Source organism: Streptomyces sp. NPDC090442, assembly GCF_044769405.1.
GTDB lineage: Bacteria > Actinomycetota > Actinomycetes > Streptomycetales > Streptomycetaceae > Streptomyces.
Genome location: NZ_JBIVXW010000030.1, coordinates 53,971 through 110,524, shown reverse-complemented (window position 1 = coordinate 110,524; position 56,554 = coordinate 53,971). Strand labels below are relative to the sequence as shown.

51 protein-coding genes and 1 pseudogene (1 of these 52 cut by a window edge) are annotated in these 56,554 nt (G+C 72.0%); 20 read left to right on the top strand and 32 right to left on the bottom strand.

Features of this window, described 5'->3' with window-relative positions; genetic code table 11:
* Positions 1-1,446: the 3' portion of a PQQ-binding-like beta-propeller repeat protein gene (locus ACIQU6_RS22050; RefSeq protein WP_403483349.1), read on the top strand. The gene continues 852 nt to the left of window position 1, outside the view; 1,446 of the gene's 2,298 nt are visible here — the last part of the coding sequence; the start codon falls outside the window, past its left edge; its stop codon occupies positions 1,444-1,446.
* Positions 1,447-1,464: 18 nt separating this feature from the next.
* On the opposite strand, the gene ACIQU6_RS22045 is transcribed toward ACIQU6_RS22050, so the two are convergent.
* Together ACIQU6_RS22045 and ACIQU6_RS22040 are read right to left on the bottom strand one after the other, a co-directional pair.
* The gene (locus tag ACIQU6_RS22045) at positions 1,465-1,686 is read right to left on the bottom strand and encodes a hypothetical protein (protein ID WP_403483348.1); all 222 of its coding nucleotides are present in this window, start codon (positions 1,684-1,686) and stop codon (positions 1,465-1,467) included.
* Positions 1,683-1,901 (bottom strand): hypothetical protein, encoded by a 219-nt coding sequence (locus ACIQU6_RS22040; RefSeq protein ID WP_403483347.1) that lies wholly within the window; start codon positions 1,899-1,901, stop codon positions 1,683-1,685. Before ACIQU6_RS22040 ends, ACIQU6_RS22045 begins: the two co-directional genes overlap by 4 nt.
* Before the next feature lie 167 nt (positions 1,902-2,068).
* On the opposite strand from ACIQU6_RS22040, the gene ACIQU6_RS22035 reads away from it, so the two are divergent.
* Positions 2,069-2,911 carry a helix-turn-helix domain-containing protein gene (locus ACIQU6_RS22035; protein WP_403483363.1) on the top strand — a complete coding sequence of 281 codons (843 nt, stop codon included), beginning with the start codon at positions 2,069-2,071 and terminating at the stop codon, positions 2,909-2,911.
* Positions 2,893-3,177: a DUF397 domain-containing protein gene (locus ACIQU6_RS22030; protein WP_403483346.1), complete on the top strand. Its 285-nt coding sequence runs from the start codon at positions 2,893-2,895 to the stop codon at positions 3,175-3,177. Before ACIQU6_RS22035 ends, ACIQU6_RS22030 begins: the two co-directional genes overlap by 19 nt.
* 89 nt (positions 3,178-3,266) lie before the next feature.
* Here ACIQU6_RS22030 and ilvD read toward each other — a convergent pair whose 3' ends face one another.
* The 3 genes from ilvD to ACIQU6_RS22015 all read right to left on the bottom strand — a co-directional run bounded on the left by ilvD (position 3,267) and on the right by ACIQU6_RS22015 (position 7,297).
* Entirely contained in the window at positions 3,267-5,117 is a 1,851-nt protein-coding gene (ilvD, locus tag ACIQU6_RS22025; RefSeq protein WP_403483345.1) for a dihydroxy-acid dehydratase, read from the bottom strand.
* A gap of 183 nt (positions 5,118-5,300) precedes the next feature.
* Entirely contained in the window at positions 5,301-6,125 is an 825-nt protein-coding gene (locus ACIQU6_RS22020; RefSeq protein ID WP_403483344.1) for a sugar phosphate isomerase/epimerase family protein, read from the bottom strand.
* Positions 6,126-6,370: 245 nt separating this feature from the next.
* Entirely contained in the window at positions 6,371-7,297 is a 927-nt protein-coding gene (locus ACIQU6_RS22015; RefSeq protein WP_403483343.1) for a Ppx/GppA family phosphatase, read from the bottom strand.
* Between the two features lie 57 nt (positions 7,298-7,354).
* On the opposite strand from ACIQU6_RS22015, the gene ACIQU6_RS22010 reads away from it, so the two are divergent.
* Positions 7,355-8,248: a hypothetical protein gene (locus ACIQU6_RS22010; protein ID WP_403483342.1), complete on the top strand. Its 894-nt coding sequence runs from the start codon at positions 7,355-7,357 to the stop codon at positions 8,246-8,248.
* Between the two features lie 100 nt (positions 8,249-8,348).
* Here ACIQU6_RS22010 and ACIQU6_RS22005 read toward each other — a convergent pair whose 3' ends face one another.
* Entirely contained in the window at positions 8,349-10,169 is a 1,821-nt protein-coding gene (locus tag ACIQU6_RS22005) for a sigma-70 family RNA polymerase sigma factor (RefSeq protein ID WP_403483341.1), read from the bottom strand.
* Between the two features lie 199 nt (positions 10,170-10,368).
* Here ACIQU6_RS22005 and radA point away from each other — a divergent pair, with 199 nt between their 5' ends.
* Entirely contained in the window at positions 10,369-11,781 is a 1,413-nt protein-coding gene (gene radA, locus ACIQU6_RS22000; RefSeq protein WP_403483340.1) for a DNA repair protein RadA, read from the top strand.
* Positions 11,782-11,911: 130 nt separating this feature from the next.
* Positions 11,912-13,033 (top strand): DNA integrity scanning diadenylate cyclase DisA, encoded by a 1,122-nt coding sequence (disA, locus tag ACIQU6_RS21995; protein WP_403483339.1) that lies wholly within the window; start codon positions 11,912-11,914, stop codon positions 13,031-13,033.
* Positions 13,034-13,298: 265 nt separating this feature from the next.
* On the opposite strand, the gene ACIQU6_RS21990 is transcribed toward disA, so the two are convergent.
* From ACIQU6_RS21990 to ACIQU6_RS21980, 3 genes are all read right to left on the bottom strand, one after another.
* Positions 13,299-14,285 (bottom strand): NAD-dependent epimerase/dehydratase family protein, encoded by a 987-nt coding sequence (locus ACIQU6_RS21990; protein ID WP_403483338.1) that lies wholly within the window; start codon positions 14,283-14,285, stop codon positions 13,299-13,301.
* Positions 14,286-14,449: 164 nt separating this feature from the next.
* Positions 14,450-15,271 (bottom strand): hypothetical protein, encoded by an 822-nt coding sequence (locus ACIQU6_RS21985; RefSeq protein WP_403483337.1) that lies wholly within the window; start codon positions 15,269-15,271, stop codon positions 14,450-14,452.
* A gap of 195 nt (positions 15,272-15,466) precedes the next feature.
* The gene (locus tag ACIQU6_RS21980) at positions 15,467-16,000 is read right to left on the bottom strand and encodes a pyridoxamine 5'-phosphate oxidase family protein (RefSeq protein ID WP_403483362.1); all 534 of its coding nucleotides are present in this window, start codon (positions 15,998-16,000) and stop codon (positions 15,467-15,469) included.
* A 141-nt stretch (positions 16,001-16,141) separates the two neighbouring features.
* On the opposite strand from ACIQU6_RS21980, the gene ACIQU6_RS21975 reads away from it, so the two are divergent.
* From ACIQU6_RS21975 to cseC, 5 genes are all read left to right on the top strand, one after another.
* Positions 16,142-17,101: an A/G-specific adenine glycosylase gene (locus ACIQU6_RS21975; protein WP_403483336.1), complete on the top strand. Its 960-nt coding sequence runs from the start codon at positions 16,142-16,144 to the stop codon at positions 17,099-17,101.
* A gap of 596 nt (positions 17,102-17,697) precedes the next feature.
* A complete protein-coding gene (locus ACIQU6_RS21970) occupies positions 17,698-18,249 on the top strand; it encodes a SigE family RNA polymerase sigma factor (RefSeq protein ID WP_403483361.1) in 552 nt (183 codons plus the stop codon).
* Between the two features lie 262 nt (positions 18,250-18,511).
* Entirely contained in the window at positions 18,512-19,171 is a 660-nt protein-coding gene (locus ACIQU6_RS21965) for a hypothetical protein (protein ID WP_403483335.1), read from the top strand.
* Positions 19,172-19,181: 10 nt separating this feature from the next.
* Positions 19,182-19,892: a two-component system response regulator CseB gene (cseB, locus tag ACIQU6_RS21960; RefSeq protein WP_403483334.1), complete on the top strand. Its 711-nt coding sequence runs from the start codon at positions 19,182-19,184 to the stop codon at positions 19,890-19,892.
* An 8-nt stretch (positions 19,893-19,900) separates the two neighbouring features.
* A complete protein-coding gene (gene cseC, locus ACIQU6_RS21955; RefSeq protein WP_403483333.1) occupies positions 19,901-21,205 on the top strand; it encodes a two-component system sensor histidine kinase CseC in 1,305 nt (434 codons plus the stop codon).
* 221 nt (positions 21,206-21,426) lie between these two features.
* Here the strand turns inward: cseC and ACIQU6_RS21950 are convergent, their stop codons facing one another.
* Together ACIQU6_RS21950 and ACIQU6_RS21945 are read right to left on the bottom strand one after the other, a co-directional pair.
* Positions 21,427-21,801: an ATP-binding protein gene (locus ACIQU6_RS21950; protein WP_403483332.1), complete on the bottom strand. Its 375-nt coding sequence runs from the start codon at positions 21,799-21,801 to the stop codon at positions 21,427-21,429.
* Entirely contained in the window at positions 21,801-21,995 is a 195-nt protein-coding gene (locus ACIQU6_RS21945) for a hypothetical protein (protein ID WP_403483331.1), read from the bottom strand. Before ACIQU6_RS21945 ends, ACIQU6_RS21950 begins: the two co-directional genes overlap by 1 nt.
* Positions 21,996-22,112: 117 nt before the next feature.
* Here ACIQU6_RS21945 and ACIQU6_RS21940 point away from each other — a divergent pair, with 117 nt between their 5' ends.
* Both ACIQU6_RS21940 and ACIQU6_RS21935 read left to right on the top strand, forming a co-directional pair.
* Positions 22,113-22,970 carry a helix-turn-helix domain-containing protein gene (locus ACIQU6_RS21940; protein ID WP_403483330.1) on the top strand — a complete coding sequence of 286 codons (858 nt, stop codon included), beginning with the start codon at positions 22,113-22,115 and terminating at the stop codon, positions 22,968-22,970.
* The gene (locus tag ACIQU6_RS21935) at positions 22,948-23,169 is read left to right on the top strand and encodes a DUF397 domain-containing protein (RefSeq protein ID WP_403483329.1); all 222 of its coding nucleotides are present in this window, start codon (positions 22,948-22,950) and stop codon (positions 23,167-23,169) included. Before ACIQU6_RS21940 ends, ACIQU6_RS21935 begins: the two co-directional genes overlap by 23 nt.
* A 67-nt stretch (positions 23,170-23,236) precedes the next feature.
* On the opposite strand, the gene ACIQU6_RS21930 is transcribed toward ACIQU6_RS21935, so the two are convergent.
* Positions 23,237-24,829 carry an MDR family MFS transporter gene (locus ACIQU6_RS21930; RefSeq protein WP_403483328.1) on the bottom strand — a complete coding sequence of 531 codons (1,593 nt, stop codon included), beginning with the start codon at positions 24,827-24,829 and terminating at the stop codon, positions 23,237-23,239.
* A 207-nt stretch (positions 24,830-25,036) separates the two neighbouring features.
* On the opposite strand from ACIQU6_RS21930, the gene ACIQU6_RS21925 reads away from it, so the two are divergent.
* Positions 25,037-25,624: a TetR/AcrR family transcriptional regulator gene (locus ACIQU6_RS21925; RefSeq protein ID WP_403483327.1), complete on the top strand. Its 588-nt coding sequence runs from the start codon at positions 25,037-25,039 to the stop codon at positions 25,622-25,624.
* Between the two features lie 11 nt (positions 25,625-25,635).
* Here ACIQU6_RS21925 and ACIQU6_RS21920 read toward each other — a convergent pair whose 3' ends face one another.
* On the bottom strand, positions 25,636-26,316 hold the full coding sequence (locus tag ACIQU6_RS21920; protein WP_403483326.1) for a M23 family metallopeptidase: 681 nt from the start codon (positions 26,314-26,316) through the stop codon (positions 25,636-25,638).
* Between the two features lie 489 nt (positions 26,317-26,805).
* On the opposite strand from ACIQU6_RS21920, the gene ACIQU6_RS21915 reads away from it, so the two are divergent.
* Positions 26,806-30,000 (top strand): NACHT domain-containing protein, encoded by a 3,195-nt coding sequence (locus tag ACIQU6_RS21915; protein ID WP_403483325.1) that lies wholly within the window; start codon positions 26,806-26,808, stop codon positions 29,998-30,000.
* A gap of 92 nt (positions 30,001-30,092) precedes the next feature.
* Here ACIQU6_RS21915 and ACIQU6_RS21910 read toward each other — a convergent pair whose 3' ends face one another.
* A complete protein-coding gene (locus ACIQU6_RS21910; protein ID WP_403483324.1) occupies positions 30,093-32,618 on the bottom strand; it encodes an ATP-dependent Clp protease ATP-binding subunit in 2,526 nt (841 codons plus the stop codon).
* Positions 32,619-33,115: 497 nt separating this feature from the next.
* On the opposite strand from ACIQU6_RS21910, the gene ACIQU6_RS21905 reads away from it, so the two are divergent.
* On the top strand, positions 33,116-33,796 hold the full coding sequence (locus tag ACIQU6_RS21905; RefSeq protein ID WP_403483323.1) for an SCO3374 family protein: 681 nt from the start codon (positions 33,116-33,118) through the stop codon (positions 33,794-33,796).
* Here ACIQU6_RS21905 and ACIQU6_RS21900 read toward each other — a convergent pair.
* From ACIQU6_RS21900 to ACIQU6_RS21855, 10 genes and pseudogenes are all read right to left on the bottom strand, one after another.
* Positions 33,727-34,059, bottom strand: coding sequence for an Lsr2 family protein (locus tag ACIQU6_RS21900; protein ID WP_403483322.1), 333 nt, complete (start codon positions 34,057-34,059; stop codon positions 33,727-33,729). The genes ACIQU6_RS21905 and ACIQU6_RS21900 overlap by 70 nt on opposite strands.
* 157 nt (positions 34,060-34,216) lie before the next feature.
* Positions 34,217-34,735: an amino-acid N-acetyltransferase gene (locus ACIQU6_RS21895; protein ID WP_403483321.1), complete on the bottom strand. Its 519-nt coding sequence runs from the start codon at positions 34,733-34,735 to the stop codon at positions 34,217-34,219.
* Between the two features lie 9 nt (positions 34,736-34,744).
* Entirely contained in the window at positions 34,745-35,215 is a 471-nt protein-coding gene (locus tag ACIQU6_RS21890; RefSeq protein ID WP_403483360.1) for a BlaI/MecI/CopY family transcriptional regulator, read from the bottom strand.
* Positions 35,216-35,384: 169 nt separating this feature from the next.
* Positions 35,385-35,564, bottom strand: a complete 180-nt coding sequence (locus ACIQU6_RS21885) for a hypothetical protein (protein ID WP_274914185.1) — start codon at positions 35,562-35,564, stop codon at positions 35,385-35,387.
* A 60-nt stretch (positions 35,565-35,624) separates the two neighbouring features.
* Positions 35,625-36,338 carry a hypothetical protein gene (locus ACIQU6_RS21880; protein ID WP_403483359.1) on the bottom strand — a complete coding sequence of 238 codons (714 nt, stop codon included), beginning with the start codon at positions 36,336-36,338 and terminating at the stop codon, positions 35,625-35,627.
* 156 nt (positions 36,339-36,494) lie between these two features.
* Entirely contained in the window at positions 36,495-37,292 is a 798-nt protein-coding gene (locus ACIQU6_RS21875) for a type III pantothenate kinase (protein WP_274914186.1), read from the bottom strand.
* A 5-nt stretch (positions 37,293-37,297) separates the two neighbouring features.
* A complete protein-coding gene (nadC, locus tag ACIQU6_RS21870; protein WP_403483320.1) occupies positions 37,298-38,362 on the bottom strand; it encodes a carboxylating nicotinate-nucleotide diphosphorylase in 1,065 nt (354 codons plus the stop codon).
* 46 nt (positions 38,363-38,408) lie between these two features.
* A complete protein-coding gene (locus ACIQU6_RS21865) occupies positions 38,409-40,121 on the bottom strand; it encodes an L-aspartate oxidase (RefSeq protein WP_403483319.1) in 1,713 nt (570 codons plus the stop codon).
* Positions 40,118-41,284, bottom strand: coding sequence for a pantoate--beta-alanine ligase (panC, locus tag ACIQU6_RS21860; protein ID WP_403483318.1), 1,167 nt, complete (start codon positions 41,282-41,284; stop codon positions 40,118-40,120). Before panC ends, ACIQU6_RS21865 begins: the two co-directional genes overlap by 4 nt.
* Positions 41,285-41,541: 257 nt before the next feature.
* Positions 41,542-42,528, bottom strand: a pseudogene (locus ACIQU6_RS21855) (Rossmann-like and DUF2520 domain-containing protein); the annotation flags it as partial.
* A gap of 304 nt (positions 42,529-42,832) precedes the next feature.
* Between ACIQU6_RS21855 and ACIQU6_RS21850 the strand changes: the two are divergent.
* Positions 42,833-44,071 carry a threonine aldolase family protein gene (locus ACIQU6_RS21850; RefSeq protein ID WP_403483317.1) on the top strand — a complete coding sequence of 413 codons (1,239 nt, stop codon included), beginning with the start codon at positions 42,833-42,835 and terminating at the stop codon, positions 44,069-44,071.
* Between the two features lie 982 nt (positions 44,072-45,053).
* Here ACIQU6_RS21850 and ACIQU6_RS21845 read toward each other — a convergent pair.
* Positions 45,054-45,410 (bottom strand): hypothetical protein, encoded by a 357-nt coding sequence (locus ACIQU6_RS21845; RefSeq protein ID WP_403483316.1) that lies wholly within the window; start codon positions 45,408-45,410, stop codon positions 45,054-45,056.
* Positions 45,411-45,509: 99 nt separating this feature from the next.
* Here ACIQU6_RS21845 and ACIQU6_RS21840 point away from each other — a divergent pair, with 99 nt between their 5' ends.
* Positions 45,510-46,613, top strand: coding sequence for a DUF5937 family protein (locus ACIQU6_RS21840; RefSeq protein WP_403483315.1), 1,104 nt, complete (start codon positions 45,510-45,512; stop codon positions 46,611-46,613).
* 52 nt (positions 46,614-46,665) lie between these two features.
* Here the strand turns inward: ACIQU6_RS21840 and ACIQU6_RS21835 are convergent, their stop codons facing one another.
* The 3 genes from ACIQU6_RS21835 to ACIQU6_RS21825 form a co-directional block, all read right to left on the bottom strand.
* A complete protein-coding gene (locus ACIQU6_RS21835; RefSeq protein ID WP_403483314.1) occupies positions 46,666-47,376 on the bottom strand; it encodes a glycoside hydrolase family 75 protein in 711 nt (236 codons plus the stop codon).
* A gap of 93 nt (positions 47,377-47,469) precedes the next feature.
* Positions 47,470-48,153: a response regulator gene (locus ACIQU6_RS21830; protein WP_403483313.1), complete on the bottom strand. Its 684-nt coding sequence runs from the start codon at positions 48,151-48,153 to the stop codon at positions 47,470-47,472.
* A gap of 313 nt (positions 48,154-48,466) precedes the next feature.
* The gene (locus ACIQU6_RS21825; RefSeq protein ID WP_403483312.1) at positions 48,467-49,672 is read right to left on the bottom strand and encodes a histidine kinase; all 1,206 of its coding nucleotides are present in this window, start codon (positions 49,670-49,672) and stop codon (positions 48,467-48,469) included.
* Between the two features lie 288 nt (positions 49,673-49,960).
* Between ACIQU6_RS21825 and ACIQU6_RS21820 the strand changes: the two genes are divergently transcribed.
* Positions 49,961-51,253, top strand: a complete 1,293-nt coding sequence (locus ACIQU6_RS21820) for an SAM-dependent methyltransferase (RefSeq protein WP_403483311.1) — start codon at positions 49,961-49,963, stop codon at positions 51,251-51,253.
* A gap of 124 nt (positions 51,254-51,377) precedes the next feature.
* Positions 51,378-52,520 carry an NADH-quinone oxidoreductase subunit D gene (locus ACIQU6_RS21815; protein WP_403483310.1) on the top strand — a complete coding sequence of 381 codons (1,143 nt, stop codon included), beginning with the start codon at positions 51,378-51,380 and terminating at the stop codon, positions 52,518-52,520.
* Positions 52,521-52,668: 148 nt separating this feature from the next.
* On the opposite strand, the gene ACIQU6_RS21810 is transcribed toward ACIQU6_RS21815, so the two are convergent.
* From ACIQU6_RS21810 to ACIQU6_RS21795, 4 genes are all read right to left on the bottom strand, one after another.
* The gene (locus ACIQU6_RS21810; RefSeq protein WP_403483309.1) at positions 52,669-53,904 is read right to left on the bottom strand and encodes a hypothetical protein; all 1,236 of its coding nucleotides are present in this window, start codon (positions 53,902-53,904) and stop codon (positions 52,669-52,671) included.
* 64 nt (positions 53,905-53,968) lie between these two features.
* Entirely contained in the window at positions 53,969-54,946 is a 978-nt protein-coding gene (locus ACIQU6_RS21805; protein WP_403483308.1) for an ABC transporter substrate-binding protein, read from the bottom strand.
* Between the two features lie 24 nt (positions 54,947-54,970).
* On the bottom strand, positions 54,971-55,702 hold the full coding sequence (locus ACIQU6_RS21800) for an ABC transporter permease (protein WP_403483358.1): 732 nt from the start codon (positions 55,700-55,702) through the stop codon (positions 54,971-54,973).
* 2 nt (positions 55,703-55,704) lie between these two features.
* Positions 55,705-56,433 (bottom strand): ABC transporter permease, encoded by a 729-nt coding sequence (locus ACIQU6_RS21795; RefSeq protein ID WP_403483357.1) that lies wholly within the window; start codon positions 56,431-56,433, stop codon positions 55,705-55,707.
* Positions 56,434-56,554 lie beyond the last annotated feature (121 nt).

Genomic DNA, 56,554 nt, shown 5'->3' with positions numbered 1-56,554 from the left:
CCGGGCGAGGACGCGCTACCGAACACGGTCCCCGGCGACACCCGGGTCCCGGCCCCGCGGCAGCCGCCGGCCGCCGAGTCCGCGCCGCCCGGCACCGCACCCGCCCCGTTCCGCGCCGAGCCCGCCCCGTCGCGCGCCGAGGCCACCCACATCCGCGCCCGCACCCCGGACCCGGCCGCGCTCACCGCCCCGGAGCGGGAGGAGAAGCCCCCGTCCGGCAAGCGCCGCCCCCGGCGCCGTCGTCTCCTCTGGGCGGCCGCCGCCACCCTCGCCGCCCTCGCCGGCGCCGGCACCTGGGCGCTCACCGCCGGTTCCCCCGAGGACTCCGCCCTCCAGACCCACGCCCCGTCCGCCCCGCGTGCCGCCTTCCACCCCTGGCGCACCACGATCGTCGAGCGCCCCGACGGTTCCGCCGCCGAGATGCCGTACTGCACGGCCGGTGACGGCGCCGTCTTCTGCGGCCAGTCCGGCCTGCCCGCGGCCCGCCTCGCCCCCGGCTCCGGCGAGGTGACGTGGCGTCACAAGGCCCCCGCTGCGGGCCCGGTGGCCAACGCCCCCACCGCCCCCGTCCTCTCCGGCGGCCACCTCTACGTCTTCGCCGACGGCGGCAAGCGCCTGCTGGCCCTCGACCCGTCGGCCACCGGCAACGGCGCCGTCCGCTGGAGCCTGGACGTCTCCGGCTACGCGGGCGGCGCGGCCGTCGTCGCCGACCGCATCCTCCTCACCTCCGGCGACGGCACGATCACCGCCCTGGACACCACCACCCACGCCCAACGCTGGCGCAAGCGCTTCCCCCACCACCGCTTCCCGCACTTCACCTCGTACGGCGACCCGCGCACCGCGTACGCCGCCGAGACCCTGCCCACCGCCACCCCCACCACCCAACTCACCGCCATCGACCCGACCGACGGCACGCTCCGCTGGTCCCGCCAGCTCCCCGGCCTCCTCACCCTGGCCGGCCCCGGCTCCTCCGGCGCGCTCTACCTCACCGTCGGCGACCCGGTCTACGACGGCGTCACCTCCGCGGTCCTCCGCTACGACCCCGCCACCCAGAAGACCCGCACTCTCCCCCTGAACGCCCGGCTGCAGAACGTCTCCGCCACCGTCCAGGGCGACACCGCCTACCTCCTGGCCGAGGGCGGCACCCTCCGGGCCGTCGGCGCCCGCACCTGGGACACCGAAACCTCCGTCAGCCGCGGTTCCGCCCCCGTCGTCGTCGGCAACCGCCTCTACTTCGCCGCCGCCGACGGCCGGCTGCTCGCCGTCGACACCACCACCGGCGCCCTCCTGGGCCAGACCCCGCCCCGCCTCACCGCCACCCGCCGCAACGGCTACCTCCAGGCCGTCCCCGCCCCCGCCCTCGACACCGCCCACGACCGCATCTACGCCGCCTCCCCGGACGGCACGGTCTTCGGCGTCGCGACGAAGGACCCGGGGCGGTGGTGAGGGGGCGGCATGGCGCGGTCAAAGAGACCGCCCGCTGTGCCGGTTGAGCTCCGCAACGCTGTCGCGCAACGCGGCGGACACCGGCACCGGCTCGATATCCGCCGGGTCCACGTCCCACTCCACCCCGCCGTCCAACGGCCGGAGCTGGAAACAGGCCCCCTCGCGGTCCATGACCCGCCCCACCCGCTCCCGTAGCCGGTCTCGCACGATCTCGCCCTTCGTGGGCACGTACCCGCTCACGGCCGCGCACCTCCGGCCCGGTCTCCAATGACGTCCGCCAGCCGCCGCGCGGTCTGCGGGTTGCAGCGACCCAACTCGATGAGCGGACGCGGCGGTTGGCCGCTGTACGACAACGGGTCGACGGACAGCGACGGCAGCACGATCCCGCTCCGTGCGAGCGCATCGGCCAACGCGTCCCGCGCCGCCTCGGCCTCGGCGATCTTGTCGCTCGTCATAAGGGCTGCTCCTTCTGCGGTTTCCGTGCCTGACACCTCGGAACGCAACTACCCTGCGTGTTCCGGCCATTACAAGAATGGACCTGGAATCGGGCAGGGATGCCGCTCGTCGGGGCTACTTCCGCGCCCGGGCCGTTACTTCCACACCTTCCACGCAGGAGGTCGCCATGCCGCCGAGAAGGGTCGTCACCGGGCGGAGCCCGGACCCGCGCCGCCGTTTCGCGGAGGAGCTGCGGTTACTGCGGGAGCAGAAGGGCGACAGCCTCCGACGGCTCGCCGAGGTGCTCGGCTGGGACGCGTCCCTCTTCGGCAAGATGGAGAGCGGAAAGACCCTGGGCAGCCCGGAGGTCGTGGAGGCGCTGGCCCAGCACTACGGAGTGGGCGATCTGCTCCTAACCCTCTGGGAGTTGGCCGTAGGCGACCCAAAGCAGTTCAAGGAGCAGTACCGGCGGTACATGGCCTTGGAGGCGGAGGCGCTGAGCATGTGGCACTTCGGGGTCAGTACCGTCCACGGACTTCTTCAGACTGAGGGCTACGCGCGCGCCTTGCTCGGGGCAGGCGGCATCGCCGGTGAAGAGCTGACACGCCAGGTGGAGGCACGCATGGGACGCCGCCAAACTCTGAACGGCGATGACCCGCCGCAGTTCCGCACCATCCTTTCCGAAGCCGTGCTCCGCACATCGCTGACGGATACCGAAGAGTGGCAGAAGCAGCTTGAGTACCTAGTAGAGATGTCCGAGCGCCCGAACATCACCCTCCAGGTGCTGCCGTTCAGCGCGGGACTGCACGGCTTGGACAGCACCTCCGTGATCTTCCTCCGGCTGTCGAGCGGCTGCGCCGTGGCCTACACGGAGAACGCCCACCGTGGCGAACTCATCGAGGAAACCGCATCGGTTGAGCGCTTGCAACGCGCGTACGATGCGGTGCGTGACCGGGCATTGCTCCCGGACGCATCACGGAAGTTCGTCATGCGGATGTTGGAGGATGTGCCGTGCGACCCATCGACCTGAACACCGTCACGTGGCGCAAGAGCTCATACAGCAACTCCGACGGCGGCGCCTGCGTCGAGGTTTCCGACGACCTCCTGACGAACACCGTCTGGCGCAAGTCCAGTTACAGCAACACGGACGGTGGCAACTGCGTCGAGGTTGATGGCGCCCGCCCGCCCCTCGTCCCCGTACGAGACAGCAAGCGCCCCCAAGGCCCCGCCCTCGTCTTCGAAGGGGGCGCCTGGGACGCGTTCATAACGGCCGTCAAGCACGGCAGTTGGCGCTGAATCCAGGGGCGAACGCCGCTGGCCGACCCCGTCATCCGTGACAGGGGCGGCCAGCGCGCAGGTACAGGGGTACAGGCAAACGAAAGGCGTCAGCCGAGTCGGCTCACGTCGCGGACAGCGCCCTTGTCGGCGCTGGTGGCCATCGCCGCGTAGGCGCGCAGGGCCGCGGAGACCTTGCGTTCGCGGTTCCTGGGGGCGTAGACGCCGCCCAGCGCGGCCCGCCGCTCGGCCAACTCGGCCTCGTCCACCAGGAGTTCGATCGAGCGGTTCGGGATGTCGATGCGGATGCGGTCGCCGTCCCGGACGAGGGCGATGGTGCCGCCGGAGGCCGCCTCGGGGGAGGCGTGGCCGATGGAGAGGCCCGAAGTGCCGCCGGAGAAGCGGCCGTCGGTGACCAGGGCGCACGCCTTGCCCAGGCCGCGGCCCTTCAGGAACGACGTCGGGTAGAGCATCTCCTGCATGCCGGGGCCGCCCTTGGGGCCCTCGTAGCGGATGACCACGACGTCACCCTCCTTGACCTGCTTGGTCAGGATCTTGTCGACGGCCTCCTCCTGCGACTCGCAGACCACGGCCGGGCCCTCGAAGGTCCAGATGGACTCGTCGACGCCGGCGGTCTTCACCACGCAGCCGTCCTCGGCGAGGTTGCCGCGCAGGACGGCCAGGCCGCCGTCCTTGGAGTAGGCGTGCGCGGCGTCGCGGATGCAGCCGCCCGCCGCGTCGGTGTCGAGGGTCTCCCAGCGCTCGGACTGGGAGAACGCGGTCGCCGAACGCCGGCAGCCGGGGGCGGCGTGCCACAGCTCGACCGCGTCGGGCGTCGCCGCGCCGCTGCGCACGTCCCAGGCGTCCAGCCACTCCTTGATGGAGCGGGCGTGGACGGTGTGCACGTCCTCGTTGAGCAGCCCGCCGCGGTACAGCTCGCCGAGGATCGCGGGGATGCCACCGGCGCGGTGCACGTCCTCCATGTAGTAGGTGCCGCCGGGGGCGACGTTCGGGGCGACCTTGGCCAGGCAGGGGACGCGGCGCGAGACGGCGTCGATGTCGGTCAAGTCGTAGCCGACGCCGGCCTCTTGGGCGGCGGCCAGCAGGTGCAGGATGGTGTTGGTGGAGCCGCCCATCGCGATGTCCAGCGCCATCGCGTTCTCGAACGCGGCGTGGGTGGCGATGTTGCGCGGCAGGACGGCGTCGTCGTCCTGCTCGTAGTAGCGCTTGGCGAGCTCGACGACGGTGGCGCCGGCCCGCTCGTAGAGGTCCTTGCGGGCGGTGTGGGTGGCGAGCACCGAGCCGTTGCCGGGCAGCGAGAGCCCGATCGCCTCCGTCAGGCAGTTCATCGAGTTGGCGGTGAACATGCCCGAACACGAGCCGCAGGTGGGGCAGGCGTTCTCCTCGATGCGGAGGATGTCCTCGTCGGAGACGCTCTCGTTGGAGGCGTCCACCATCGCGTCGATCAGGTCCAGCTTGCGGACGGTGCCGTTGACGAGGGTGGCGCGGCCGGCCTCCATGGGGCCGCCGGAGACGAAGATCGTGGGGATGTTGAGGCGGAGCGCCGCCATCAGCATGCCGGGGGTGATCTTGTCGCAGTTGGAGATGCAGATCAGCGCGTCGGCGCAGTGCGCCTCGACCATGTACTCGACCGAGTCCGCGATCAGGTCGCGCGAGGGCAGCGAGTACAGCATGCCGCCGTGGCCCATGGCGATGCCGTCGTCGACGGCGATGGTGTTGAACTCCCGCGGCACCGCGCCCGCGGCCTTGATCGCCTCGGAGACGATCCGGCCGACCGGGGCGAGGTGGGTGTGCCCGGGCACGAACTCGGTGAAGGAGTTGGCGACCGCGACGATCGGCTTGCCGATGTCCTCGCTCGCTACGCCGGAGGCCCGCATAAGGGCGCGGGCGCCCGCCATGTTGCGGCCATGGGTAACGGTGCGGGACCTCAGCTCGGGCACGATGGTCACTCCCTCGGAAACGGGCGTACAGCCGGGATGCGGACGTACAGCGTCGGCGCCGTACGGCGGGCCATACAGCAGCTGATCCCGAGATTACGCTGCCGATCCAAGATCTGGACATTGCCTCCGGAATATGAGACGCCCGACCGGACTGCGGACACCCCGCCAGGGGCCGGCGCCCGCCTACTTACCGGGAACCCAGGTCGGGGACGCCAGATGAAGCCGGGTGAAGGCCAGCGCCTCGGCCAGGTCGGCCTCGCGTTCGGCGACGGACATCGCCCGGCGGGTGTTGACCTCCACGACCACGTGACCGTCGAACCCGGTGCCGGCCAGCCGCTCCAGCAGCTCCGCACAGGGCTGGCTGCCACGCCCGGGCACCAGGTGCTCGTCCTTGGCGGAGCCGTTGCCGTCGGCGAGGTGGACGTGCGCCAGCCGGTCGCCCATCCGTTCCACCATCGCCATGGCGTCGTGCCGCGCGGTGGCGGTGTGCGAGAGGTCGACGGTGAAGTGGCGGTAGTCGTCGTTGGTGGGGTCCCAGTCCGGCGCGTAGGCGAGCATCTCGCGGTCGCGGTACCGCCACGGGTACATGTTCTCCACCGCGAACCGGACGTCCGTCTCGCCCTCCATCCGCCAGATCCCGCGGACGAACTCCCGCGCGTAGCTGCGCTGCCAACGGAACGGCGGGTGCACCACCACCGTCGAGGCCCCCAGCTTCTCCGCCGCCGTACGGGCCCGCTGGAGCTTGACCCACGGGTCGGTCGACCACACCCGCTGGGTGATCAGCAAACAGGGCGCGTGCACGGCCAGCACCGGCACGCCGTGGTAGTCCGAGAGCCGGCGCAGCGCCTCTATGTCCTGGCTGACGGGATCCGTCCAGACCATGACCTCGACGCCGTCGTAGCCAAGGCGCGCGGCGATCTCGAAGGCCGTCGCCGTCGACTCCGGATAGACCGAAGCCGTGGACAGCGCGACCTTCGCCCCGGGAATCCGCACCACTGGCTCTGTCACGAGGGACAGCGTAAGGGCCACCCCCGACCGCGCGGCAGGACACCGGCCACGTCACGCCCCCGCACCGCGACCCCTGTGACAGGCGAGAACCCGCACAACGCCTGGGACGCCACCCCTCCCCCGCAACCAGATGTGATCTCCACCGCATTACCCACGCCACAGGAGCACCCCACCGACCCACGCCGGCAACGCTCCCCACCGGGCCGCACCCGGGAGCCACAACGCGGGAAGCCCCACCCAGGGGCCTACGACAGATGATCCAACCGCCGCAGGATGACCCCCTCCCGCAGCGCCCAGGGACAGATGTCCAACGTGTCCACCCCGAACAGATCCATCGTCGCCTCCGCCACCAGCGCCCCCGCGAGCAGCTGCCGCCCCCGCCCCTCGGAGACCCCCGGCAGCTCGGCCCGCTCCCGGGCGCTCATCTGGGCCAGCCGCGGCACCCACTCCTCCAACGTCTTGCGGGGCAGCTCCCGTTGGACGTACAGCCCCTCGGAGGACCGCGCCGCCCCCGCGATCCGCGCGAGCGCCTTGAACGTCTTGGACGTCCCGACGACCTGGTCCGGCGTCCCGTAACGGGCGAAGTCGCTCACCACCCGTGCGATCCCGGCCCGCACCCGACGCCGCAGCGCCCGCACGTCCTCCGTGCCCGGCGGGTCCTCCCGCAGGTCCGCCCCGGTCAACCGCCCGGCCCCGTACGGCAGCGAGACGGCCACGTCCGGGTCCTCGTCCAGCCCGTAGGCGACCTCCAGCGAGCCGCCGCCGATGTCCAGCACCAGCAGCCGCCCGGCCGACCAGCCCAGCCAGCGGCGGGCGGCCAGGAAGGTCAGCCGCGCCTCGTCCTCGCCGGAGAGGACCTGGAGCGCGACCCCGGTCTCCTCGGCGAGGCGACGCAGCACCGCCTCGCCGTTGGTGGCCTCGCGGATCGCGGAGGTGGCGAACGGGAGCACGTCCTCGACGCCCTTGTCCTCGGCGACCTGCCGCGCCTCCCGGATGGTGAGCACCAGGCGGTGCACGCCGTCGTCGCTTATGGCACCGTCCTCGTCGAGGAGTTCGGCCAGGCGCAGCTCCGCCTTGTGCGAGTAGGCGGGCAGCGGGCGTGCGCCGGGGTGTGCGTCCACCACCAGAAGGTGGACCGTGTTCGAACCCACATCGAGGACACCGAGTCTCATACGTGGAAACCTACTGCCGCGGCGGGAGACACTCGGCGCCGGCCGTACGCTGGACCCGTGGCAAAGACGAAACAGGCGAAGCACCAAAAAGCCGAAAAGGCCCTGAAGAAGGAAGAAAAGCGGCGCGCCAAGGCCGCCGCGGCTGCCGACGCCGCCGCGGCCACGCAGTCCGGCGACGGGGCCACGGCCGACGAGGTCGGCCTCGACTTCGCCCGCGCCTGGGTCACCTTCCCCGACCCCGGCGACGACGAGCAGCTCTTCCGCTGCGACCTGACCTGGCTGACCTCCCGCTGGACCTGCATCTTCGGCAGCGGCTGCCAGGGCATCCAGGCCGGCCGGGCGGACGACGGCTGCTGCACGCTCGGCGCGCACTTCTCCGACGAGGAGGACGAGGAGCGGGTCGCCCAGCACGTGGCGCGACTCACGCCCGACGTATGGCAGTTCCACGACGTGGGCACCGGCACCGGCTGGACCGAGGTGGACGAGGACGGCGAGCGGCAGACCCGCCGCTGGCAGGGCTCCTGCATCTTCCAGAACCGCCCCGGCTTCAAGGGCGGCGCCGGCTGCTCGCTGCACATCCTCGCGCTCCGCGAGGGCCGCGAGCCGCTGGAGACCAAGCCGGACGTCTGCTGGCAGCTCCCGGTCCGCCGCACCTACGACTGGATCGACCGGCCCGACGACAGCCAGATCCTCCAGGTCACCATCGGCGAGTACGACCGCCGCGGCTGGGGCCCGGGCGGCCACGACCTGCACTGGTGGTGCACCTCGGCGACCTCCGCGCACGGCGCCGGCGACCCGGTCTACGTCACGTACCGGCCGGAGCTGACCGAGCTGATGGGCGAGGCCGGCTACGCCAAGCTGGTCGAGCTGTGCGAGCAGCGGCTGGCGTCCGAGCTGCCGATGGCCCCGCACCCCGCCGACCCCAAGCCGCGGGCCGCCGGCGCGCAGTAGCCACCGCTCCACGCCCCCCGGGCCGCGGCCGCCGTCCCCGGCGCCGCGGCCCAACTCCCGCCTGCCGACGGCGAGTAGCCGCCCGCGGCCGCCCCTCGCCTCAGGTCGCCGGCCGCGTCGTGTGCCACGGCCGCACCGGCGGAGTCGCCCGGCCGCCCGCCCCGGTGCCCGTCCCCGTGCCCCCGGTGGTGCGCGCCGACGGATTCCCGGGCGCGGCCGACGGCGACGCCCCCGTAGACGACGAGGGCGCCGGCCCCGTGGCCCCGCCGCCCGTGGACCGCGGCGTCGGGTGGAAGGACGGCGCGGGTGCGGGCCGCGGAGCCGCCGAACCGGCCGTCCCCGTCGCCTCCTCCGGCCCCGGCCCCGGCGCCGGCTCCGTCGCCCCGTGCCCCTTCATCGTGACGATGGTGCCGCCGGGCTCGATGATGATCGCGGACCGCCAGCGGCCCTCGGGCTCCCGGTCGTGATCCACGTAGACCGTGATCCGTACCTTCTGCCCCGGTTTCAACTCCCCGGCGGTATGGCTCATTTGGATCCACGGCGCGCGCGACGACGCCCGCCAGTGCACCGGGGTGGCACCGGAGGCCCTGATCGTGATGGCCGTGGTGCCGGCGTCCGGCTGCGCGGCGACCGTCAGCCGCCCCGGCCCGCGCTCCTCCCGGCCGCTGGGCGGCGTCGGACCGGCGCCCGCACCCAGCACCGCGACGGAGACGTCCGACGCCCCCTCGCCGGCCCGGGTCGTGGGCCGCGGCGACGTCGGCCGGGCGTTGCCCGCGTTCTCGTACGGGCGGCCGTCCAGCCGGTCGCCGGTCACCGCGCCCTCGACCGCGTTGGCCGCCACCGTCGTCGACAGCACGTTCGCCCCAGCCGTCTCCGGGACGCTGCGGTAGGCCGCCCACAGCGCGAACACCGGCGCGGCCAGCACGGTCGCCACGACGGTGGTGGTCAACGCGCGGTGCCGCAGCCGCCGGCGGCGGGCGGTGCGGTCCGTGGGGGCGACCGGGAATCCCCGGCGGTCATAGCGTGGAGAACCGTTTGCTCCACCGCTCCGGCCGCCCGGGGCCGGGCCGGCCCCGGGCACGCCCTCCGCCCGCCCCGACCGCGCCGCCCGGGCCGCCACCAGCGCCGCGCACACCGCCGAACGGTCCGCGGCGACCAGCGGCAACGCGCCGTGGGCGGCCGGCGCGGTGCCCGGCCAGGGCCCGGCGGCGGTGGCCCGCTCGGCGGTCCGGCGGCACTCCGCGCAGTCGTCGACGTGCCGCACCAGCTCCCGGCGGAGCGTCGCGCCCAGCAGTAGCTGGCTGCCGCCGGCGAGCCGCGCGACGTCCCGACACCGCCCGAACTCGACCACCGCCAGCGCCGCCCCGGTCCGCTCCACCTCGCAGGACGCGGCGGCCAGCAGCGTGCGGGTGGCGGTCGGGTCGGCGCCGGTCACCGCGGCGATGTCGTCCGGCGTCAGCCGGTGGCGCACCGAAAGCTCCAGCACCTCGCGCTGTTCGGGGGTGGTGCCGGCCGCCTCCGGCCAGGCCAGCGCGGACAGTTCCCGCTGCCGCGCCGGGGTCCGCCCGGGGTCGGCGGGGTGGGGCGCGCCCGGGCCGGCCTGTTCGGCGAGCCGGCGCAGGCACGCCCAACGGGCCAGCGCGTAGAGCCAGGGGCGGAAGCGGGTGGCGTCGTCGGGGCGCCGGCCGTGCTGGCGCTCGGCGAGCGCGAGCGTCTCGCCGAGTACGGCGGCCGCCGCGTCGTGCTCGCACAGCACGGACAGGCAGTAGGTGAACAGCCCGTCCAGATGGGGCTCGTAGCGGTCCTGGTGCTCGGGGCGGCGGGGCCGCCCGTCTGTCTGCGGCCGGTGCCGACGCGGCTCGGCGGTGCGCGACCGGAGTGCGCCGGTGGTGTGCGTAGGGTGCTCGGGCCTGCTGCTCATCACCCCGGCGACGGTAGGCGGATGATGCAGCCACGCCCGCGCGGCAGGGTCACTTTTAACCCTTACGGGTGACCATCTCCCTCAAAAGAGGACACAGATCTGCTATTCGGCCGCGGCGCGCGCTCGGCGCACGCCACCCGCCCGGCGCAACTGCCACCGACACCCCCCGCTGTCACACCCCGCCGCTACGGTTGGCGTCATGGCAACTCGTAAAGCGTCGGCCAAGGAGCGCCCCTCGTACCGCTGCACGGAGTGCGGCTGGACCACCGCCAAGTGGCTCGGCCGCTGTCCGGAGTGCCAAGCGTGGGGCACGGTCGAGGAGTTCGGCGGCACCCCGGCGGTGCGCACCACCGCGCCCGGCCGGGTCACCACCGCCGCGCTGCCCATCGGCCAGGTCGACGGCAGGCAGGCCACCGCCCGCACCACGGGCGTGCCGGAGCTGGACCGCGTGCTGGGCGGCGGGCTGGTCCCCGGCGCGGTGGTGCTGCTGGCCGGCGAGCCCGGCGTCGGCAAGTCCACCCTCCTGCTGGACGTCGCCGCCAAGGCCGCCTCCGCCGAGCACCGCACCCTCTACGTCACCGGCGAGGAGTCCGCCAGCCAGGTCCGGCTACGCGCCGACCGCATCGGCGCCCTCGACGACGACCTCTATCTGGCCGCCGAGACCGACCTCTCCGCCGTCCTCGGCCACCTGGACAGCGTCAAGCCCTCACTGCTGATCCTGGACTCCGTGCAGACCGTCGCCTCCCCCGAGATCGACGGCGCCCCCGGCGGCATGGCCCAGGTCCGCGAGGTCGCCGGCGCGCTGATCCGGGCCTCCAAGGAGCGCGGCATGTCCACCCTCCTGGTCGGCCACGTCACCAAGGACGGCGCCATCGCCGGCCCCCGCCTCCTGGAGCACCTGGTCGACGTCGTGCTGCACTTCGAGGGCGACCGGCACGCCCGGCTCCGCCTCGTCCGCGGCGTGAAGAACCGCTACGGCACCACCGACGAGGTCGGCTGCTTCGAGCTGCACGACGAGGGCATCACCGGCCTCGCCGACCCCTCCGGCCTCTTCCTCACCCGCCGCGCCGAGCCCGTTCCCGGGACGTGCCTGACGGTCACCCTGGAGGGCCGCCGCCCCCTGGTCGCCGAGGTCCAGGCGCTCACCGTCGACTCCCAGATCCCCTCCCCCCGCCGCACCACCTCCGGCCTGGAGACCTCCCGGGTCTCGATGATGCTCGCCGTCCTGGAGCAGCGCGGCCGGATCAGCGCCCTCGGCAAGCGCGACATCTACAGCGCCACCGTCGGCGGCGTGAAGCTCAGCGAGCCGGCCGCCGACCTCGCCGTCGCCCTCGCCCTGGCCAGCGCCGCCAGCGACACCCCGCTGCCGAAGAACCTGGTCGCCATCGGCGAGGTCGGCCTGGCCGGCGAGGTCCGTCGGGTCACCGGCGTCCAGCGCCGCCTGGCCGAGGCCTCCCGGCTCGGCTTCACCCACGCCCTGGTCCCCGGCGACCCCGGCAAGATCCCCGCCGGGATGCGGGTCCTGGAGGTCGCCGACGTCGGCGAGGCGCTGTCCGTGCTGCCCAAGCGGGTCCGCCGGGAGGCCCCGCGGGAGGAGGAGGCGCGCCGGTAGACTTTGCCCCGGTCTCGCCCGTCACCGCCGTCCCACCGCCGGCTGCGTAGCTCCTGGGTACTCTCCTCGGTACGCACCGCGGCACCGGCCGGGCGGCCCGGACCGACCGACCATGCGACGGAGGAGTGCAGTGGCAGCGAACGACCGGGCGTCGTCTCCCGGCAGGTCCGCAGGGACCGGCACCGAGAGCCTGATGCGCGCCTCGCTGAGCGCCGTCGCGCCCGGTACGGCGCTGCGCGACGGCCTGGAGCGCATCCTCCGCGGCAATACGGGCGGCCTGATCGTCCTCGGCTTCGACAAGACCGTCGAATCGATGTGCACCGGCGGCTTCGTCCTCGACGTGGAGTTCACCGCCACCCGCCTGCGCGAGCTGTGCAAGCTGGACGGCGCCCTGGTCCTGGACAAGGACATCACCAAGATCCTGCGCGCCGGCGTCCAGTTGGTGCCGGACGCCTCCATCCCCACCGAGGAGACCGGCACCCGCCACCGCACCGCCCAGCGGGTCTCCATCCAGACCAACTTCCCGGTGGTCTCGGTCAGCCAGTCCATGCGCCTGATCGCGCTCTACGTGGACGGTGAGCGCCGCGTGCTGGAGGAGTCCGCCGCGATCCTCTCCCGCGCCAACCAGGCGCTGGCCACCCTGGAGCGCTACAAGCTCCGCCTCGACGAGGTCGCCGGCACCCTCTCCGCCCTGGAGATCGAGGACCTGGTCACGGTCCGGGACGTCTCCGCGGTCGCCCAGCGGCTGGAGATGGTCCGCCGGATCGCCACCGAGATCGCCGAGTACGTCGTCGAACTGGGCACCGACGGCCGCCTGCTGGCCCTCCAGCTCGAAGAGTTGATCGCCGGCGTGGAGCCGGAGCGCGAGCTGGTCGCCCGGGACTACGTCCCCGAGCCCACCGCCAAGCGCTCCCGCACGGTCCCCGAGGCGCTGGCCGAGCTGGACGCGCTCACCCACACCGAGCTGCTCGAACTCCCCATCGTGGCCCGCGCGTTGGGCTACAGCGGCTCCCCCGAGACGCTGGACTCGGCGGTCTCGCCGCGCGGCTTCCGGCTGCTGGCGAAGGTCCCCCGCCTCCCCGGCGCGGTCATCGACCGCCTGGTGGACCACTTCGGCGGCCTCCAGAAGCTCCTCGCGGCCTCCGTCGACGACCTCCAGGCCGTCGAAGGCGTCGGCGAGACCCGCGCCCGCTCGGTCCGCGAGGGCCTCTCCCGCCTGGCGGAGTCCTCCATCCTGGAACGGTACGTGTAACGGGGCAGGCGGCGGGACGGGCGGGGCAGGCCAGGTCGCAACGCCTCGCCCCGCATCGCTTGACGGCGCACCGGGCGTCGCGTTGGGCGGCGCACCGGGCATCGCCTCGGGCGGTGCACCGGGCATCGCGCCCGCGGAACGGGAATACCCGCCCCCACCCCCGCGTTGAGGGCCCCACAGGGGGCGCTCACGTCCCCTACGGGATGCGTTCGGCACCCCCCTAAGGCCCCACCCCGCCCCACCCCGCCCCACCGCAGGCCGCGGCCTACCGCAGCACCGCCGCCTCCTTCTCCTCCGGCAGCCCCACCGCCGGCCGGTCCGGCCGCTGCGGCGCCACCCCGCCGATGCTCCGCAGCCACTCCCAGGTGTCCGCCACCGTCTCGGCGACCGGCCGGCACCGCAGCCCGGACGCCAACGCCTTGCCGACATCGCCCCGGTAGAACGCCTCGCATTCCGGCCCGCCCTGCGGCAGCCAGATCGGCAGCTCCGTCCACGGCGCGATGCCCGCCGCGAGGACGTCCTCCGGTGCCGTCCACCGGAGTTCGGCCGACGAGCCGGTGACCCGTACGCAGCTCTCCAGCAGCTCGCCCATCGTGGCGTGCCCGGGCTCGCTCACGAGGTTGTAGCCACCGGACCGCCCGTCCCGTACGGCGTCGAGGATCCACTCCGCCAGGTCGCGGGCGTCGATGTACTGGAGCGCCAGGTCGCGCGGGCCCGGTGCGAGGACCGGCCCGCCGCGGGCGATCCGGGTCAACCACCACGGCAGCCGCCCGATGTTCTCGTACGGGCCGAGGATCAGCCCGGCGCGGACCAGCAGCGCCCGGTCCGAGAACGCCTCGGCCGCGGCGAGTTCGCCGCCCCGCTTCGCCCGCGCGTAGTCGTCGGCGTCGGCGTCGTCCGGGGAGCCCGCGACCAACGCGGCCGCCTCGCTGATCCGTTGGGCCGGCGGAAAGGCGTACACCGAGGCGCTGGAGACGTAGGCGTAGTGCCCGACCCGGCCGGCGAGCAGCCGGGCGGCGTCCCGGACCGCGACCGGCGCGGCGCTCCAGGTGTCCACGACGGCGTCCCACTCGCCGTCCTCCAGGGCGGCCAACCCGCCCGCCGCCAACCGGTCGCCGTGTCGCACGGTGACCCCTTCGGGCGCCGCGTGCCGGCCCCGGTTGAAGACCGTCACGTCCCAACCCCGGGCCAGCGCCGCCTCGGCGACCGCCCGCCCCACGAACTCCGTACCGCCCAGAATCAGTAGCTTCATGACGGCGACTGTGCCGCAGCGGCCCGGACGTCACCAGCGGCGCACGCTCTCAGCGAATCCCCTACGGGCGGAACTTCCGGAGGCCCCTCCTCCGGGCCGTCCCGGCAACGCCCCACGGCCGTCCCGACCGGCAGCCCGGACCGCCGACCACCGGCCCGCGGCCGTCAGCCCTTCGCCAGCACGAACGACGTCTTCGCCGCCGTCAGCCCGGGCACCTTCGCCTCGATCAGATACTTCCCGGCCGGCACCGCCGCCGCGCTCGGCGTCGCGCACTGAGGGCCGCTGGCCCGACGGTCCCACTCGACGGTGCGGGTCACGGTGCCCTTGGCGGGCACCTGGAGCAGCGCCGGGGAGCTGTTCGACGGGCAGTCGTCGGAGGCCCACACCCGGTCGTCGGCCGTGGCGTCGTTGATGGTGAGCACCGTCGCCTTGCGCCCGAGGTCCACCTTGCAGGCCGCGCCCCCGGAGTTGGTCACCTTCAGCTCGAACTTGGGTGTCTCGTCCGGCGCGTAGGAGTCCTTGAGGCTGCGCAGCGCCAATTCCACCGTTCCGGATGCGCAGTTGGGGAGGGAAGCGCCCGCCGCGACGGGGGCGTCGCCGCCCGCCGGCTGACCGATCGGGGTGCCGCCGGAACCGGCACCGCCGGCCGCCGAACCGCCGCCGGAACCTCCGCTTCCGCCGCCGACCGCGCCGCCCGCGGTCCCGCCACCCGACCCCGACGCCCCGCCGGCGCCCGACTCGTCGCGGCCGCCCGGCTTTTGACTGATCGCCGGCCCGCTCGGCGCCGGCCCCGGCGTGATGGAGGCGGCGGGTCCGGATCCCTGCGCGCCCTTGCCCTCGTTGGCCGTCTTCTCGTCGCCCCCGCCCAGCGTGAGGATCCACACCACCAGGGCGATCAGGAGGACGGCGACGGCCAGCGCAACGGCCCTCCGCCGCCAGTAGATGGAGGACGGAAGCGGCCCGATCGGATTGCGCAGTGATCCCACGCGAAAACTCTACGAGAGATCCGGACCGGCACCGGCCAGTACCCGCCGCATCAGGCTGCAACTTTTCCCATCATCGGCCCGGCGACGGTCCGTGGCACCCCTCCCCAACGCCCGTGCGCCGCCCAACGGGACAACGGCACGACGAGACGGGGGCGCGGGAACCGCGGCCGCCCGCCCGCTGTCGCGCCGTTGCGCCTACGCCCGCCACTCTTCCTTGTGGCCGAAACCCTGCGTGTTGTCGATCAACCGGAGCCAGTCCGGGCGCAGTTCCCACAGCGCGGTCCGCTCCAGGGCCGCGCGCAGCCGCTCGTCGGCCGCGACGAAGGGGAACCGGGCCGTGTAGACGCGCCACCCGGCGTCCCGCTCGTCCCCGTTCAACGGACGGCAGCCGCCCCGCCCCTGAACCCCGGTCAGCCCGCTCCACTCCTGGCCGTCCCGCTGCACCGTGAACGCCACCCGCGCACCGGGCTCCCCCAGGGCCCGACCGTGCCGGGTGCTCGTGGCGGTGACGAAGTACAGCGTCGGCGTCCCGTCGGCGGCCTCCCCGGCCGCGTAGAGCACCGCGCACGCCTGCGGCCCGTCCTCGTCCGCGTACGCCAGCGTCACGGTGGTGTGCGCGTCCAACGCCCGCCGGATGCCGACCGGACACGCCGCGCCCCCACTATCCCCGGCGTCCCGGTCGTCGCCCCTCTGCCCGCCGCTCGTCCGCTTCTCCACGCTGCCGCCCATATCGCTCACGCCACCCATCCTCGTACGCCCCTGCCACCCCCTGCGCACTGCCCGCCCCTTCCTGCGTGTGGGTGGGCGCGCGGCGGGGCGGGGCGGGTGCGTTTCCCGGGGGCGGGCGGGCGTGCCAGGATCGGCAGTGCCATGACTTCCACGCCTGCCATTCCCAGTGCCATGACCGCCGCCGCCGAGAACGCCTCCGCCGCCGCATCGGCCGCGGAGGCCGCGGACGGGACCGGGCTGCACCGCCCCGTCACCGACTGGTTTGCCGAGCACGCACGCGACCTGCCCTGGCGCCGCCCCGAGGCGGGCGCGTGGGGCGTGATGGTGAGCGAGTTCATGCTCCAGCAGACGCCGGTCAGCCGCGTGCTGCCGGTGTACGAGCAGTGGCTGGCCCGCTGGCCGCGGCCCGCCGACCTCGCCGCGGAGCCGCCCGGCGAGGCGGTGCGCGCCTGGGGCCGGCTCGGCTATCCGCGGCGCGCGCTGCGGCTGCACGCCGCGGCCTCCGCCATACAGGAGCGCCACGGCGGCGACGTCCCCCGTGAACACGCCCAGCTGCTGGCGCTGCCCGGCGTCGGCGAGTACACCGCGGCGGCCGTCGCCTCCTTCGCCTACGGGCAGCGGCACGCGGTGCTGGACACCAACGTGCGGCGGGTCTTCGCCCGCGCGGTCACCGGCCGCCAGTACCCGCCGAACGCCACCACCGCCGCCGAGCGCAAGCTGGCCCGCGCCCTGCTCCCCGAGGACGAGGACCTCGCGGCCCGTTGGGCGGCGGCCACCATGGAGCTGGGCGCGCTGGTGTGCACCGCCCGTTCCCCGGAGTGCCACCGCTGCCCGATCGCCGCGCAGTGCGCCTGGCGGCTGGCCGGGTCGCCGGCCCACGAGGGCCCGCCGCGCCGCACCCAGGCGTACGCCGGGACCGACCGGCAGGTGCGCGGCAAGCTGCTGGCCGTGCTGCGCGACGCGGTCACGCCCGTGCCGCAGGGCGTGCTGGACCAGGTGTGGGACGAGCCGGTGCAGCGGGCCCGGGCCCTGGACGGGCTGGTGTCGGACGGCCTGGTGGAGCCACTGGGCGGTGGCCGCTACCGGCTGCCGCACTCCTGACCTGACCGTGGACGCCGCCGGGGCGTCCGAAACACGGCGTCAGAGTCGCGTATGTCACGGTCTCGTCATGTGACGTCCCCGCCGTTCTCCTCGTCTTCTCGGGCGCGGTCCCTCCCCAGGGGCCGCGCCCGTCGCTCGTCCCCACCGGGACGGGAGGCGGCGCGCCCGCCCCTCGACGGACGCCGCACGAAGAGAACGTACGACGAGAACAGAGCGCACGAAGAGAACAGAGAAGAGAACCGGGACGGCCGCCCCAGCGGAAACCGATCCCCCGCCGAACTGGCCGGATTACGCCCGAACAAGGCGCGTTCCCTCGCTCGTCGGCCGGCTCGGACACTTTCCGCCGCGCCCCGCAGGACCTTTGTCCCCCCAGGTGGGGGCCCGGCCTCCGTCGGGAGTATGACGCCGTCACGGGCCCCGTCGGCCCCAGGTATGACCCCCGGCGCGCTGTTACACAACCGACGGTCTTCCGTGCACTCCCTGAGGGTCCGACGCACATTACGTCGCAACACCCCCTCCGTAGCGTCGTTCCCGTGCTGGAGATGACCGCCGGCACGGACAACGCGGGGAAACGCAAGCGGATCGGAGGCGTCGGAATGGCGACCAGCGGCGGCAAGGTACTGGACTTCGAAGAGTACGTGCGGACCCGGCAGGATGCCCTGCTGCGCAGCGCCCGGCGCCTGGTTCCGGATCCGGTCGACGCCCAGGACCTGCTCCAGACGGCACTGGTCCGCACCTACGGCCGCTGGGACGGCATCGCGGACAAGTCGCTGGCGGACGCCTACCTCCGCCGCGTCATGATCAACACCCGCACCGAGTGGTGGCGCGCCCGCAAGCTGGAAGAGGTGCCCACCGAGCAGCTCCCCGACGCCAGCGTCGACGACGGCACCGAACAGCGCGCCGACCGGGCCCTGTTGATGGACATCCTCGGCGTGCTCGCCCCGAAGCAGCGCAGCGTCGTCGTGCTGCGGCACTGGGAGCAGATGAGCACCGAGGAGACCGCGGCCGCGCTCGGCATGTCCACCGGCACCGTCAAGAGCACCCTGCACCGCGCCCTCGCCCGCCTCCGTCAGGAGCTGGAGAGCCGCGACATAGACGCCCGGGTACTGGAGCGTGGGCAGCAGGAGCGGGAGCGGTGCGCGGCCTGACCGGCGCCGACGGAACGACCGACGTGCCCGGCACGCGCGGCCCGAGCGTCACGTCCGGCACGGCCGGCAACCCCGGCACGACCGACACGACCGGTGACGTAATCAAGCCCACAGCCCGGCACACAGCTCGGCGCGGGACAATCTCCACAGGAGCAGCGGCCGGGCGCACGGCGACAACGGGATCGGCGGCTGAGCGAGCGGCACGGTGAGCGGGAGCGGATTGTCCAGATACAGGCTGACCAGAAGCCTGACCAGAAGCGGTTTGACCAAGGGCGGCGCGGCCACGGCGGGCGTGGCCGCCGTCGGCCTTTTGCTGGCCGGGTGCAACCCCGGTGGCGAGGGCATACGCAAGGAAGGCGCCGCCAGCCACACCCCCGCGCCCCGGGGCGCGATGAGCGCGACCCCGGCGCCCAGCCCGAGCGCGCACTACAAGAAGGTCAACGCCGTCCAGTTGCTCGCCGACGACCCCAAGGTCGGCCCGGACGTGAAGCGGGCCGTCGCCAAGCCCTGCGCCGCGCACGAGTACCCGATAGAGGTGACCTACGCCTCACTGACCGGCGGCAAGACCCCGGACGTCATCGTCAACGTGATGACCTGCGCGGATTCCGTCGGCATCGGCACGTACGTCTACCGCGCGAAGGCCGGCGCCACCGACGGGTATGACAACGTGTACACGAACGAACAGCCGTCGGTCTACGCCGGAGTGAGCAAGGGCGAGCTGGAGGTCTCCAAGCAGACCTACGAAGCCGGCGACAAGGTGTGCTGCCCCTCGGGGGAAGATGTGATGACGTATCGCTGGGCGAACGACCACTTCACCGAGTACGACCGGTACCACACCGACTACAGCAAGACCACCGTCGACGAGACCCCCGACGACGGCAACGTCGGCACCGGCAACGGCTCCACGGGAACGGAGGGCTAGAGACACCGCCATGGCTGACACCCATGTCCTCTTCGTCGAGGACGACGACGTCATCCGCGAGGCCACCCAACTCGCGCTGGAACGCGACGGTTTCGTGGTCACCGCCATGCCCGACGGGCTCTCGGGTCTGGAGGCGTTCCGCGCCAATCGTCCCGATATCGCCCTGCTCGATGTGATGGTCCCCGGGCTCGACGGCGTCAGCCTCTGCCGGCGGATCCGCGACGAGTCCACCGTCCCCGTGATCATGTTGTCGGCGCGCGCCGACTCCATCGACGTGGTGCTCGGCCTGGAGGCCGGCGCCGACGACTACGTCACCAAGCCGTTCGACGGCGCGGTGCTGGTCGCCCGGATCCGCGCGGTGCTCCGCCGCTTCGGCCACGCCAGCGGGCCGGACCGCGCGGGCGCGGCCGCCGCGGAGGACGACGGCCTCACCGAGACCCTGCTGCGCTTCGGCGATCTGGAGGTCGACACCGAGGGCATGGAGGTCCGCAAGGGCGGCGAGACGGTGGCGCTGACGCCCACCGAGATGCGGCTGCTGCTGGAGTTCTCCACCGCGCCCAACACCGTCCTCTCCCGCGACCGGCTGCTGGAGCGGGTCTGGGACTACGGCTGGGGCGGCGACACCCGGGTCGTCGACGTCCACGTCCAGCGGCTGCGCGGCAAGATCGGCCAGGACCGGATCGAGACGGTCCGCGGCTTCGGATACAAGCTGAGAGGCTGACTCCGCAGGTGGTCAGGCTGGCCCTGCGAACGGGCCTGAGATGGAAACTCAGCGCCGCGATCGCGCTCGTGGGGGCGCTGGTCGCGGTGGCGTTGAGTCTTGTCGTGCACAACGCCGCGCGGGTCTCCATGCTCGACAACAGCCGCGATGTGCAGATCGAGCGGCTCAACTTCACGCAGAAGATCTACGAGTCCACCAACCGCCTCCAGTTCGGCGCGAAGATCGACGATCCGGCGCTGCCGAAGGCGCTCCGCAAGGAGGTCGCGGAGGGCGACCGGGCCACGTTCCTGGAGGACACCGGGCAGACCGCGCCCGAGGTGTGGGCCGCCTCGCCGCTCGGCAACGGGCGGGTGCTGTCGATCCACGACCGCTTCCCCGATCGTTTTCAGGTGCTGGACGACCTGGACCAGGCGCTGTTGATCGGCTCCACGGCGGTGGTCGTCGGCGGGTGCGCGCTGGGTGTGCTGGTCGGTGGACGGCTGTCGAAGCGGCTGCGGAAGGCCGCGGCGGCGGCCGGGAAGCTGGCGGACGGCGACACCTCGGTGCGGATTCGCGACGAGGTGGGCGGGGGTCGGGTCCGCGACGAGACGGACGATCTGGCGTGGGCGGTGGACGCCATGTCCGACGCGCTCCAGCAGCGCATCGAGGCGGAGCGGCGGGTGACCGCGGACATCGCGCACGAGTTGCGGACGCCGGTGACGGGGCTGTTGACGGCGGCCGAACTGCTGCCGCCGGGACGGCCGTCGGAGCTGGTGCGGGATCGGGCGCAGGCGATGCGGACGTTGGTCGAGGACGTGTTGGAGGTGGCGCGGCTCGACGGGCATGCCGAGCGGGCCGAGTTGCAGGACGTGGCGCTGGGCGAGTTCGTGTCGCGGCGGGTGCGGGCGTTGGATCCGGAGGTCGTGGTCGACATCCTGCGGGATGCCGAGGTGTCGACGGATCCGCGGCGGCTGGAGCGCATCCTGGGGAACCTGATCGCCAACGCGACGCGGCACGGCAAGCCGCCGATCGAGGTCACGGTGGAGGGCCGGGTCATCCGCGTGCGTGACCACGGGGTCGGGTTCCCGGAGGCGTTGCTGCGGGAGGGACCGAGTCGGTTCCGCACCGGGAGCAGCGATCGGGCCGGGGTCGGGCACGGGCTGGGGCTGACGATCGCGGTGGGGCAGGCTCGGGTGTTGGGGGCGCGGCTGACGTTCCGCAACGCGGACGAGCTGACGGACGGGTCTACGGGGGCGGTGTCGGTGCTGTGGCTGCCGGAGAACGCGCCCACGGCCACCGGGAGCTTTCCGGTGATCCAACTACCGGATCGCTGACGGTTGGTGGTCGGCTGCTGGTCGGTACGTGGCTGGTGGTCGGCTGGTGGTCGACTGCTGTCCGGTGGGGGCGGGCGCTTCGCTGCTTCTCGCCGTGGGTGGGGCCGGAGGGGCTGTCCCGGGGTACGTCCTCGGTGCGGGCGCCTCTGGTCAGTCAATTGAGGAATGCCCGGGGCTTTGCTCCAGATCCTGCGGGCGCACCCCGGGACATCCCCTCCGGCCTACGCCGTCGCCGACTTTCCCGCCACTTCGCACCAGACCGTCTTGCTCGCCTCCTCCTGCCGTACGCCCCACCGCAGCGCTACGGCGTCCAACAGCGCTATCCCGCGCCCGTGTTCGTCGTCCACGGCCGCCTGGAGGAGGACGGGCAGGGCGCGCGGATCTGGGTCTACCACTTCGATCCGCACCCGCCCGTCGACGGTCTGCGTTACGTGCACGCTAACGGGCGTGCCCTCCCCCACGTGCCGGATCACGTTCCCGACCAACTCGCTGACGCAGAGCTCCACTTCGCAGGACGCCGCCGCCCCGAGGTGCGCCCCTACGGCACGCCGTAGCAACGGGACCTCCTTCGGTACGGCGAGCAGGTGGACGGTCATCACCGCCCGGCCGCCTTGTGCAGCGCCTCGGTGAGCTGGCGAGCCGTCGCGACGTTGCAGTTGCCGAGCGCGACGAGCGGGGGTGGGTACCGCCCCGCGAACGACGGCAGATCGACGCCCAACGACGGCAACGTGATCCCGTTTTCCCGCAACGCCGCCTTGAGCCCCTCGGTGCATTCGTGCACGTCATCCATGGGCGTTCACCTTTCTGTGCGCATCGTGACGAACTGCTCACAGCGTGGCGTCGACGTCCGTACTTTGGAAGGGAATCGCGTTGCACCCACGCAACCCCGAAGTAGTGACGGTGAGTTATGCCTCCTCGGAAAGACCCTGACCCGTCGGCGAACGTCCAGAGCTTCTACGGCGCCGAGTTGCGCTACCGACGGGAGAAAGCGGGTCTCACCCTCGAACAGCTAGCGGAAGGTGCGTTCAGGGGCATCTCGCTGCTGAGTCAGATCGAACGCGGCGAGCGCGGCATGCCGATGGATCTGGCGATCCACGTCGACCAGAAGCTCAAGACCGATGGCTTCTTCGAGCGGCGTTGCGAAGACGCCGCCAAGGCCCGGCGGTCGGGGCATCCGGCTTACTTCGCGGAGATCCCCGATCTGGAGAAGCAGGCGACGACGATCGAGGAGTGGTCGCCGTTCGTTATCCCTGGCCTGCTTCAGACCGAGGCGTACATGCGGAAGCTCTTCAAGACGGCAAAGCCGTGGGGAGACCCCCAAGACGTCGAGGAGAAGGTCCGGGCACGGCTTGAGCGCGCTGAAATCTGGAAGCGCAAGGAACGCCCCTACTACTGGGCAATCCTCCGCGAGGACTTGATCCGCAGGCTTGTCCTCCCACCAGCTGAGCAAGCCGCACAACTGGAACACATCCTCGACCGGATCCGCTCGACACGGAGCGTCCTGCAAATCATCCCCGCATCGACCGCCTTCCACCCCCTGATGCACGGCGGCATGGCCAGCGTCATGACGTTCGCCGACGCACCACCACTCGTATGGACCGAGAGCGAATTCAGCGGCCAGTCAATCGACTTCCCGCCGCTCGTGACGGACTATCGGAGGTCGTACGATCTGCTGAGGGCCGCCGCACTGCCACCAGAGGCGTCCCTGGCCATGATCGAGGAAGCGGCAAGGGGCTACAACGATGAAGCGCAGCAACAGGATTGACCTGAGCACAGCCACCTGGCGCAAGAGCAGCTACAGCAACGGCGACGGCGCCAACTGCATCGAGATGTCGGACGCTCTCTCCAACCTCGTCCCCGTCCGGGACAGCAAAGACCCCCACGGGCCGGCGCTCGTGTTCCCCGCCGACCGCTGGTCGGCGTTCGTCGGAGCCGTCAAGAGCGGCCAACTAGCCGGCGCCTGAACGACGAACGGCCCCTGGGGCGCGTAACCACGCGCGCCCCAGGGGCCGTTCACGTAACGGACAGGCGTCAGACGGCCACCGGCTCCGACTGCGGTTCCGTCGCCTTCGGGGCGTCGGTGCTCGGGCCGCCCCGGAGCGGGACCTCCTTGAGGAACCACGCCGCGAGGAAGCCGATGACGCTGATCAACGCGCCCCAGAAGAAGACCTGGTGAGTGCCGGAGGACACCGCGTGGGCGTACGCGTCCTTCACTGCGGTCGGCAGGTGCGGGAGGGCCTTGGGGTCCATCTGGGCGCCGCCGGTGGTCATCTTCTCGCCGGCGACGGGGCCCAGCTTCTCGATCATCGTGGTCTTCACCTGGTTGGAGAAGACCGCGCCCATGATCGCGACGCCGAACGAGCCGCCGATGGTCCTGAACAGGGTGGCCGACGAGGAGCCGACGCCCATGTCCCGCATCTCGACGCTGTTCTGGGCGATCAGCATCGTGGTCTGCATCAGGAAGCCCATGCCGGCGCCGAGCACCGCCATGTAGAGGCCGGACGTGAAGCGCGTGGTGGTGGTGTCCATCAGGGACAGCAGCACCAGGCCCACGGTGATCAGACCGCCGCCGACCGTCACGAAGATCTTGTACTTGCCGGTCGTGGTGGTGACCCGGCCCGCGAAGAGCGAGACCGCCATCATCGACAGCAGCATCGGCAGCAGCAGGAGGCCCGAGTTGGTCGCCGAGGCGCCCTGGACGGACTGCTGGTACAGCGGCAGGAAGGTCATCGACCCGAACATCACGAAGCCGACCAGGAAGCCGATCACGGTGACGAGCGAGAAGTTGCCGTTGCGGAAGATGCGCAGCGGCAGGACCGGGTCGCTGACCTTGCGCTCGACGAGGACGAAGGCGACCAGGGCGACGACGGCCAGCGCGCCCAGGCCCACGATCTGCTTCGACAGCCAGTCGTACTGGGTGCCGCCCCAGGTGGTCAGCAGCACCAGCGAGGTGATGCCGATGGTCAGCAGGGCCGCGCCCGCGTAGTCGATGCGGGTCTGCGCGCGCTTCTTCGGCAGGTGCAGCACGGCGGTGATCATGACCAGGGCGATCGCGCCGAGCGGGAGGTTGATGTAGAAGCTCCAGCGCCAGCCGAGGTGGTCGGTGATGGTGCCGCCGACCAGCGGGCCGCCGATCATCGCGACGGCCATGACGCCGGCCATCATGCCCTGGTACTTGCCGCGTTCCCGCGGCGGGATCAGGTCGCCGATGATGGCCATGACGCCGACCATCAGACCGCCCGCGCCCAGGCCCTGCACGGCGCGGAAGCCGATCAACTGGCCCATGTCCTGCGCCATGCCGGAGAGCGCCGAGCCGATCAGGAAGATCACGATGGACGTCAGGAAGACGCCCTTCCGGCCGTACATGTCGCCCAACTTGCCCCAGATCGGGGTCGAGGCGGCGGTGGCCAGGGTGTAGGCGGTGACGACCCACGACAGGTGGGACAGGCCGCCCAGTTCACCGACGATCGTCGGCATCGCGGTGCCGACGATCATGTTGTCCAGCATCGCGAGCAACATCGCGATCATGAGTGCAAAGAGCACCATCCGGACGCTGGCCGGCTTTTTACCCGCCGCCTGGTCCGGTATCTCCCCCGTCGGGGTCGCTGTGCGCGACATCCCCATCACTTCCCCATCATTTCTTACTTACTTGCCGCCCGGCTAGTTTTGTACGGTGAGAAGGTAGAAGAGTCACTAGCCGGGCGTCAAGTAAGTTTCTTGCGCCGGGGGCGGGTAGATCCCTGACCAGCAGGGCAGCAGATGATTGCGGGGGAAGCGGGCCGCGTCCCGGCCCGGCCCCGCACCGACAACGCCGTCACGCAGGAGAACAGCATGAGCAGCGCATCGCCAACGCGCAGGGGGAACACCCGCCAGCGCATCCAGGACGTCGCCCTGGAGCTGTTCTCCGAACGCGGCTATGAGAAGACCTCGTTGCGGGAGATCGCCGAGCGGCTCGACGTCACCAAGGCGGCGCTCTACTACCACTTCAAGACCAAAGAGGACATCGTCCTCAGCCTCTTCGACGACCTGTGCCGGCCCATCGACGAGCTGATCGCCTGGGCGCGGGAGCAGCCGCGCACGCTGGAGACCAAGCAGGAGGTCATCCGGCGCTACCACGAGTCGCTGCGGTCCTCCGAGGACCTTTTCCGTTTCATGCAGGAAAACCAGGCCACGGTGCGGGAGTTGACGATCGGCCTGCGCTTCAAGGAGCAGATGCTGACCCTCTACGACCTGCTCAAGGAGAACGACGCCGAGCTGGTCGACCAGGTGCGCTGCCTCACGGCGCTGTTCACCATGCACGCGGGGATGTTCGCGATGCAGAACGTCGTGGGCGACCCCGAGGAGAAGCGCGAGGCCATCCTCAGGGTCGCCACGGAACTGGTCACGGCGGCAAACCCGCCGGGCCGCCGGCCAGCCTGACCGGACTCAGCTCAGACGGCAGCGCCGTGAGCCCGCAGGAATCCGGTCGGCTCGATGCCCGACCCGTAGTTGGGGCCGGTGCGGACCTCGAAGTGCAGGTGCGGGCCGGTGGAGTTGCCGGTGCTGCCGGACAGGCCGATCAGCTGGCCGGTCGACACCTGCTGGCCGACGTGGACGTTGATCTGCGACAGGTGCGCGTACTGGGTGTACATCCCGTTGGGGTGCTTGATCACGATCGCGTTGCCGTAGGCGGGACCGTCGCCGCCGCCGTTCGGACCGGCCTTGACGACCGTGCCCTTGTGGACGGCGTTGACCTTGGTGCCGGTCGGCACGACGAAGTCCTGACCGCTGTGCTTGTGCGACCAGTGGCTGCCGGCGATGCCGAACGGCTGGCCGATGGTGTAGCTCTCGACCGGCTTCACCCAGCCGTTGGCCTTCTTCGCGGCCTCTTCCTTGGCCTTCGCCGCGGCGGCCTTGGCGTCCGTGGCGGCCTTGCTCTGCGCCTCGGCCTGCGCGGCGACGGCCTTGCTGGTGCCGGCGGAGAGGTTCAGCAGCCCGCCGTCGGCGGCGACGGCGACACCGGCGCCCAGTGCGGCGGTCAGACCGGCACCCGCGGCCACGACGGCCACCCGGTTACGCAGCATGGACTTGGCGGTCTTCTTGGAATTGCGTATCGCGGCAAACTTCGACATGCGGGTTTTTCCTCCAGCGAGAAGTGAATGAGTTCTCCCGGCTGCGGACCGGGATCGCCATTCCTTGGTAACCCGCCTGCGCCCTGCCGCCAAGACCCGCTTTCTACTACTGGCGACGGCGGTGATCGGCCCCTTCGCGGGGAGTCACGCTAACGACACTTGACGCCCCTTACACCCCCGACCACCTGCGCCTTTACCGAGCAAGTGACCGGCTCACGACCGCCCCACAATTCCCCTACTCCGGCTAGTAGGGGGTGAATTCATGTGCCCCATGTCACAGGATTCGACCGCCTTTAAGTGACCCGGGTTACACGCCACCCAAGGTCAATGTGACCCGCGTTACGGGAATTACTGTGACCCGCGTTACCCAATTCCGCGCCACCCGCCGCCGCGAAATACGAAAACGCCTGACCGGGCCCCGCCGGCCCCTCTAACCTGATCCGGTCAACACCACGGTCAGCACCGGCCAGGGGGAGGGCGGAGAAGCTCATGGACCCGTCAGCACTGGGCGCCCGGCTCGCGTCCGGCGTCGTCGCACCGCTCGTGAAGAAGCTCTTCGTCCAGGAGGGGCCGGGCGCCGGCGTCGTGGACGCCCCGGTCCGCGTCTCCGCCCTCGTCTCCTTCAAGGGGGAGCGGCGCACCCTCACCGAGCGGGACCTCCACAAGGTGGCGAGCGAGCTGGTGCGGCGCGCCGTCCGCTCCGCCCCGCCCGGTGAGCGGCCCCTGCCCGAGGGCGACGAGCCCGCGGTCGCCGCCGCCCTGGCCACCACCCTCGGCGCGCTCGGCACCCTCACCATGGACGACGTCCAGGCCGTCCACCTCGGCCCCACCGCCCTCGCCGACGCGCTACGCGCCGGCGCCCCTCAGGCGACCCGCGACCTCTCCCGGGACGCCGAACTCCTCCACCACGCCCTGCTCACCACTGCCTGCCTGCACGTCATCCACTTCTTCACCCAGCGCTCCACCTTCATCGCCCGCACCCTCGTACAACAGAGCCGCACCCTGGACACCCTGGTCACGAAGATCGACGACTTCCTCGACCGGCACCCGTCCCCACGCACCGCCGACCTCGCCTTCAAGCGGACCTACCTCGCCCATCTCGCCCGCAAGCACGGCCGCCTCACCATCTACGGCATCGACCTGCACAACTCCCCGGACCGCTGGCCCCTGGACGCCGCCTACATGAGCCTGGCGGCCACCGGCCCGAGCCGCGAGGAGCACCCCTTCGAGGACCTGCCGCCCCGCGCGCCGCTCCCCGCCGACCAGGCCCTCGCCGGCCGCGACCGGGTGCTGCTGCGCGGCGTCGCCGGCTCCGGCAAGAGCACCCTCGTCCAGTGGCTGGCCGTCTCCTGCACCAAACCCCTCGCCGCGACCTCCCTCCCCCACCTCTACGGCCGCATCCCCTTCGTCCTCCCGTTACGCACCCTCACCCGCGCCGGCACCCCTCTGCCCACCCCGGACCGCTTCCTCTCCGCCGTCGGCTGCCCGGTCTCCGGCGCCCAACCCGACGGCTGGGCCCACCGCATCCTCACCTCCGGCCGCGCCCTCCTCCTCGTCGACGGCCTCGACGAGGTCCCCGAACGCGAACGCGAGGCCACCCGCCACTGGCTCCGCGACCTCCTCGACGCCTTCCCCACCGACAACCGCTGGCTGGTCACCACCCGCCCCTCCGCGGTCCGCGACGACTGGCTCACCCCGGACGGCTTCGCCGAACTGACCCTCTCCCCCATGAGCCGCGACGAGGTCGCCGCCTTCATCACCCGCTGGCACCGCGCCGCCACCCCCGCATCCGAGGCCCCCGACCATCTCGCCGCCTACGAGGAGTCCCTCCGCACCGCCGTCCGCACCAAGCCCGACCTCGGCCGCCTCGCCACCAACCCCCTGATGTGCGGCCTGATCTGCGCCCTCCACCGCGACCGCCGCGGCTACCTCCCGCACGGCCGCAAGGAGCTCTACGACGCCGCCCTGAGCATGCTGCTCTCCCGCCGCGACCGGGAACGCGACATGCGGGGCCCGGACGGCATCGAGCTCCCCGACGAGCCCCAGATCCAGCTCCTCCAGCGCCTCGCCTACTGGCTGATCCGCAACGGCCGCACCGAACTCGACCGCGACCGCGCCGAGCAGGTCCTCGCCGACGCCCTCCCCGCCGTCCCCGCCGCCGCCTCCCAGGGCCCGGCCCCGACCGTCTTCCGCCACCTCCTCCTCCGCCAACCCACCCCCGACACCGTCGACTTCATCCACCGCACCTTCCAGGACTACCTGGGCGCCAAGGCGGCGGTGGAGACGGGCGACTTCGGCCTACTCGTCCAACACGCCACGGACTCCCAATGGGAGGACGTCATCCGCATGGCAGTCGGCCACGCCCGCCCCCGCGAACGCGCCGACCTCCTGCGGGAGTTACTAGCCAAGAACGAACTCCGCACGGACCTACTCGCCATGGCATGCCTGGAACAGGCAACGGAGATCGACCCGAAGGTGCGGGAGGAGGTCCATGCGCGGGCGGGCGCCATCCTGCCACCGCGCACCCACGAGGAATCAAAGATGCTCAGTGAAGCGGGGCCCCTCGTCCTGGAGTTGCTGCCCGGCCCTGACGGCCTGGAAGACGACGAAGGCCGAGAGGTGATCACCACCGCCGCGACCATCGGCACCGACGCCGCATTGGCGTACATCAGGCGCTTCCGGAGCCACCCTTCCTTCAACGTCCGCGCCCAACTCGGCAATCACTGGGCGAAATTCGACACTGATCAGTTCGCGAATGAAGTCATCCAACATCTCGACGCCGACGTGGACGTCACCGTCTCTTCCCTCGCCGAACTGCACGCCCTAGCTTCCCTAGGCGGCCGTCCCCGGACGACCGTCAACGGGACGTTCACCGCCGAAGAACTCCTCGACAGCCTCCACCCCCATCAAGTCACGCGTCTCTCGCTGATCAACAACCCAGTCATCAGCGACCTGACCTTTCTCCGAGGCTTCCCGGCCCTGAAGTCGCTGTCGTTTCAGGGTTGCCCGGCCGTCGAATCCGTCGCCCCGCTCACCGGCCTGCCCCTGCGCCATCTCGGAATCAGCGGGACCGCCTCCAGCGGGGTACCCACCCCACGGGCTCTCGACCGCCTGGATCGACTAGAAAGTCTGACGCACTACGCCCCGCTCCCGCCGGAGGACCTCGACGCCTTGCCCTCCGATGCCCCGCTGACCCACCTCGCCCTCGGTGAGCGGATTCCTTCCGGCCTCACCCGCCTCGCCGCCTGGCCGCACCTGGAATCTCTCCAACTACGGCAGCTCCTGGGCGATTCCGCGCCGGCCCAGTGGCAGGCGCTCTCCCGCCTCGGCAGCTTGGAGGACCTTTCCTTCGGCCTGGCGGAAGGAGAATGCTCCCTCCGCATCCCCCAGGGCTTCCGCCTACCCCAGGTAAAAACCCTCAGCCTCATCAATACGGGACGGCGCCCCGTCACGGAATTCGGCGAGCTACTGCCCGCTGCCCTCCCGGCCTTCCCCGGTACCCACACACTCCGCCTCTACGGCCTAGTCGGCGGCACCCTCGACCTTTCGCCCATCGAGTCCCTCCCCGCTCTCCAGAAGCTCCACCTCTCCCACCTCACCCCCTCCCCCACCTACACGCCCCCACCCCACATCAACCTCACCCTCTTCCCCCGCCCCCGCCCCCGCCCCCGCCCCCGCACATAAGCCGAGGCCTGACAGTCGCGGCCCCAACACAAAACCGCCCCGGGACCGTTGAACGGTCCCGGGGCGGCTGACGTGTCAGCAAGCCAGCTCGCTTAGGCGTCCTTGCTCAGGTTGGGCCCGGACCCACCCGTCGCCGACTCCACCGGAGGAGCGCTCGGCACGGCCGACTTCTCCTCACCGCGGAAGGTGAACTTGGCGGACTCGCCCTCGCCCTCCACGTCGACGACCACGATGTGGCCCGGACGCAGCTCGCTGAAGAGGATCTTCTCCGAGAGGGCGTCCTCGATCTCGCGCTGGATCGTGCGACGCAGCGGACGCGCGCCGAGCACCGGGTCGTAACCCCGCTTGGCCAGCAGCGACTTGGCCTCGCTGCTGAGCTCGATGCCCATGTCGCGGTCCTTCAGACGCTCATCCACCTTGGCGATCATCAGGTCGACGATCTGGATGATGTCTTCCTCGGTGAGCTGGTGGAAGACCACCGTGTCGTCGACACGGTTGAGGAACTCGGGCCGGAAGTGCTGCTTGAGCTCCTCGTTGACCTTGGCCTTCATCCGCTCGTAGCCGGTCTTGACGTCGCCCTGGGCGGCGAAGCCCAGGTTGAAGCCCTTGGAGATGTCCCGGGTGCCGAGGTTGGTGGTCATGATGATGACCGTGTTCTTGAAGTCCACGACCCGGCCCTGGGAGTCGGTCAGTCGACCGTCCTCCAGGATCTGCAGCAGCGAGTTGAAGATGTCCGGGTGGGCCTTCTCGACCTCGTCGAAGAGGACGACCGAGAACGGCTTGCGGCGCACCTTCTCGGTGAGCTGGCCGCCCTCCTCGTAACCGACGTAGCCGGGAGGCGAACCGAACAGCCGCGAGACGGTGTGCTTCTCGCTGAACTCCGACATGTCGAGGGAGATCAGCGCGTCCTCGTCGCCGAACAGGAACTCCGCCAGCGTCTTGGAGAGTTCGGTCTTACCGACACCGGACGGGCCGGCGAAGATGAACGAACCACCGGGACGCTTCGGGTCCTTCAGGCCGGCACGCGTACGACGGATCGCCTGCGAGAGCGCCTTGATGGCGTCCTTCTGGCCGATGACGCGCTTGTGCAGCTCGTCTTCCATCCGCAGGAGCCGGCTGGACTCCTCCTCGGTGAGCTTGAAGACCGGGATGCCCGTCGCCGTGGCCAGGACCTCGGCGATCAGCTCCTCGTCGACCTCGGCGACGACGTCCATGTCGCCGGCCTTCCACTCCTTCTCCCGCTTCGCCTTCGCGGCCAGGAGCTGCTTCTCCTTGTCGCGCAGGCCGGCGGCCATCTCGAAGTCCTGCGAGTCGATCGCGGACTCCTTCTCGCGGCGCACGTCGGCGATCTTCTCGTCGAACTCGCGCAGGTCCGGCGGCGCGGTCATCCGACGGATCCGCATCCGGGAACCGGCCTCGTCGATCAGGTCGATCGCCTTGTCCGGCAGGAAGCGGTCGGAGATGTAGCGGTCGGCCAGGGTGGCCGCGGCGACCAGCGCGGCGTCCGTGATGGACACCCGGTGGTGCGCCTCGTAGCGGTCCCGCAGACCCTTGAGGATCTCGATGGTGTGCGGCAGCGACGGCTCGGCGACCTGGATCGGCTGGAAACGGCGCTCCAGGGCCGCGTCCTTCTCCAGGTGCTTGCGGTACTCGTCCAGCGTCGTCGCACCGATGGTCTGCAGCTCACCGCGCGCCAGCATGGGCTTGAGGATGCTGGCCGCGTCGATCGCGCCCTCGGCGGCGCCCGCGCCGACCAGGGTGTGCAGCTCGTCGATGAACAGGATGATGTCGCCGCGGGTGCGGATCTCCTTGAGCACCTTCTTCAGGCGCTCCTCGAAGTCACCGCGGTACCGGGAGCCGGCGACCAGCGCGCCCAGGTCGAGGGTGTAGAGGTGCTTGTCCTTGAGGGTCTCGGGCACCTCGCCCTTGACGATGGCCTGCGCCAGGCCCTCGACGACCGCCGTCTTGCCGACGCCGGGCTCGCCGATGAGGACCGGGTTGTTCTTGGTGCGGCGGGACAGCACCTGCATGACCCGCTCGATTTCCTTCTCGCGCCCGATGACCGGGTCGAGCTTGGTCTCCCGGGCGGCCTGCGTGAGGTTGCGGCCGAACTGGTCCAGGACGAGGGAGGTCGAGGGCGTGCCCTCGGCGGGGCCGCCCGCGGTGGCGGCCTCCTTGCCCTGGTAGCCGGAGAGCAGCTGGATGACCTGCTGCCGCACTCGGTTCAGGTCGGCGCCCAGCTTCACGAGGACCTGGGCGGCGACGCCCTCGCCCTCGCGGATCAGACCGAGCAGGATGTGCTCGGTGCCGATGTAGTTGTGGCCGAGCTGGAGGGCCTCGCGGAGCGACAGCTCCAGGACCTTCTTGGCACGGGGAGTGAAGGGGATGTGGCCGGACGGGGCCTGCTGGCCCTGACCGATGATCTCCTCCACCTGCTGGCGGACCGCCTCGAGCGAAATGCCGAGGCTCTCCAGGGCCTTAGCGGCGACACCCTCACCCTCGTGGATCAGACCCAGGAGGATGTGTTCGGTGCCGATGTAGTTGTGGTTGAGCATCCGGGCTTCTTCCTGAGCCAGGACGACAACCCGCCGCGCACGGTCGGTGAACCTCTCGAACATCGTTAATCGCTCCTCAGAGCGGTCAGGCAGTTAGGGGTCGGTCCCCTCCCTGTCCTTCCGCATGCTAGTCCCGCAGGGCGGGACAGCTCATTCCAACTGCCGACACCCGTCCGGATCACCCCGCTCCGACGGGGAAATTTACTGCCGAACAGCTGACACCTGCTCCAACTCGATGGTGCGAGACGATGTTCCCGCAGGCCAGGCATATACGCATGCCGCCACTACGCCCGTGGCGAACGCGCCCCTCGCCGACACACCATCCACCGCCACCCAAGGACGGCGTCGAACTGCTCGCAGTGCCGGTCACAGCGTCTCTACCCACCGAGACTTTCTTACCCGCCCGCACTGACACTCCATGCGGCGCGGGCCTTTTCCCTCCGCTACGGGCGAACACCTCCACACCCCGGAACGCGCCCGCACTCCCACCGGCAATACACGGAATGCATCACTCCGCACACCGAACGTAACCTTCCCGATGGTCGGGAGTTGCACCGGACATGGCCCGCGCGCTCCCGCGACCCCGCTGCCCCCTCGCCACCGTCCGCCGGTGGTACGAGGAGGAACTGGGCTGGCCGACCACCGGAACCGAGCCGGTCCAGCTGCTCACGGGGCTGCGCTTCGACGTCCTGGAGATGCCCGCCGACGCGGGGCACGCCGTGCTGCGACGGATGCCGCACACCGGCCCGGTCGCACTGCTGCGGCCCGAACGGGGCGGGAAGCAGGCGGAGGATCGGCCGAAACTGCTCATGCTCATCGCGGCCGGCGGCGCGGAGGAACTCCCGGGAATCCTGGAGTGGCTGGAGTGGGGCACGCTCGCGGCGGACCTCACGGCACGCGGGGCCGGGGGGCGGATGCCCGCGCCGGCGATCCCCTCCGAGGGCCGCGCGTCAGGCGGCTGCGGCACTCGGGAGGCCGCGGGATGGGTGCGGCCTCCCCAGCCTGGATACGAGGCGGAGAATTCCCTGCCCACCACGGGGATCGGGACAGGAATCGGGGACGGTGGGGGCGCCCCCGACCTCGTACGGCTCGTGAGCGCGGCAGCAACGGAGTGCCACCGGGCCCGGTTGGTACGTGCTCGTAATGGCCAATCGGATCGCGCGTGCGGCGCTCAGCCGTTGGCCTTCTCGAATGCCTCGCGAATGTCGGCGGGGACACGGCCACGGTCATTGACGTTGTAGCCGTTCTCCTTCGCCCAGGCGCGGATCTTCGCGGTGTCCGGGGAGCCGGCGGAAGCCGCCCGGGCCTTGCCGCGACCGGCGGAACGGCCACCGGTCTTGCGGCCAGCCCTCACGAAGTCGGCCAGCGACTCGCGCAGCTTGTCCGCGTTGGCGTCGGAGAGGTCGATCTCGTAGGACTTACCGTCGAGAGCGAACGTCACGGTCTCGTTGGCCTCGCCACCGTCGAGGTCGTCGACAAGAAGAACCTGAACCTTCTGTGCCACCAGGTTTCCCTTTCATCGAATGCGGATTACGACGGAAAGCAAACCGCTTTTCCGGGAAAAACACAAACCCTTGGGTAGGGTTCACTTGCCCACAGAGCGGGGAACGCATGCTTCCGTAGGCATGAGATAGGGGAGCGATTCGGACATAGAACACTGATCACAGGTGCAGAAGCATGCGACTGTTGCCCAGGGTGTTGGGCTTCACTCGTTCGAGGCCCAGGAACTCCGCTACGCCCTCGTCATAGGAACGCAGCAGTTCGCTGTACACATCCCCGTCTACGGGAGTCTCGCCGATCTCCACGAAGCCGTGCTTGGCGAAGAAGTCGACTTCGAAGGTGAGGCAAAAAATTCGCCGCACTCCGAGCCACCGCGCCGTGGCCACCAACTTGGCCAGGACCTGGTGCCCGACCCCGGATCCGCGCAGCGCCGGGTCCACCGCCAGGGTCCGGACCTCCGCGAGGTCTTCCCACATGACGTGCAGTGCGCCGCAGCCGACCACTTCGGCGTCTTCGTCCCGCTCGGCCACCCAGAACTCCTGGATGTCCTCGTAAAGCGTGACGGTGGCTTTGTCGAGCAGGATCCCGTCGCACGAGTAGGCGTCGATGAGGCGACGCACGGTGGGTACATCGCTGGTCCGGGCACGACGGACGGTGATCCCATTTGAATGCGCTGACATGCCCGGACGCTATCGCCCCTTGCCGCCGGCACCCGCTCCGGGTTCATCTCCTTCGCCGGCCGGCGCTTCATCCGCGGCTCGCGACTGTTCTTCCGCGGCCTGTTCCCCGGCCCCTTCCCGGGCCGTCACCTGTTCTTCCGCCGCTTCGGCCGGATCGTCGACCTGCACCATCCGTACGGCATCGCGGAGGGCTTGCCGTTGTTCCGGCGACATCATGCCGAAGAAGGCCACTAGTGCGGCCGCGGGGTTGTCACTGGCGGACCACGCTTCGTTCATCAGTGCGGCCGAGTACGCGGCGCGAGTGGAGACCGCCTCATATCGATAGGCGCGACCTTCCGCTTCGCGGCGGACCCAGCCCTTCTGATGAAGGTTGTCCAATACGGTCATGACCGTCGTGTAGGCGATCGACCGTTCCTTCTGGAGATCCTCCAGAACTTCTCGAACGGTGACCGGACGGTTCCACTCCCAGACCCGCGTCATGACCGCGTCTTCCAGATCACCCAAGCGTCTCGGCACACAAGAAGAATAGTGGGAGATGTCGCGAATGCCGGTTGATCTCGTTGCGTTTGGTCCGGAAAAAGGAAGTACGGCCCGGGACACTCAATCCCGGGCCGTACTGAGCGGGCGGGCCGCCCGAAAAGGCGACGGTTCAGGCGCCGAACGCCTTGGGCTCCTGCCCGGCGGCCTCGGCGCGGGCGTACGCCGCGTCGACGGCCGCGTCCTCCTTCGACTTGTTCTGACCGCCCTGACTCTTGACGATCGTGACGATCAGGCAGGTGAAGGCGACTGCCATCACTACGGGCGGGAGCAGCGCGGCGACGTAATCCATGGCATGGGCCTCCTTATAAGGCGTAAGCCCGCGACAGTACCCAGCCAGGGTACGCAGCACTCAGGCGGTGCGGGTCTCCGGGGGCGGTGCGGGCTTCCGACGGGGCGGGAACACCTCACCCGGCGTCGGGATGGGCCGGTCGGGACGCGGCGCCTTGGGGCGCGGCGCCGGCTTGGGCGGCTCCCTGCGGGGCTCCCGACCCGGCTCCCGTTGAGGGTCCCGCTTGGGGTCCGCCTCGGCGTCCGATCCGGCGTCCGACCCGCCCGCCGGTGCGGTCCCGGCGGGGCGCGGACGCCCGCCGGTCCGACCGCCTGACAGGGCGTCCGGGGAGGCGCCTGAGCGTCCGCCTGGCAGCGCGCGCAGGCGCGTCCGTACGGATTGTTCGGCCAGTCGCTCGCAGTGCCGCAGCAGGGCGCTGCGGCGCTTGCGTTCGGTCTCGGCGGCGGGCTGGGCGAGCAGCGAGCGCAGCGCGGCGAGGTCGTCGGGGCCGGGGACGTGGCCGGCCCCGAGCGCCTCCCGGAGCCGCGTGAGGTAGCCGGCGGCGGCACCGGGCAGGGCGTCGCGGTAGCGGGCGAGGTCGGCGAGCAGGAAGGCGCGCAGGCGGGCGCCTTCACGGACCGCCTCGTCCACCGCCTCGGCCAACCGGAGGTATTCCTGGACGTCCTGCGAGCGGTCCGCGCCGAGGAGGTCCAGGGGCACGGCGGGGGAGCTCGGCTGGAGGGCATGGGCGAGGGCGCGACGGAGCACACGCAGCTCATCGGCGCCGAAGGCCATGCCGCCGCGGGATCCGTATGGCAGTGGCATGGGGCGACTTTACGACTGAATCGGACAAAAGCCGCTTAATTCACGTGCGGTGGCGCGGCCGCGGGGCACGCGTCACACGGGCGCGCCAGTACGGAACCGGCGCCGCCCCTTCTCCGCGTCGCCCGGTTACAGCCGTCCGACGTTGCGCTCGTAGACCAGCCGCAGCCCGATGAGGGTCAGCCAGGGCTCGTGCTCGTCGATCACCGAGGACTCGCCGAGCACCATCGGGGCCAGGCCGCCGGTGGCGATCACCGTCACGTCGTCGGGGTCTTCGGCCAGCTCCCGGGCCATCCGCTGGACCACGCCGTCCACCTGGCCGGCGAAGCCGTAGAGGATGCCGGACTGCATCGCCTCGACGGTGTTCTTCCCGATCACGCTGCGCGGGCGGGCCAGTTCGATCTTGCGGAGTTGGGCGCCCTTGACGCCCAGCGCGTCCACGGAGATCTCGATGCCCGGGGCGATCACCCCGCCCACGTACTCCCCGCGGGCGCTCACCGCGTCGAAGGTGGTCGCGGTGCCGAAGTCGACGACGACGGCCGGGCCGCCGTACAGCTCCACGGCGGCCAGCGCGTTGATGATCCGGTCCGCGCCGACCTCCTTGGGGTTGTCCATGAGGATCGGCACGCCCGTCTTGACGCCCGGCTCCACCAGGACGGCCGGCACGTCCCCGTAGTAGCGGCGGGTCACCTCGCGCAGCTCATGGAGCACCGAGGGGACCGTGGAGCAGATGGAGATGCCCTCGATGTTGTCGCCCAGGTCCTCCCCGAGCAACGGGTGCATGCCCATCAACCCCTGGAGGAGCACGGCCAGTTCGTCGGCGGTGCGGCGGGCGTCGGTGGAGATCCGCCAGTGCTCGACGATCTCGTCGCCGTCGAACAGGCCGAGAACGGTATGGGTGTTGCCCACGTCGATGGTCAGCAACATGGCGATCAGCGGCTTTCGTCGTCGTGCCGGCCGGCGTCCGGGGCGCCGGTCAGGTCGTCGCCCTCGCGCAGGTCCAGGCCGATGTCGAGGACCTTGGCGGAGTGGGTGAGCGCCCCCACGGCCAGGTAGTCGACGCCGGTCTCCGCATAGGAGCGGGCGTTGTCCAGGGTGAGGCGGCCGGAGGACTCCAGGACCGCGCGGCCGGCGACCAACTCCACGGCCTGGCGGGTCTGTTCCGGGGTGAAGTTGTCCAGCAGGATCAGGTCGGCGCCCTCGGCCAGGATCGGCGGGATCTGGTCGAGCCGGTCGACCTCCACCTCGATGGGCACCCCGGGGAACTCGTTCCGCACGGCCGTGAACGCCTCCGCGACGCCGCCGGCCGCCACCACGTGGTTGTCCTTGATGAGCGCCGCGTCCGACAGCGACATCCGGTGGTTGACGCCCCCGCCGCAGCGCACCGCGAACTTCTCCAGGGCGCGCAGGCCCGGCGTCGTCTTACGGGTGTCGCGGACCTTGGCCTTGGTGCCTTCGAGGGCGTCCGCCCAGGAGCGGGTCAGGGTGGCGATGCCGGACAGCCGGCCCAGGAGGTTGAGCGCGCTGCGCTCGGCGGTGAGCAGGTCGCGGGTCCGGGTGGTGACGGACAGCAGCTTCTGGCCGGCCACCACCCGCTCGCCGTCCTCGACGTGCCGCTCGACCGCGAACTCCTCGGTGCAGACGATGGACAGCACCGCCTCGGCGACCCGCAGGCCGGCGACGGTGCCGTCCTGCCGGGCCGTGAAGTCCCCGGTGGCGACGGCGTCTTCGGGGACGGTCGCCACGGTGGTGACGTCCACGCCCTGGTCGAGGTCCTCCTCGATGGCCAGGTGCGCGATGTCCTCCACCTGAACGGGGTCCAGGCCGCCGGCCACCAGGAGCGCGGCCAGGTCGGGGTCGAGCCCACAGGTCAGCGGGTCCAGCTCGTAGGCGTCGTCGCCGGCGGCGCACCCGCAGGCGTCGCCGCAGCCCCCGGTGGGGGCGGCATCGGGCCGGCCGATCTGGAGGAGGGGGAGGTCGTCGGGGGTGCTGCTCACGGGGTGCGCTCCGTATCGGGGAGGGGTTCGGGCTTGAAGGGGCGGGTCAAACGGTCGGCGGGAAACCGGCGGTCTCGGTCGTCCGGAGGCTGAGGGTGCGGTCGCTACCGAGGACGATGCGGAAGTGCCGGCGCCAGGAGGCATCGTCGCGGTCCGGGTGGTCCTCGCGCCAATGGCAGCCGCGGGTCTCCTCCCTGAGCCGCGCGGCGGCGACCAGGACGCGGGCGACGCACAGCAGGTTGGTGGCCTCCCACGCCTCCACGCCCGGCTCGGGGGCCTTGGCGGCGGGCACCGGGGCAGCGGTCGCCTCGGCGGCCTCCCGGCTGAGGTGGTCCAGATCGTCGGCCGCCGTGGCGAGGCTGGTGGCGCTGCGCAGCACACCGGCGCCGGCGGTCATGATCCGTTGGACGGCGGGGCGGGCCTCGGGCGCCAGGAGGGGCAGCGGGGCGCGGGTCTCCACGGGGGCGGGCGCCGGGGCGGCCGTCCCGTTGGCGGCGATGTCCGCGGCGATCCGCTCCGCGAACACCAGCCCCTCCAAAAGGGAGTTGGAGGCCAGCCGGTTCGCGCCGTGCACGCCCGTGCAGGCCACCTCGCCGCACGCGTACAGGCCGGGGACGGTGGTCCGGCCGTGCAGGTCGGTGCGGACGCCGCCGGACGCGTAGTGGGCCGCGGGGGCGACCGGGATCGGCGCGGTGACCGGGTCGATGCCGTGTCCGCGGCAGGCGGCCAGGATGGTCGGGAAGCGGTGCTCCCACATGTCCGCGCCGAAGTGGCGCGCGTCCAGGTACATGTGCTCGACGCCCTGCTCCTGGGAGCGGCGCATGATCGCCTTGGCCACGATGTCGCGCGGGGCCAGCTCGGCGAGCTCGTGCTGCCCGACCATGAAGCGGGTGCCGTCCCCGTCGACCAGGTGGGCGCCCTCGCCCCGTACGGCCTCGGAGATCAGCGGCTGTTGGCCCTCCGCCTCCGGCCCCAGGTAGAGCACGGTCGGGTGGAACTGCACGAACTCCAGGTCCGACACCTCGGCGCCGGCGCGCAGCGCCAGCGCCACCCCGTCCCCGGTGGAGACCGCCGGGTTGGTGGTCGCGGAGAACACCTGGCCCATGCCCCCGGTGGCGAGCACCACCGCCGGGGCGTGCACGGCGCCGACGCCGTCGTGCTGGCCCTCCCCCATGACGTGCAGGGTGACGCCGGCCGTGCGGCCCTCGGCGTCCGCGAGGAGGTCCAGGACCAGCGCGTTCTCGATGGTGCGCAGTCCCGCGGCGCGCACCGCGGACACCAGCGCGCGGGAGATCTCCGCGCCGGTCGCGTCGCCGCCAGCGTGCGCGATCCGACGGCGGTGGTGGCCGCCCTCCCTGGTGAGCGCGATCTCCTCGCTCCCGGGGGCGGTGTCGAAACAGGCGCCCGCCGCGATCAGCCGGTGGACGGCGTCCGGGCCCTCGGTCACCAGGGCCCGCACGGCCTCCTCGTCGCACAGGCCGGCGCCCGCGACGAGGGTGTCGGCCAGATGCTGCTCGGGGCTGTCGCCGTCCCCCAGGGCCGCGGCGATCCCGCCCTGTGCCCAACGGGTCGAGCCGTCGTCCAGCCGGGCCTTGGTGACGACGACGGTCCGGCGGCCGGCGGCGGCGCAGCGCAGCGCGGCGGTCAGTCCGGCGACCCCGGAGCCCACGACGACGACGTCCGCCGTGATGGACCATCCGGGAGCGGGGGCGGTGAGGCGTATGCCGGTGGGGCCGGCGGCGGTTCCGGTAGCGGTCATCGGGTCGCTCCGAGGGGGCCTGGGGGTGGGGTGGACTTCCTGGAGTTCCGGGAGGGCTCCCGCGCCGTCCCGGATGCGGGCTTCCCGTGGGAGCCGGTGTGCCGCCCCTGGACGGTGGTCGGATGCGGGGCCCCACTTGCGGGGAACACGAGCCGGATGTTGTCGATGAGCCGGGTGGTGCCCACCCTGGCGGCCACCGCGAGGATCGCCTCGCCCTCGAACCCGTCCGGCACCTCGGTGAAGTCCCGGGGGTCGATCAGCGCCAGGTAGTCCAGGCCGAGCGGCGGGTCCAGTTGGGCGGCGTCCTCCAGGACCGCACGGGCCGCGGTGCGGGCCACGGACGGGCCATGCGGCGGCCCGGCGGCGGCGTAGGCGACGGCGTGCGCGTCGGCGGCCGCCCGGTCCTCGCCGAGGGCCGCCAGCGCCGCGGAGCGGTCCTGGACGGGGTGCCCGGCGGAGGCGGCACGGGCGCGCAGCGCCTCTTCCGCGGTGAGCCGGTCGCGGGCCGCGAAGAGCGCCGCGGACAGCGCGAGCGCGGTGCGCCGCTCCGGCCCGGACAGATAGCGGTTGCGGCTGGATCGGGCCAGCCCGTCGGCCTCCCGGACCGTGGGGACGCCGACGATCTCGACGGGGAAGTTCAGGTCGGCGGCCATCCGTCTGATCACGGCGAGCTGTTGGGCGTCCTTCTCGCCGAAGAACGCCAGGTCCGGCGCGGTCAGATGGAGCAGCTTGGCGACGACGGTGAGCACCCCGTCGAAGTGCCCGGGACGGCTGGCGCCCTCCAGGACGGTCCCCATGGGGCCGGCGGAAATACGGACCTGCGGTTCGCCGCCCGGATAGACCTCGTCGGCGGACGGCGCGAAGACGGCGTCGGCGCCCGCCCGGGAGGCCAGCACCACGTCCTCGTCCAGGGTCCGCGGGTAGCGGTCGAGGTCCTCGCCCGCCCCGAACTGGAGCGGGTTGACGAACACCGTGACCACGACCTGGCCCTGCGGGCCGACCCGCTCCCGGGCCGCCCGGACCAGGGCGGCGTGCCCGTCGTGCAGCGCACCCATGGTCATGACGACGGCCCGCGCACCGTCGTGGCGGGGCAGCACGCGCAGTTCCGCGGCGGTGCGCACGAGTTGGGGGCCCGACGTCGGGCTGACGGGCGAGGAGGTCATGAGTCGCCTCTGTGGGAACCGGGGTCGGGGGTCTCGGAATCGGGAGGAGCGGGGCGGGCCGAACCGGGGTCACTGGTGGGCCCGTTGGGGCGGCGGTGGTCGCCTTCGGGGCGGTCGCCGGGGTTGGTGGGCCGGTGGTCGTCGACGGCGGTGGGCCCGTTGCTGGCGTCTGCTGGCCGGTCGGGGGGCGCGGACTGCTCGTCGTCCTGGTTGCCGTGATGTTCCTCGGCCCGGTCGTCGTCGCGGTCGTCTTCGGTGCCCTCATCGCGGTCGCCATTGGGACCGGCCGACGACGTTCGCTCACCCTCCGAGGGCGCTCCCGCCCCCGTGGACGCGTCCGGGGTCGGGCCCGCGAGCGCGTCCAACAGCTCCGCGGCCAGCTCCGGCTTGAGCAGTCCGTGCGACAGTGCCCGGTCGGCCGTCATACGGGCCATGGCCAGATAGCCGGCGACGGCCTGCGGGGCGTGCCGGCGCAACTCCGCCACATGGGCCGCCACGGTCCCGGCGTCCCCACGGGCGACCGGGCCCGTCAGGGCCGCGTCACCGGACCGCAGCGCGTTGTCCAGGGCCGCGCCGAGCAGCGGGCCGAGCATCCGGTCCGGGGCCCGCACGCCGGCCTTCGTCAGCAGCTCCATGGCCTGCGTCACCAGCGTGACCAGGTAGTTCGCGCCGATGGCGAGCGCCGCGTGGTACAGCGGACGGGCGGATTCCGCGATCCACTCGGGCTCCCCGCCCATCTCGATGACCAGCGCCTCGGCGGCCATCCGCAGCTCCTCGGGGGCGGTCACCCCGAACGGGCAGCCGGCCAGCCGCTGCACGTCCACGGACGTCCCGGTGAACGTCATGGCCGGGTGCAGCGCCAAGGGCAGCGCCCCGGCCCGGGTCGCCGGGTCCAACACCGCCGTCCCGTAACGCCCGGAGGTGTGCACCAGCAACTGGCCCGGCCGCACGGCACCGGTCTCGGCGAGACCTCTCACCAGGTCGGCCAGGGCGTCATCGGGGACGGTCAACAACACGAGGTCCGCACGGGCGAGCACCTCGGCCGGGGCGACCAACGGGACGTCGGGCAGCAGCTCGGCGGCGCGCCGCACGGAGGCGTCGGAGACCCCCGAGACGGCGACCGGACGGTGCCCGGCGAGCTGTAGCGACGCGGCGAGCGCGGGCCCGACTCGGCCTGCTCCGACGACTCCGACGGTGAGCCGAGCGGGCCGGTCCTGGGCCTCTAGGGACGGGTTTGGGTTCACGCGGCGATGGCCTTCCGTTCCAGTCCGCGAGGGGTACCGGACGATTCGTCGCCATGCTACGCGAGTGCCTCCCGCCGCCCTGAGAGTCGTACGGAGGGTGAGACGAGGGTCTCGGAGGGCGTGACCGCGCGGGCCTCGACACAGAACCGGAACCCCCTGCACCGCGCCGGTTCGCGCTCCGCTCCGCGCCGGTTCGCGCCGGTTCGCAGAGTTATCCACAGCCCTCGCGGCGGCGCGGGTGGCTGCGCAATGATCGGTCCGAGACCCCGCGCGGAGGGCGCGGGGCGAAGCGGAGGCGGGGGCCATGAGCGAGAGCGGGAAGTACGGGACTGAGGACGGGAAGCACACGACCGAGGGAAGCGGGCCGGAGGTCGCCGCGGGCGGCGGCCGCTCGGGGGACGTGCCGGACGGCCGGGAGCGGCGGTTCGCCGCATATCGCGGCTCGGTGCGGACGCTGTCCGGCGTCCGCCCACCGGAGACGCTCGGCGAGCGCCTGGCCCGCCTGGTGGCCGACGCCCCTGCCGTCTACGACCTCGACGACTGGCTCGACTTCTACGGCAACGACGACGGCATCGTGGGCGAACTGGAGCGCCGCACCGCCGATGCCCTGGGCACCGAGGCCGCCGCGTTTTTCCCGACCGGCACCATGGCGCAGCAGGTGGCGCTGCGCTGTTGGGCGGGCCGCACGGGAAACGCGACGGTCGCCGGCCACCCGCTGTCCCACATGGAGGTGCACGAGCGCGACGCGTACGCCGCGGTCAGCGGGCTGCGCATGGTGCATCCGACAAGCGCCCCGCGCCTCCCGACGGCCGCCGAGGTCTACGACCTCCAGGAGCCGTTCGGCACCCTCGCCCTCGAACTCCCGCTGCGCGACGCCGGATACGTCCTCCCCGGCTGGGAGGAGCTGACGTCGACGGTGTCCGCCGCGCGGGACCGGGATGCGGTGGTGCACTTCGACGGCGCCCGCCTGTGGGAGTGCGGCCCGCACCTCGGCAGATCGCTCCCGGAGATCGCCGCCCTCGCGGACAGCGTCTACGTCTCCTTCTACAAGTCGCTGGGCGGCACAGCGGGCGCCGCCCTGGCGGGCGCCGAGGAGTTCGTCGAGGAGGCCCGCGCCTGGCGGCACCGCTACGGCGGCCAGGTGTTCCAGCAGTGGCCGACCGTGCTCGCCGCCCTGGCCGGGCTGGATCACGAACTGCCCAGGCTGCCCTCGTACGTGGCCCACGCCAAGCTGGTCGCCCGGGCACTGCGGGAGGGGCTGGCGGAGGCCGGTGTGCCGTGGTTCCGGGTGCACCCGGAGGAGCCGCACACCCATGAGTTCCAGGTGTGGCTGCCCCATCCGCCGGAGGCCCTGGACGAGGCCGCCACCCGGCAGGCGGAGGAGACCCGGACCACCCTGTTCCGCAAGTGGTTCGAGCCGGGCCCGACCGCCCCGCCGGGTATGGCGATGACGGAGGTGACGGTTGCCTCCCCCGCCCTGGAGTGGACGGCGGAGGAGATACGCACGGCGGTGGGCAAGTTCGTCCGGCGCATCGAGGGGTGACGGCGGCGGGGTGACGAGGACGGCCGGGTGGCAGTGACGGCCGCGCGCGACGAGGGCGCGGCGGCGCGTGGGCGCTGCGGCTCAGGAAGGGGGTGAGGCAAGGGGGTTGTGGCGCCGAGGAGCTTCGGCCGGCTGGGGCTGCGGGCCGCAGCACGGTGGCTGGACGACGGAGGAACGGCGGCTGCGGGGAAGCCGGTCCATGGCACAGCGCCACGACGCTGTGGCCTGCTCCCGCCTGACCCGCTCTCGTCTGAACCCGCGCTCGTCTGACCCACGCCCAGCCTCGCCGCCCCTTGGGCCAATTCCGGTGCCGGCACGAGCCGTTCGTACGGTGCACGCCTATCCGGTTCGTGCCTATCCGGTCGGCACCCGCCCGATCCACCTGGCCGGTCGCGGCTGCACGGTCCGTGCCTGCTCGATCCGTGCCGGTGTGGCCCGCACCTCCGCGATCCGTGCCAGCGTGGCCCGCGCGTGAAGTCCGTGGCCATGTGGTCCGTGCCAGCGTGGCCCGCACGCGCACGCGGTGCCGCTGTGGCCCGCGCCCAGCTCATCCGTACCCACGTGATCAGCCCAGAGGAAAGCAACGCCGAGGAGAAGGAGGCCGAGGAAAACAACGCCAAGGAGAACGGAACTGAGGAAGCCGAGGAAGCCGAGGAAGCCGAGGAGAACGGAATGAGGAAGACGGCGCCAAGGGAACCCACGCCAGAAGGAATCAGCGCCTGGGAAACGACACCGAGGGAGCCAACGCCAGAGCGATCTCCGCCTACGAGATCCGCCCCCGCACGGCTCGCACCCGCGCCGCAGGCTCCCGCGTCGCAGGCTCCCCCGCGGCTCGCCGCAGCGTGCCCGGCTGCCGCACGGCCGGCTCCCGCGCGGTGCCCGCCCTCGCAGCCGCCTGCTCCGCGTCCGCCTCCTGCGTGGTGCGCGCTCTCATGGCCGAGGACCGCAATGCGAGGTCACGTGAATTCGGCACGGGGCCACGTCAGTTCGGGACGGAGCCACGTGACTTCGGGACGAAGCCAGGTGAATTCGGCACGAGGTCTGGTGAGTTCGGTACGGAGTCAGGCGAGGTCGGTACAGGGCCGGGCCAAGTCGGGGCGGAGCCGCGGGCGTTCAAGGAGCGGGAGGGGCGGGCCAGCAGTGCGGTGACGCGGCGCATGAGGCGGCCGTTGCGCCCCCACCAGCGTTCCGCGGGTTCGGTGACCACGGCCTGGAAGCGGCGCCACAGCCGGATTTCCCGGGCGGTGCGGACGGCGGCCGCGTCCGGTGCGGGCGGGGCAACCTCGCCCCGCTGAGCGGCGCGGTAACTGTCGAGGAGGTGCTGCTGCATGGCGTCCATGGCCTCACTGTGAGACGGCCGGGCCGACCCTGGCCCGTCGATTGACGAGAGCCGTCAATCGGCGACACCGCAGGTCACGGGGTCACGCATGATGGCACCATGGCCAATGTCATCGACATCACCGGGCTGCCGCCGGAGCGCGTGGTCTTCGCGCCCTCTCCGTTGGCGGAGCTGAGCGCGGCGCTGCACGCACTGTCCGAGCCGGGGCACCACCCCGGGTTGCACGGCTGGGTCACCGCGACCAACGCCGGTCTGAAGACCGACCTGGCCGACCGGCTGTGCGAGGCGGACTTCCTCTGGCGGTCCGCCCGCTCGGACATCCTGCTGCCCGCCCGCCCCGGCGCGACGCTCGCCGAGGAACTGGACGAACTGGACAAGATCGACGACGAGCGGTTCGTGGCCGCCGCCTTCGAGATCAGTTGCTCGCCGCGGTACACCCGTCGCACGCCGTCGCCCCTGGTCGACGCGGACGAGCGGGCCCGCGTACGGGAGATGGCGGCGGCCCGCGGCCCACGGCAGGCGGCGTTCACGGACCGGATGCTGACCGACCCCGACGGCCTGCGGGTGTGGCTGCGCCGCCTGTTCGAGAACTGCGAGGACGCGTTCTTCGGCGACATCTGGCGGCGGGTGAGCATCCAACTGGCCGCCGACGCCCGGCACAAGACCGAGCTGTTGCGCCGCAAGGGCCTGGCCGAGACGCTGACCGCGACCTCGCGGGCGCTGACCCTGGAGGAGGCCCAGGACGGCAGCGCCCGGATCCTGGTCGACAAGCTGGCCAGCGGCCGCACCACGGCGTTCTCCGACCCCGCGGACCCCGGCGTCACCTTCCTCCCGACCTCGTTCGGCTGGCCGCACCTGCTGTTCAGCCATGCGCCCGGCTGGCGCCCGGTGCTTCAGTACCCGGTCGCCAGCCCGGAGTTGCCGGCCCCGACCACACTGGAGCTCGTCCAGCAGCGGCTGGAGGCGCTCGGCCACCCCATGCGCATGCAGTTGTGCCGCACCCTGTCGCGCGGGCCGCACACCACGGGCGAGCTGGCGACCACGTTCGGCATCACGGCACCGGAAGTGTCACGGCACATCGCGGTGTTGAAGAAGGCGGGGCTACTCCAGACCCGGCGCCGTGGGCGTTATGTGCTGCACCAGTTGGACCTCCAGGTGGTGGCCCGGCTGGGAAGCGACTTCCTTGAGGGCGTGCTGCGCTGAGCGGAGGGGACGCCGCCGGCCTCCCCCACCCCCTCTTCCCGCCCGCCGGCGGTCAGTTCGCCTGGAGGAACTTCTTCGCCAGGGCGTCGCCCCGGCTCACCGCGTCGGCGTGGCTCTCGATCGGCGACGCCTGGGAGTTCTTGAACAGCACATAGGTGACGCCGGAATCCGCGCCGCCGGTCTCCGGGTTGGGGTCGATGCCCAGCGCCTTGGCGGCCGCGTAGGACGCCTCACCGATGATCTTGTCGGGCCCGGTGTCCCCGACGACGGCGTACTCGACCTGGTTGTCGTAGATGACGGCCACCACTCCGCCGCCCTTGATCCCGGCGGACTCGTAGTTCCAGATGGCGCTGGTGCTCGGCACCACGACGTACGGCAACTTCGCGGCGCTCAGCGGCTTGTCGTCGGACTGGTGGAACCTGGTGTCGTCCTGGAACCAGGGGTCGGTGTCGGCGTTGCACTGCGAGGTGATCTGCCCGTCGCAGTCGATGTCCATGTCGGCCTTCCAGAAGACGGCGCCGTTCTTGCCGCAGACCGGGACGGTGGCCGGGGTCCCCTCGTCGGTGCTGTATTTGCCGTGGGATACCTGCTTGCACTCCTTGAGCTTGGCGAGCAGTTGGGACGCGGAGACCGAGCCCTCCTGAAGGGCGGCGTGCGGCGCGACGGCCCGGTGGGGGGCCGGCTGGGCGGTGGCGGGAAGGGCCGCGGCGGCGAGGAGGGCGGCGCCGGAGGCGGTGGCGAGGGCAAGCGTTCTTCTGCGCACGGGGAACCCTTCTGTTAGGAAAGTTTCCTTACGGCGCGTCAATCTGCTCTTGCTTACGTGTCCCCGTCAAGACGCGTACCGGCCACCGCCCGGCTACGCCCCCGCGCCGCCGGCCCGCACCAGACCCGTCTCGTACGCGAGCACCACCGCCTGGACCCGGTCCCGCAGGCTCAACTTCGTCAGGATCCGGCCCACATGCGTCTTCACCGTGGCCTCGGACAGCACCAGCCGCGCCGCGATCTCGCCGTTCGACAGGCCCTGCGCGACGAGCAGCAGCACCTCCCGCTCGCGATCGGTCAGCCGCCCCAACTCGGGCCGCGCGGGCTCCCCGGAAGTGGCGGGCAGCATGGGCGTGAAACGGTCCAGGAGGCGGCGCGTGGTGGACGGCGCGACGACCGCGTCGCCGCTGTGCACCGCGCGGATCGCGGCGAGGAGCTCGTTCGGCGGCACGTCCTTGAGCATGAAGCCGCTGGCGCCGGCCTTCAGCGCGGAGAAGGCGTACTCGTCCAGGTCGAAGGTGGTCAGGATGAGGACCTTCGGGGCCCCCTCCGGCTGCCCGCCGCCGCAGATCCGGCGGGTGGCCTCGACCCCGTCGAGGGTGGGCATCCGGACGTCCATCAAGATCACGTCGACCTGGGTGGAGCGCAGCACTTCGAGGGCCTGCGCCCCGTCGCCCGCCTCGGCGACGACCTCCATGTCGGGCTGCGCGGCGAGCACCATCCGGAAGCCGGTGCGCAGCAGCGCCTGGTCGTCGACGAGCATCACGTTGATGGTCACGGCAGGGAGATCCCTTCGCGGATCGGGAGAGGCGGGTGGGACGGGCGAGGCGGGCAGGGAGGCAGCGGGAACGGGCGCTGGGGCGCCGCGGCGGACCCCGCCGCACGGAATCTAGCCGCACCGCCGCCCGATGGGGAAAGGCACCCGAGGCGTGCCCCGGACGACGGGCGGCCACGGGCCCGGCCCCGCCGGCTCGTGACCAGTTGGGACCGCCGGCCTGGGGACCAGACCCGGCCCCCGGGCGGCCCGGCCCGGTCCCCGAGCAACCGAGCCGGGCGCCCGCTCCCGGACCACGTCGGCGAGCCCCCGCCGCTCACCGCTCGGCCTTGAGCGGGAGCACCGCGTTCACCTTGAAGCCGCCGCCCGGCCGCGGGCCGGCGTCGAGGATGCCGCCGACCATGCCGACCCGCTCGCGCATGCCGATCAGTCCGTGGCCGAGCCCGTCCGCACCGCCTGCCTCGTAGTGCTCGCGCTGCGCGCCCCGGCCGTCGTCCTCGATGAGCAGATCGAGGTCGTCGTCCCCGTAGGTGAGGCGGACGGTGGCGCTGACGTCGGGGCCGCCGTGCTTGCGGGTGTTGGTCAGCGCCTCCTGCACGATGCGGTAGGCGGTCAGCTCGATGCTGCTCGGCAGCGGGCGCGGCTCGCCGACCACCCGGAAGTCGACCGGCAGCCCGGCACCCCGGACCTGGTCTATGAGGTCGGCGAGCTGCTCGACGCCGGGCTGGGGCACGTACTCCCCGCCCTCGGCCTGCTCGCCGGTGCGCAGCACGCCCAGCAGGCGCCGCATCTCGGCGAGCGCCTGCCGGCCCGTGCCGGAGATCGTCTCCAGCGCCTGCCGGGCCTGATCGGGCGTGGCATCGAGGACGTAGGCGGCGCCGTCGGCCTGGACGACCATCACCGAGACGTTGTGCGCGACGACGTCGTGCAGTTCCCGGGCGATCCGGGCGCGCTCGGCCGCGACCGCGATCCGCGCCTGGGCCTCGCGCTCCTTCTCCAGGCGGGTGGCCTTCTCCTCCAGTTGCGCCCAGTAGGCCCGGCGGGTGCGCACCGAGTCGCCGAGCACCCAGGCCAGCACGAACGGGACGGTGAGCAGCACCATGAAGAACAGCACCGCCCACACCGGTATGTGGGCGGGGCTCTCCCGGAAGCGGAGTTGGGACAGGGCGGGGCCGATCAGGGCGGCGCCCAGTGCGAAGCGTGAGGCCCAACGGCGTGCGTTGGTCTCGGAGGCGACGGTGTAGATGATCACCAACATCGCGAAGTCGGCGACGTTGGGCGAGACGTTCAAGATCAACTGACCGATGCCGAGGGCGGTGGTCAGCAGCAGCATCTTGACCGGGTACTTCCGGCGCAGGGCGATGACCAGGCACAGGCCGGCACTGAAGGCCAGCGCGACGATCATGCTCTTGAGGCCGGGCCGGGACATGACCCACAACCCGCTGAACCCGAAGAGGAGGAAAGCCCAGAAGCTGTCCACTCCCGTCGGGTGCCTGCGGAAGAAGTCATAGAGGCGCTGCACGTAACCCAGCGTAGGCAGCGCCGACCGCCTCCGGAGTCAACCGGAGGAGCGATCCTCTTCCCTGAGGTCTACTCCCCTAGGTGGAGGCCGGATGCGCCAATTGTGTCGCCGCAGAGGTCGATCCCTGAGCGCACAATGGGCGCCGGCCCGCGCCACCCCCTGGGAATCGGCCACGACCAGCGGTTTCTCGCCGGCTCGACCTCACACCGAGGGTCTACCGTCCCACCACGGGTCGACGCCCGACACCGCGAAGCCGGCCCCGTACCGCGCCCCCGTACGGTGGTCCGCGTGACGAGAGACGGACGCGCGGACGCGGCGCACGGGCAGCGGGGCACCGAGCGGAATGCCGAGCGGAATGCGAAGCGGAATGCCGCGCACGGCGACGCGCAGGGCGACCGGCGAAGCGACGAGCCGGGCGACGGGCGGCCTGCCGAGCCGAGCGCCGGGCCGGACGCCGAACGGGGCGCCGCCCCCGACCGCCGCACCGGCCACCACCCCGCCGAAGACCACCGTCCCGCCACCCCCCTCACTCCCACCCCCACCTGGCGCACCTGGCAAGCCGCCGCCGAGCAGGCGCTCTACGGTCCCGGCGGCTTCTACACCCGGCCCGAAGGCCCCGGCCCCGCCGGTCACTTCCGCACCTCCGTCCACGTCTCCCCGCAGTACGCCGGCGCCGTCGCCACCCTGCTCCGCCGCGTCGACGCCGCGCTCGGGCACCCGGACGAGCTGGCCCTGATCGATGTCGGCGCGGGCCGCGGTGAGTTGCTGTGCGGCGTGCTGGCCGCGCTGCCCGAGGAGGTGGCCGCCCGGCTCCGCCCGTACGCCGTCGAGCGCGCCCCGCGCCCCCAGGGGCTGGACCCCCGCATCACCTGGTGCGCCGAACTGCCCGCACCGGGCTCGCTCACCGGGCTGCTCTTCGCCAACGAGTGGCTGGACAACGTCCCGTTGGACGTCGTCGAGACGGACGCCGACGGGGTGCCGCGCCGGATCCTGGTGCGGGCCGACGGCACGGAACGGCTGGGCGCCCCGGTCGACGGGCCGGACGCGGAGTGGCTCGCCCGTTGGTGGCCCCGATCCGCGCCGGGCGCCCCCGAGCCCGTCCCCGGGCTGCGCGCCGAGATCGGCCGCCCCCGGGACGCCGCCTGGGCGCGCGCCGTCCGCACCCTCGGCGCCGGGCTCGCGGTCGCCGTCGACTACGCCCACCGGCGCGCCGACCGGCCGCCGTTCGGCACCCTCACCGGCTTCCGCGAGGGCCGCGAGGTGCCCCCCGTCCCGGACGGCAGGTGCGACCTCACCGCGCACGTCGCGCTGGACGCCTGCGCCGGCCCCGACGCCGAGCAATTGACCCAGCGCACCGCGCTGCACGCGCTCGGCGTGACCGGCCGCCGCCCCCCGCTGACCCTGGCCGCCACCGACCCGGCCGGCTACGTACGGGCGCTCGGCGCGGCCGGGGACGCCGCGGAACTGACCGATCCGGCCGGCCTGGGCGGCTTCGGCTGGCTGCTGCAACCGGTCGGCGCCGCCTGCGCCGGCCTGCTCACCACCACCGACGGCGCGGACTCACCCCCCGCCCCGGCCTGAGCGAACACCCCCGTCGGGACGGCATCGCCGCCCGCCCCGACGCCGCCGCCCGCCCCTTGGGCCGCCCCGGTCCACACCACGGACCGGCCCGTTCCGCCCCGTCCCGCCCTGCGACACTGTCCCCATGACGGAGACGACGGTCGGCATCGGCGGCGCGGCGGAGAGCACCGACATGGTGCTGAACATCGGCCCGCAGCACCCCTCCACGCACGGCGTGCTGCGGCTGCGCCTCGTCCTGGACGGCGAGCGCATCCGGCACGCCGAGCCGGTGATCGGCTACATGCACCGCGGCGCCGAGAAGCTCTTCGAGGCCCGCGACTACCGCCAGATCATCATGCTCGCCAACCGCCACGACTGGCTGTCGGCGTTCTCCAACGAGTTGGGCGTGGTGCTCGGCGTCGAGCGGATGCTCGGCATGGAGGTCCCCGAGCGCGCGGTGTGGACCCGCACCCTGCTCGCCGAGCTGAACCGCGTCCTGAACCACCTGATGTTCCTCGGCTCGTACCCGCTGGAGCTGGGCGGCATCACCCCCGTCTTCTACGCCTTCCGGGAGCGCGAGGAGCTCCAGACCGTCATGGAGGAGATCTCCGGCGGCCGGATGCACTACATGTTCAACCGCGTCGGCGGCCTCAAGGAGGACCTGCCGGCCGGCTGGCTCGACCGGGCCCGCCAGGCGGTCGCCGACGTCCGCTCCCGTATGGGCGTCTTCGACGACCTGGTGCTGGGGAACGAGATCTTCCGCGGCCGCACCCGTGGGGTCGGCGTGCTGTCGCCCGAGGCGGTGCACGCCTACGGCGTCTCCGGGCCGATCGCCCGCGCGTCCGGCGTCGACTTCGACCTGCGGCGCGACGAGCCGTACCTCGCGTACGGCGACCTGCAGGACACGCTCAAGGTCGTCACCAGGCAGGAGGGCGACTGCCTGGCCCGCTTCGAATGCCTCCTGGAGCAGACCCACAACGCGCTCGCCCTCGCCGACGCCTGCCTGGACCGCATCGCCGCGCTGCCGCCCGGCCCGATCAACCAGCGGCTGCCCAAGGTCCTCAAGGCCCCCGAGGGCACGACGTACGCCTGGACCGAGAACCCGCTCGGCATCAACGGCTACTACCTGGTCTCCAAGGGCGAGAAGACGCCCTACCGCCTCAAGCTGCGCTCCGCGTCCTACAACAACATCCAGGCGCTGACGGAGCTGCTGCCGGGGACGCTGGTGGCCGACATGGTCGCCATCCTGGGGTCGATGTTCTTCGTGGTCGGGGACATCGACAAGTAGCCGGGGACGCCGACCGGTTAGGGACGCGAGCCGGCGGGCGGGGCCGTCCGCACTCAGCGCAACGGCGGGGTCCGGTATCCACAGGTTGTGGATACCGGACCCCGCCGCTTCGTGACGCTCCCGCCGGCTCCCCCGCCAGTCCGCCTCCTCAGGAAAGGGCGGTGCGGAGTTCGGCGAGGTCGAGTTGCTCGGTCTCGTCGTGCGCGGTCAGGTCGATGACCGCGCCGGCGCCGTGCGTGGTCTCCCCTTCGGCGGCCGCGGCACCGTCACCGCCGTCCGCCGCGTCGTTCCCCGCAGCGGCGACCGTACGCTCCGCCTCGCCGGCGTGCTTGCCCGCGCCCGCCGCGTCAGCCATCCGCGGAAGCGCCGCACGCCCCTCCGCGGGGACCTCCGCGAGGGCCCCCACGCGGGCCTCCGCGCGCGCCGACTGTTCGGCGACCGCCTCGTCGCCGACGACGTCCGCGAGGTCCTCCTCCAACGGGGCGGCCAGTTCGCGGCGGGGGACGGCGGCGTTGCCGAAGAAGTCGAATCCGCCCAGGGTTCGGGGCACGGCGGGGCGGGGCGGGGCGATCGCGGCGGCGGCCGGCACCGGGCGGAGCGCGGGCCCGCCCATCCCCTGTGCGGCGGCCGCCCCGGACTTCCCCTGGTCGTCGGCCTCAGGCTTCTCCTGAGGGGCGGCGCCCGCATGCTCCTGGGCGCCGCCGCCGTTCTTGCCGGCGCTGCGGTCCGTGCTGCCGTTCTCGGCGGCCGCGCGCTGCCGGGCGGCATTGCGGGCCAGCTCGCACAGCGCCCGGTCCGCCTGCGCGAACGTGGCGGCCGAACCGGCCGGCGCCGCGCCGCCCTCGCCCTTGCCCGCAGCCGCAGGGCGGTCGCCGTCGGTCGTCGACTCGCGCTGGACCGGGACGAGTTCGCCGCCGCCCGACGGCGCTCCGGCCTCGATGGCGAGCAGTCGGCGGCCCTCCAGGGCGCTGGCCCGCTCGGTCTCGGCGGTGGCGTAGCGGCGCAGCAGAGCGGCGTGCTCGCTGCGCAGCCGGGCGAGTTCGGCGCGCTTGGCGCGGAGCTTGGTGTCCAGGGCGGCGCGGATCTCCCGCGCCTCCTCGACGTCCGTCTCCAGCTCCGCGATCCGCTCCTCGGCGCGCCACTCGTCGCGCGCCCGGGCCCGGGTCAGCTCGGCGACCCGCTTGCCGGCCTTGCGGTCCCAGACGCGCAGCAGGACGGCGCCGGTGACCGCGGCGGCCGCGGCACCGGCGGCGAGCACCCGTTGCACGAGGTCGTCGCCGACGAACCAGGCGCCCGCGGCACAGGCAATTGACGCACCGGCGACCGTCGAAGGAGGAAGCAGCCGGTGGAGGGGTGGGGAATGGCGGTGGCGTCCTCGTGGCATGGCCAGAAACTTACCGTGCGTGCGAGATCTATGGGGCCCCGCATACGCATCCGTTTCAGGCTGGTTACTTCTTGACCAGCCCCTTGGACTCCAAATACGCCTGTGCCACATCGGCGGGCTTCAACCGCTCGGCATCGACCTTGCGGTTCAAGTTGATCAAGTCCTCGGTGGTGAGCACCTTCGTGATCTTGTTGAGGGCGGTCTCGATCTCCTTGTCACCGGCCTTCTTGGCATTCAGCACCGGCAGCACATTGTCGGCGTTCTGGAGCTTCTTGTCGTCGCCGAGAAGCACCAGGCCGAAGTTGTCGAGCGTGGCGTCCGTGGTCGTGGTGAGCACCAGTTGGTCGGTGCCGTCCTTGACCGCCTGCTTGGCCTGCGGGGTGCCCACGCCCTTGGGGTCGATGCTGGCGACGGAGATGCCGTAGGTCTGCTCCAGACCGGGCTTGCAGAACACCCGCGTCTCGCACTCCTCGCCCGCCGCAATTTTGATCTTCTGCTGCGAACGCCCCAGGTCCGAGAGGGTCTGCAGCGTGTGCTGGGCGGCGAATTCCTTGGTGACCGCGAAGGCGTTCTGGTCCGTGGCCGCGCCCGCCGGCAGCACCTTCAGCCCGCGCGGCTCGGCCAGCTCCTTCAGCGCCGTCACCGTCTTGTCGATGTCGCTGGACGCCACCGGCTTCGCCTTGGTGCCGTTCTTCTTCGCGTTGAGGAATTCCGCGAGCGTGGAGGCGTATTCCGGAACGACATCGATCTGGCCCTTCTCCAGGGCCGGTTCATACAGCTCGCGATTGGTCAGCGTCTGCACCCGCGGGTGGTAACCGGCATCGGCGAGCACCCGCGCGTACATCTCGGCCAGCACCTTCGACTCGGTGAAGCCCGCCGAGCCGATGACGACCTCGCCCTTCCCGCCGCCCTTGCCGCCCTTCTCCTCCAGGCTCCGCCCCCCGCACGCGGCCAACCCGGCCGCCAGCGCCACCACCGTCCCGGCGGCGAACGCGGTGCGTATCGCGCGCGTCGTGCGTGCTCTGCCTGCTGTGCTGCTCATGGAAATCCACTCCGTCCGTTCGGATCAGGTCGGTTGAGACGTCTCGGGGCGGGGCCGGACCGGGGCCGGGCCCTTCTTGCCCGGCCCGCGCCGCCGCCCCCGCATCGGGTCGAAGGCCCGGTCCAGCAGCACCAGTACCCCCTCGACCGCCAAGGCCAACAACGCCACCAACACCGCCCCGGCGACCACCTGTGCGGTGTCGTAGTTGCCGAAGCCTGCGGTGATGATCCGCCCCAGGCCCCCGCCGCCGGCCAGCGCGGCCAGCGTCGTGGTGGACACCACCTGGACCGCGGCCGAGCGCAGGCCCGTCATGATCAGCGGGTAGGCGAGGGGTATCTCCACCCGCCGCAGCAACTGCGGCCCGGACATCCCCATTCCCCGGGCGGCCTCGACCACATCGCGGTCCGCCTCCCGGATACCCAGATAGACGTTGGTCAACAGCGGCGGCACCGCGAACAGCACCAGCGCGATGATCGTCGGCCAGTCGCCGTGCTTCCCCAACGGACTGAGCGTCAACAGCACCAGGACCGCGAACGTCGGTACCGCGCGCCCCACGTTGGAGACATTGATCGCCAACGCCCCGCCCTTGCCGAGGTGGCCCAGCCACAGCGCCACTGGCAGCGCTATCAGACAGGACAGCAGCAGACAGAGCCCGCTCAGCCAGAGGTGCTCACCGAGGCGGTGCCACACCCCCTTCTCCCCGGCCCAGTTGGCCGCTGTGGCCAGCCACTGCCAGGCCCCCGTGATCGCGTCCACGCTCACCCCACCGCCTTCGCCACGGCCGCCCCGCGCCGCACCCGGCGGCCCCCGGACCGCGCCCGCGTCCACGGCGTCAACAGCCGCTGCAGCCCCAGCAGAAGCAGATCCGCCACCAGCGCCAGCAGCACACACAGCACCGACGCGGTCAGCACCTCCGCCTTGAAGAAGCCCTCCATGCCGCTGGCTATCAGATTGCCCAGCCCGCCGTACCCGACCACCGAGCCGATCGTCGTCATCGCCACCGTCGAAACCGTGGCGATCCGCACACCGGCCACCAACGCCGGTACCGCGAGCGGGAGTTCCACCTCGAACAGCAGCCGGGCCGGCCCGTACCCCATCCCGCGGGCGGCCTCCCGCACCTCGGTGGGCACCGCGTCCAGACCGGCGAGGATGTTCCGCACCAGGATCGTCAGCGAATACAGCACCAGGCCCGTGACGACCACCGAGGGCGAGACCCCGAAGACCGGCGTCAGCAGGGCGAACATCGCCAGCGAGGGCACCGTGTAGAGCACCGTCGTCAGCCCCAGGACGGGGCCGGCCACGCTCCGCCGGCGCCGGGCCAACAGCGCCAGCGGAAAGGCGATCAGCACCCCCAGGAGCACCGACACCACCGTGATCCCGATGTGCTGGAGCGTGGCGTCGACCAACTCCTGGCTCCGGGTGTGGAGATACTCCCCACAGATCCAGTCGTTGCGCTCCAGGCAGCCGCGGCCGCCCCCCTGCGCCATGGTCTGGACGCCGGTCGACTGCGCGCTCGTCAGCAGCTCCGCCGCGCGCACCGGTGCCTCCACCGCCGTCACCTCCCCCGCTCGCCGATACCGTGGTGACTGTCTGCGACCCTAACCCCCA

Excerpts from the sequence above, each read along its gene's own strand:
- ACIQU6_RS22040 (WP_403483347.1), bottom strand. The coding sequence starts at position 1,901 with ATGACGAGCGACAAGATCGCCGAGGCCGAGGCGGCGCGGGACGCGTTG.
- ACIQU6_RS22035 (WP_403483363.1), top strand. The coding sequence starts at position 2,069 with ATGCCGCCGAGAAGGGTCGTCACCGGGCGGAGCCCGGACCCGCGCCGC.
- ACIQU6_RS22015 (WP_403483343.1), bottom strand. The coding sequence starts at position 7,297 with ATGAGACTCGGTGTCCTCGATGTGGGTTCGAACACGGTCCACCTTCTG.
- ACIQU6_RS22005 (WP_403483341.1), bottom strand. The coding sequence starts at position 10,169 with ATGAGCAGCAGGCCCGAGCACCCTACGCACACCACCGGCGCACTCCGG.
- radA (WP_403483340.1), top strand. The coding sequence starts at position 10,369 with ATGGCAACTCGTAAAGCGTCGGCCAAGGAGCGCCCCTCGTACCGCTGC.
- ACIQU6_RS21990 (WP_403483338.1), bottom strand. The coding sequence starts at position 14,285 with ATGAAGCTACTGATTCTGGGCGGTACGGAGTTCGTGGGGCGGGCGGTC.
- ACIQU6_RS21980 (WP_403483362.1), bottom strand. The coding sequence starts at position 16,000 with ATGGGCGGCAGCGTGGAGAAGCGGACGAGCGGCGGGCAGAGGGGCGAC.
- ACIQU6_RS21975 (WP_403483336.1), top strand. The coding sequence starts at position 16,142 with ATGACTTCCACGCCTGCCATTCCCAGTGCCATGACCGCCGCCGCCGAG.
- ACIQU6_RS21970 (WP_403483361.1), top strand. The coding sequence starts at position 17,698 with ATGGCGACCAGCGGCGGCAAGGTACTGGACTTCGAAGAGTACGTGCGG.
- cseB (WP_403483334.1), top strand. The coding sequence starts at position 19,182 with ATGGCTGACACCCATGTCCTCTTCGTCGAGGACGACGACGTCATCCGC.
- ACIQU6_RS21950 (WP_403483332.1), bottom strand. The coding sequence starts at position 21,801 with ATGACCGTCCACCTGCTCGCCGTACCGAAGGAGGTCCCGTTGCTACGG.
- ACIQU6_RS21945 (WP_403483331.1), bottom strand. The coding sequence starts at position 21,995 with ATGGATGACGTGCACGAATGCACCGAGGGGCTCAAGGCGGCGTTGCGG.
- ACIQU6_RS21940 (WP_403483330.1), top strand. The coding sequence starts at position 22,113 with ATGCCTCCTCGGAAAGACCCTGACCCGTCGGCGAACGTCCAGAGCTTC.
- ACIQU6_RS21935 (WP_403483329.1), top strand. The coding sequence starts at position 22,948 with ATGAAGCGCAGCAACAGGATTGACCTGAGCACAGCCACCTGGCGCAAG.
- ACIQU6_RS21930 (WP_403483328.1), bottom strand. The coding sequence starts at position 24,829 with ATGGGGATGTCGCGCACAGCGACCCCGACGGGGGAGATACCGGACCAG.
- ACIQU6_RS21925 (WP_403483327.1), top strand. The coding sequence starts at position 25,037 with ATGAGCAGCGCATCGCCAACGCGCAGGGGGAACACCCGCCAGCGCATC.
- ACIQU6_RS21920 (WP_403483326.1), bottom strand. The coding sequence starts at position 26,316 with ATGTCGAAGTTTGCCGCGATACGCAATTCCAAGAAGACCGCCAAGTCC.
- ACIQU6_RS21915 (WP_403483325.1), top strand. The coding sequence starts at position 26,806 with ATGGACCCGTCAGCACTGGGCGCCCGGCTCGCGTCCGGCGTCGTCGCA.
- ACIQU6_RS21910 (WP_403483324.1), bottom strand. The coding sequence starts at position 32,618 with ATGTTCGAGAGGTTCACCGACCGTGCGCGGCGGGTTGTCGTCCTGGCT.
- ACIQU6_RS21905 (WP_403483323.1), top strand. The coding sequence starts at position 33,116 with ATGGCCCGCGCGCTCCCGCGACCCCGCTGCCCCCTCGCCACCGTCCGC.
- ACIQU6_RS21895 (WP_403483321.1), bottom strand. The coding sequence starts at position 34,735 with ATGTCAGCGCATTCAAATGGGATCACCGTCCGTCGTGCCCGGACCAGC.
- ACIQU6_RS21890 (WP_403483360.1), bottom strand. The coding sequence starts at position 35,215 with ATGACGCGGGTCTGGGAGTGGAACCGTCCGGTCACCGTTCGAGAAGTT.
- ACIQU6_RS21885 (WP_274914185.1), bottom strand. The coding sequence starts at position 35,564 with ATGGATTACGTCGCCGCGCTGCTCCCGCCCGTAGTGATGGCAGTCGCC.
- ACIQU6_RS21880 (WP_403483359.1), bottom strand. The coding sequence starts at position 36,338 with ATGGCCTTCGGCGCCGATGAGCTGCGTGTGCTCCGTCGCGCCCTCGCC.
- ACIQU6_RS21875 (WP_274914186.1), bottom strand. The coding sequence starts at position 37,292 with ATGTTGCTGACCATCGACGTGGGCAACACCCATACCGTTCTCGGCCTG.
- ACIQU6_RS21865 (WP_403483319.1), bottom strand. The coding sequence starts at position 40,121 with ATGACCGCTACCGGAACCGCCGCCGGCCCCACCGGCATACGCCTCACC.
- panC (WP_403483318.1), bottom strand. The coding sequence starts at position 41,284 with ATGACCTCCTCGCCCGTCAGCCCGACGTCGGGCCCCCAACTCGTGCGC.
- ACIQU6_RS21850 (WP_403483317.1), top strand. The coding sequence starts at position 42,833 with ATGAGCGAGAGCGGGAAGTACGGGACTGAGGACGGGAAGCACACGACC.
- ACIQU6_RS21845 (WP_403483316.1), bottom strand. The coding sequence starts at position 45,410 with ATGGACGCCATGCAGCAGCACCTCCTCGACAGTTACCGCGCCGCTCAG.
- ACIQU6_RS21840 (WP_403483315.1), top strand. The coding sequence starts at position 45,510 with ATGGCCAATGTCATCGACATCACCGGGCTGCCGCCGGAGCGCGTGGTC.
- ACIQU6_RS21815 (WP_403483310.1), top strand. The coding sequence starts at position 51,378 with ATGACGGAGACGACGGTCGGCATCGGCGGCGCGGCGGAGAGCACCGAC.
- ACIQU6_RS21810 (WP_403483309.1), bottom strand. The coding sequence starts at position 53,904 with ATGCCACGAGGACGCCACCGCCATTCCCCACCCCTCCACCGGCTGCTT.
- ACIQU6_RS21805 (WP_403483308.1), bottom strand. The coding sequence starts at position 54,946 with ATGAGCAGCACAGCAGGCAGAGCACGCACGACGCGCGCGATACGCACC.
- ACIQU6_RS21795 (WP_403483357.1), bottom strand. The coding sequence starts at position 56,433 with ATGGCGCAGGGGGGCGGCCGCGGCTGCCTGGAGCGCAACGACTGGATC.